Annotated in this window: 48 protein-coding genes (2 of these 48 only partly in view); 19 read left to right on the top strand and 29 right to left on the bottom strand. The window is 42.3% G+C overall.

Annotated features, from left to right (window positions below):
• From ID165_RS00935 to ID165_RS00890, 11 genes are all read right to left on the bottom strand, one after another.
• Nucleotides 1-1,548 carry the 5' end (the start) of a hybrid sensor histidine kinase/response regulator transcription factor gene (locus tag ID165_RS00935; RefSeq protein WP_192348540.1) on the bottom strand. It extends 2,457 nt beyond the left edge of the window, so the window shows 1,548 of its 4,005 coding nt (coding positions 1-1,548); it begins with the start codon at nucleotides 1,546-1,548; the stop codon falls past the left edge of the window.
• 583 nt (nucleotides 1,549-2,131) lie between these two features.
• The gene (locus ID165_RS00930) at nucleotides 2,132-3,838 is read right to left on the bottom strand and encodes a glycoside hydrolase family protein (protein WP_225586927.1); all 1,707 of its coding nucleotides are present in this window, start codon (nucleotides 3,836-3,838) and stop codon (nucleotides 2,132-2,134) included.
• 75 nt (nucleotides 3,839-3,913) lie between these two features.
• Nucleotides 3,914-4,048, bottom strand: coding sequence for a hypothetical protein (locus tag ID165_RS26840; RefSeq protein ID WP_255505113.1), 135 nt, complete (start codon nucleotides 4,046-4,048; stop codon nucleotides 3,914-3,916).
• Between the two features lie 62 nt (nucleotides 4,049-4,110).
• Nucleotides 4,111-4,542: a pyridoxamine 5'-phosphate oxidase family protein gene (locus ID165_RS00925; protein WP_192348539.1), complete on the bottom strand. Its 432-nt coding sequence runs from the start codon at nucleotides 4,540-4,542 to the stop codon at nucleotides 4,111-4,113.
• Nucleotides 4,543-4,648: 106 nt separating this feature from the next.
• Nucleotides 4,649-5,668 (bottom strand): zinc-binding alcohol dehydrogenase family protein, encoded by a 1,020-nt coding sequence (locus ID165_RS00920; RefSeq protein WP_192348538.1) that lies wholly within the window; start codon nucleotides 5,666-5,668, stop codon nucleotides 4,649-4,651.
• A 106-nt stretch (nucleotides 5,669-5,774) separates the two neighbouring features.
• Nucleotides 5,775-6,599 carry an SDR family oxidoreductase gene (locus tag ID165_RS00915; protein ID WP_192348537.1) on the bottom strand — a complete coding sequence of 275 codons (825 nt, stop codon included), beginning with the start codon at nucleotides 6,597-6,599 and terminating at the stop codon, nucleotides 5,775-5,777.
• Nucleotides 6,600-6,695: 96 nt separating this feature from the next.
• Nucleotides 6,696-8,612 carry an esterase family protein gene (locus ID165_RS00910; RefSeq protein WP_192348536.1) on the bottom strand — a complete coding sequence of 639 codons (1,917 nt, stop codon included), beginning with the start codon at nucleotides 8,610-8,612 and terminating at the stop codon, nucleotides 6,696-6,698.
• Between the two features lie 205 nt (nucleotides 8,613-8,817).
• Complete coding sequence (locus ID165_RS00905) at nucleotides 8,818-9,777, bottom strand: ThuA domain-containing protein (protein ID WP_192348535.1); 960 nt, start codon at nucleotides 9,775-9,777, stop codon at nucleotides 8,818-8,820.
• 29 nt (nucleotides 9,778-9,806) lie between these two features.
• Entirely contained in the window at nucleotides 9,807-12,260 is a 2,454-nt protein-coding gene (locus tag ID165_RS00900) for a glycoside hydrolase N-terminal domain-containing protein (RefSeq protein ID WP_192348534.1), read from the bottom strand.
• Between the two features lie 139 nt (nucleotides 12,261-12,399).
• On the bottom strand, nucleotides 12,400-14,091 hold the full coding sequence (locus tag ID165_RS00895) for a RagB/SusD family nutrient uptake outer membrane protein (RefSeq protein ID WP_192348533.1): 1,692 nt from the start codon (nucleotides 14,089-14,091) through the stop codon (nucleotides 12,400-12,402).
• 11 nt (nucleotides 14,092-14,102) lie between these two features.
• The gene (locus tag ID165_RS00890) at nucleotides 14,103-17,192 is read right to left on the bottom strand and encodes a TonB-dependent receptor (protein WP_225586926.1); all 3,090 of its coding nucleotides are present in this window, start codon (nucleotides 17,190-17,192) and stop codon (nucleotides 14,103-14,105) included.
• A gap of 621 nt (nucleotides 17,193-17,813) precedes the next feature.
• Between ID165_RS00890 and ID165_RS00885 the strand changes: the two genes are divergently transcribed.
• Nucleotides 17,814-18,833: a LacI family DNA-binding transcriptional regulator gene (locus tag ID165_RS00885; RefSeq protein WP_192348532.1), complete on the top strand. Its 1,020-nt coding sequence runs from the start codon at nucleotides 17,814-17,816 to the stop codon at nucleotides 18,831-18,833.
• 355 nt (nucleotides 18,834-19,188) lie between these two features.
• Here the strand turns inward: ID165_RS00885 and ID165_RS00880 are convergent, their stop codons facing one another.
• From ID165_RS00880 to ID165_RS26980, 7 genes are all read right to left on the bottom strand, one after another.
• Nucleotides 19,189-20,280 carry a glycosyltransferase gene (locus ID165_RS00880; RefSeq protein WP_192348531.1) on the bottom strand — a complete coding sequence of 364 codons (1,092 nt, stop codon included), beginning with the start codon at nucleotides 20,278-20,280 and terminating at the stop codon, nucleotides 19,189-19,191.
• Nucleotides 20,281-21,038: 758 nt separating this feature from the next.
• Nucleotides 21,039-21,425 (bottom strand): acyl-CoA thioesterase, encoded by a 387-nt coding sequence (locus ID165_RS00875; RefSeq protein WP_192348530.1) that lies wholly within the window; start codon nucleotides 21,423-21,425, stop codon nucleotides 21,039-21,041.
• 209 nt (nucleotides 21,426-21,634) lie between these two features.
• Nucleotides 21,635-22,603 carry a transporter gene (locus ID165_RS00870; protein WP_192351802.1) on the bottom strand — a complete coding sequence of 323 codons (969 nt, stop codon included), beginning with the start codon at nucleotides 22,601-22,603 and terminating at the stop codon, nucleotides 21,635-21,637.
• On the bottom strand, nucleotides 22,600-23,688 hold the full coding sequence (locus ID165_RS00865; protein ID WP_192348529.1) for a cytochrome-c peroxidase: 1,089 nt from the start codon (nucleotides 23,686-23,688) through the stop codon (nucleotides 22,600-22,602). Before ID165_RS00865 ends, ID165_RS00870 begins: the two co-directional genes overlap by 4 nt.
• 6 nt (nucleotides 23,689-23,694) lie before the next feature.
• Entirely contained in the window at nucleotides 23,695-24,567 is an 873-nt protein-coding gene (locus tag ID165_RS00860) for an MbnP family protein (RefSeq protein WP_225586925.1), read from the bottom strand.
• A 250-nt stretch (nucleotides 24,568-24,817) separates the two neighbouring features.
• Nucleotides 24,818-25,150 (bottom strand): hypothetical protein, encoded by a 333-nt coding sequence (locus ID165_RS00855; protein ID WP_192348528.1) that lies wholly within the window; start codon nucleotides 25,148-25,150, stop codon nucleotides 24,818-24,820.
• A gap of 289 nt (nucleotides 25,151-25,439) precedes the next feature.
• Nucleotides 25,440-25,790: a transcriptional repressor gene (locus tag ID165_RS26980; protein ID WP_370539771.1), complete on the bottom strand. Its 351-nt coding sequence runs from the start codon at nucleotides 25,788-25,790 to the stop codon at nucleotides 25,440-25,442.
• A gap of 252 nt (nucleotides 25,791-26,042) precedes the next feature.
• On the opposite strand from ID165_RS26980, the gene ID165_RS00845 reads away from it, so the two are divergent.
• The 4 genes from ID165_RS00845 to ID165_RS00830 all read left to right on the top strand — a co-directional run bounded on the left by ID165_RS00845 (nucleotide 26,043) and on the right by ID165_RS00830 (nucleotide 32,308).
• A complete protein-coding gene (locus ID165_RS00845; protein ID WP_192348526.1) occupies nucleotides 26,043-28,796 on the top strand; it encodes a TonB-dependent receptor plug domain-containing protein in 2,754 nt (917 codons plus the stop codon).
• Between the two features lie 4 nt (nucleotides 28,797-28,800).
• Nucleotides 28,801-30,015, top strand: a complete 1,215-nt coding sequence (locus ID165_RS00840) for a DUF4876 domain-containing protein (protein ID WP_192348525.1) — start codon at nucleotides 28,801-28,803, stop codon at nucleotides 30,013-30,015.
• Between the two features lie 80 nt (nucleotides 30,016-30,095).
• On the top strand, nucleotides 30,096-31,478 hold the full coding sequence (locus ID165_RS00835; protein ID WP_192348524.1) for a DUF6850 family outer membrane beta-barrel protein: 1,383 nt from the start codon (nucleotides 30,096-30,098) through the stop codon (nucleotides 31,476-31,478).
• A gap of 5 nt (nucleotides 31,479-31,483) precedes the next feature.
• Nucleotides 31,484-32,308, top strand: a complete 825-nt coding sequence (locus ID165_RS00830) for a hypothetical protein (RefSeq protein WP_192348523.1) — start codon at nucleotides 31,484-31,486, stop codon at nucleotides 32,306-32,308.
• Nucleotides 32,309-32,596: 288 nt separating this feature from the next.
• Here ID165_RS00830 and ID165_RS00825 read toward each other — a convergent pair whose 3' ends face one another.
• Both ID165_RS00825 and ID165_RS00820 read right to left on the bottom strand, forming a co-directional pair.
• Nucleotides 32,597-33,529, bottom strand: a complete 933-nt coding sequence (locus ID165_RS00825) for a DUF4625 domain-containing protein (RefSeq protein WP_192348522.1) — start codon at nucleotides 33,527-33,529, stop codon at nucleotides 32,597-32,599.
• A gap of 7 nt (nucleotides 33,530-33,536) precedes the next feature.
• Nucleotides 33,537-33,890 carry a hypothetical protein gene (locus ID165_RS00820; RefSeq protein ID WP_192348521.1) on the bottom strand — a complete coding sequence of 118 codons (354 nt, stop codon included), beginning with the start codon at nucleotides 33,888-33,890 and terminating at the stop codon, nucleotides 33,537-33,539.
• Nucleotides 33,891-34,486: 596 nt separating this feature from the next.
• Here ID165_RS00820 and ID165_RS00815 point away from each other — a divergent pair.
• The 8 genes from ID165_RS00815 to ID165_RS00785 all read left to right on the top strand — a co-directional run bounded on the left by ID165_RS00815 (nucleotide 34,487) and on the right by ID165_RS00785 (nucleotide 41,522).
• Nucleotides 34,487-35,359, top strand: a complete 873-nt coding sequence (locus ID165_RS00815) for a geranylgeranylglycerol-phosphate geranylgeranyltransferase (RefSeq protein ID WP_192348520.1) — start codon at nucleotides 34,487-34,489, stop codon at nucleotides 35,357-35,359.
• 134 nt (nucleotides 35,360-35,493) lie between these two features.
• Complete coding sequence (locus ID165_RS26490; RefSeq protein WP_225587182.1) at nucleotides 35,494-35,751, top strand: hypothetical protein; 258 nt, start codon at nucleotides 35,494-35,496, stop codon at nucleotides 35,749-35,751.
• Entirely contained in the window at nucleotides 35,634-35,903 is a 270-nt protein-coding gene (locus ID165_RS26975) for a GNAT family N-acetyltransferase (RefSeq protein ID WP_225586924.1), read from the top strand. The genes ID165_RS26490 and ID165_RS26975 overlap by 118 nt, the downstream gene beginning before the upstream one ends.
• A gap of 315 nt (nucleotides 35,904-36,218) precedes the next feature.
• The gene (gene proB, locus ID165_RS00805) at nucleotides 36,219-37,301 is read left to right on the top strand and encodes a glutamate 5-kinase (protein ID WP_192348519.1); all 1,083 of its coding nucleotides are present in this window, start codon (nucleotides 36,219-36,221) and stop codon (nucleotides 37,299-37,301) included.
• Entirely contained in the window at nucleotides 37,294-38,535 is a 1,242-nt protein-coding gene (locus tag ID165_RS00800) for a glutamate-5-semialdehyde dehydrogenase (RefSeq protein ID WP_192348518.1), read from the top strand. The genes proB and ID165_RS00800 overlap by 8 nt, the downstream gene beginning before the upstream one ends.
• A gap of 149 nt (nucleotides 38,536-38,684) precedes the next feature.
• Nucleotides 38,685-39,881, top strand: a complete 1,197-nt coding sequence (locus ID165_RS00795; RefSeq protein WP_192348517.1) for an ATP-binding protein — start codon at nucleotides 38,685-38,687, stop codon at nucleotides 39,879-39,881.
• Between the two features lie 84 nt (nucleotides 39,882-39,965).
• Nucleotides 39,966-40,523: a phosphoribosylglycinamide formyltransferase gene (gene purN, locus ID165_RS00790; protein WP_192348516.1), complete on the top strand. Its 558-nt coding sequence runs from the start codon at nucleotides 39,966-39,968 to the stop codon at nucleotides 40,521-40,523.
• Nucleotides 40,524-40,799: 276 nt separating this feature from the next.
• On the top strand, nucleotides 40,800-41,522 hold the full coding sequence (locus ID165_RS00785) for a DUF4197 domain-containing protein (protein ID WP_192348515.1): 723 nt from the start codon (nucleotides 40,800-40,802) through the stop codon (nucleotides 41,520-41,522).
• Nucleotides 41,523-42,031: 509 nt separating this feature from the next.
• Here ID165_RS00785 and ID165_RS00780 read toward each other — a convergent pair.
• Nucleotides 42,032-44,449 (bottom strand): ABC transporter permease, encoded by a 2,418-nt coding sequence (locus tag ID165_RS00780; RefSeq protein WP_192348514.1) that lies wholly within the window; start codon nucleotides 44,447-44,449, stop codon nucleotides 42,032-42,034.
• Between the two features lie 266 nt (nucleotides 44,450-44,715).
• Complete coding sequence (locus ID165_RS00775) at nucleotides 44,716-44,997, bottom strand: hypothetical protein (protein WP_192348513.1); 282 nt, start codon at nucleotides 44,995-44,997, stop codon at nucleotides 44,716-44,718.
• Nucleotides 44,998-45,553: 556 nt separating this feature from the next.
• Here ID165_RS00775 and ID165_RS00770 point away from each other — a divergent pair.
• The 4 genes from ID165_RS00770 (at nucleotide 45,554) to ID165_RS00755 (ending at nucleotide 47,948) form a co-directional block, all read left to right on the top strand.
• Nucleotides 45,554-46,051, top strand: coding sequence for a hypothetical protein (locus ID165_RS00770; RefSeq protein ID WP_225586923.1), 498 nt, complete (start codon nucleotides 45,554-45,556; stop codon nucleotides 46,049-46,051).
• Between the two features lie 268 nt (nucleotides 46,052-46,319).
• On the top strand, nucleotides 46,320-46,916 hold the full coding sequence (locus tag ID165_RS00765) for an RNA polymerase sigma factor (protein WP_192348511.1): 597 nt from the start codon (nucleotides 46,320-46,322) through the stop codon (nucleotides 46,914-46,916).
• Nucleotides 46,913-47,131 carry a hypothetical protein gene (locus ID165_RS00760; RefSeq protein WP_192348510.1) on the top strand — a complete coding sequence of 73 codons (219 nt, stop codon included), beginning with the start codon at nucleotides 46,913-46,915 and terminating at the stop codon, nucleotides 47,129-47,131. The genes ID165_RS00765 and ID165_RS00760 overlap by 4 nt, the downstream gene beginning before the upstream one ends.
• Complete coding sequence (locus ID165_RS00755; RefSeq protein ID WP_192348509.1) at nucleotides 47,124-47,948, top strand: mechanosensitive ion channel domain-containing protein; 825 nt, start codon at nucleotides 47,124-47,126, stop codon at nucleotides 47,946-47,948. The genes ID165_RS00760 and ID165_RS00755 overlap by 8 nt, the downstream gene beginning before the upstream one ends.
• A 1-nt stretch (nucleotide 47,949) precedes the next feature.
• On the opposite strand, the gene ID165_RS00750 is transcribed toward ID165_RS00755, so the two are convergent.
• Nucleotides 47,950-49,059, bottom strand: coding sequence for a response regulator (locus ID165_RS00750; protein ID WP_192348508.1), 1,110 nt, complete (start codon nucleotides 49,057-49,059; stop codon nucleotides 47,950-47,952).
• Nucleotides 49,060-49,985: 926 nt separating this feature from the next.
• Here ID165_RS00750 and ID165_RS00745 point away from each other — a divergent pair.
• Entirely contained in the window at nucleotides 49,986-50,624 is a 639-nt protein-coding gene (locus ID165_RS00745; protein WP_192348507.1) for a CPBP family intramembrane glutamic endopeptidase, read from the top strand.
• A gap of 173 nt (nucleotides 50,625-50,797) precedes the next feature.
• Here the strand turns inward: ID165_RS00745 and folE are convergent, their stop codons facing one another.
• Entirely contained in the window at nucleotides 50,798-51,502 is a 705-nt protein-coding gene (gene folE, locus ID165_RS00740; protein ID WP_192348506.1) for a GTP cyclohydrolase I FolE, read from the bottom strand.
• Nucleotides 51,462-51,872, bottom strand: a complete 411-nt coding sequence (locus ID165_RS00735) for a 6-carboxytetrahydropterin synthase (protein ID WP_192348505.1) — start codon at nucleotides 51,870-51,872, stop codon at nucleotides 51,462-51,464. Before ID165_RS00735 ends, folE begins: the two co-directional genes overlap by 41 nt.
• 297 nt (nucleotides 51,873-52,169) lie before the next feature.
• Between ID165_RS00735 and ID165_RS00730 the strand changes: the two genes are divergently transcribed.
• Nucleotides 52,170-52,859, top strand: coding sequence for a murein L,D-transpeptidase catalytic domain family protein (locus tag ID165_RS00730; protein ID WP_192348504.1), 690 nt, complete (start codon nucleotides 52,170-52,172; stop codon nucleotides 52,857-52,859).
• Here the strand turns inward: ID165_RS00730 and ID165_RS00725 are convergent.
• The 4 genes from ID165_RS00725 to ID165_RS00710 all read right to left on the bottom strand — a co-directional run.
• On the bottom strand, nucleotides 52,839-54,503 hold the full coding sequence (locus tag ID165_RS00725; protein WP_192348503.1) for a murein L,D-transpeptidase: 1,665 nt from the start codon (nucleotides 54,501-54,503) through the stop codon (nucleotides 52,839-52,841). The genes ID165_RS00730 and ID165_RS00725 overlap by 21 nt on opposite strands.
• A 197-nt stretch (nucleotides 54,504-54,700) precedes the next feature.
• A complete protein-coding gene (locus ID165_RS00720; RefSeq protein ID WP_225586922.1) occupies nucleotides 54,701-56,317 on the bottom strand; it encodes a murein L,D-transpeptidase in 1,617 nt (538 codons plus the stop codon).
• Nucleotides 56,318-56,352: 35 nt separating this feature from the next.
• Nucleotides 56,353-57,201 carry a 3-deoxy-8-phosphooctulonate synthase gene (gene kdsA, locus ID165_RS00715; RefSeq protein WP_192348501.1) on the bottom strand — a complete coding sequence of 283 codons (849 nt, stop codon included), beginning with the start codon at nucleotides 57,199-57,201 and terminating at the stop codon, nucleotides 56,353-56,355.
• On the bottom strand, nucleotides 57,188-57,671 hold the 3' portion of the coding sequence (locus tag ID165_RS00710; protein WP_192348500.1) for an HAD family hydrolase. It continues 101 nt past the right edge of the window; 484 of the gene's 585 nt are visible here — the last part of the coding sequence; the start codon falls outside the window, past its right edge; its stop codon occupies nucleotides 57,188-57,190. The genes kdsA and ID165_RS00710 overlap by 14 nt, the downstream gene beginning before the upstream one ends.

Genomic DNA, 57,671 nt, shown 5'->3' with positions numbered 1-57,671 from the left:
ACAGCTGCCGGTGGCGATGTCCACCACATTGAGTCCAAAGACAGTTCCGACGTATAGCTTATCCCCACCGTCATAATACATATCAAGCGGATGCTTCACCCACTCACAGACGGTTTCAAGAGAATCCAATCCCACTTTATCATTACCATTGCGGAGATATTGAATCCCTCCCTCCAAAGTTCCGACCCACAGATTTCCGTACCTGTCTTCCTTCAAGTTCCAAATGTTATTTGAAGCCAGTCCACTGTTCCCGGTGGTGTAACGCCTAAACTCCCCATTTTCATAACAGATAAGCCCTTCCAGATATGTTCCGATCCAGATCCGTCCTTTACGGTCTTCCAATAAAGAAACAATAGCTGTGCTGTTGCCTATAGGGAGCTTCTTGATTTTCCCATCATCGATATTTTCTTTTAAGAATAATCCATCGCCATCTGTACCCAACCAAATATTACCATTCCTATCCTCCAGAATCGCACTGACATCCCTGCATTCGGGATAGTCAGCACTTACGATGTTATTAAAACTGTTGTGATAATATGACATGCCTTTTTTATTATGCCCTATCCATATTATTCCCCTATCATCCCGGTAAAGGCACACCACATTATTGGATGAAATCGATGTTTTATTTCCTTGATCCTCCAGTAGATTGGTAAGGCTTCCGCTGGCTCTATCATATATAAACAATCCGTTATGATCAGTTCCTATCCATATATGACCGCTTTCATCATCCAGAATATTCAAAACCCTGTTGCTAACCCCCTTGCCATTTGAACTCATCAATAATTTCATCCAACCGGCATTTGGGTTATCCCGATAATATACCAGACCGGATTTACCGGAAAAGAGCCATAAGCCACCGCGACTATCTGCATACACTTTATTGTATAGTTCGGGGTGCTCTATATCTTCTAGCCTATGCAGTTTCTGAGTCCCCGTCTGCTTATGCATTTGCCATAGCATTCCCGGTTTTAAAACACCATACAAATATTCTCCATCGTCACTCAAGCGGACGGAAGCCACGTCATCTAGCTGCACGTTCAAATTGAAGACATTCACCATTCTTGTATCTGTATTGTAATGGTGCATCCTCAGCCCATCCATCACCCACACATGCTTTTTTTTGTCTACATACACTTGGTAATTTTGGTCTACAAGTATGCCCATCTCCCTCAAAAACCCGGGGACATCTGTAATGAAATTATCCTTGCTACGGTTGTACACCATGAAAGAAAAGCTACTGATCCAGATATACCCCAGTCCGTCTTCCTGCAATCCCCAAATATTATTGAATGAGCTTGTATTGGGCGCACCGGGTTCAGCAGTATAGTTTTTAAACCCATAACCATCATAGCGGCTTAGCCCGGATTCCATGCCGATCCACAAAAAACCATAGCTATCCTTCAAAACAGCGCTGACATTGCTATTGGAAAGCCCTTCATCGGTCGTGAGATGTTGAAATTGATAATGCGGCTGCCCTATTGCCCAACCGGAAAAAAAATGAACCAGTAATATAATACCTAAAACATGGACTAACCACTTATTCATACTTAGCTGACTAGAGGACAATGATAAATATAAAATGAAAAGTCATAGGTTATTATTAAGCACCAAGAGATTTAGCAGATATTCCAAGCATCTCAGTCAACCCTTTACACACTGTTTCCTGTCAAATTCTCAGTTTGGGAATCCGACAAATTGATTATTAACAGGTTAGCTATGTACTAATCCGTCTGAGCATTGGGCTGAAAAGGCATTGGCTTCATAATAGCCGATAGACTTTTGCATAAAGATCCCAATAACACGCTTTGGGGGAGGTACGTTATGTGTTCAATAAGGTATAGGTATGTATTTATACCATAGAATTAAGTATTGTTTAGGTTCAGATAGAATCAAAAAAGTCTCTGGGTAGTTTTAACCAAAAAATGTCATTTCGCTTCCTTTCAGATTGACACAAGATTGTCAAGGCACGTATCTATAGCATCCTGAACGTGACGCTATAGATGAGGGCGTTGGCCAAGAAAACCAAAATAATGCATAACTACTGAAAACAAACTCAAAAGTCAGTAACTCCAATCCATACGGTCATATAAGAAGCCGGGATTCCCCATCCAATGACTTTAGAATCCACTTACTGCCTAATCTCATCTATTTCAGCATATCCGACCGAATTGTTGTCATTGGTATTTTTCAATGCTTCCAATACCCCACTGAAAACCTCCTCTCCGTCAGTTGAGAAAACAGTTAGCACAAAGCTCAATTCTTCACCGGGAACAATTTCAGCAGAGTTGGCCGGAATCTTAAACTTACTTTCGGCAGATTGAAAAGGCTGCAAGTCCGGAAGTTTAACGGTCTGGCTAAGCAGAGTTTCTCCGTTTTTGATCAGCTGCAAGGCCAACTTGGCATTTTTGGATTTAACCTGTCCGAAATTCTCCACGCGGGTGATGATATCGCCCGAAGATAAAAATAATTCCGGCTTTCCGGCGGATAGAATGGCAGTAGTATACTCTACCCCCGGCAGTCTGGAAAAGCCAAAAACCGGTTTACCGCTCAGATCCTTTCCTAAAAGTTTTCCGGCGAAGTTATCTTTGGTAAAACCGTTTCCTACCCCGCTGAAAACCACCTCTACATCCGAACCCTTAGCTCGGAAGTCAGTAACTACAGCTCCCCTGCCGAAATTCACTTCCTCCGATGCTCCAAACCTCAGACTAGTAAAGTCCAACTCAGTAATGGGATCAAATCCCTTTTCTGCTTTTATTAAAACTTTTATCTGCTTGGTGCTGAAGGTGATGGCTTTTTTATTCAGCACCTCTAGCTGCATCCCTACTTTCAATGGTATCCCGATGTTTTTGGAACTGTGCCTGTCATTTGACTTATCCTCAGCCTTCAGCGTATCGATCACGGCAAAATTGGCCTGAGTTGCCCTGCCCAGGTCATCCTGAAAAATCTTGATCCGCTCATACTTAAACCAGTCTTCCACGGTTCCGTCTTCGTATTTTGCAATCCCGGGCATATAAGCCTCACCGGGATCAGTTTTCCAATGGACACCGTCCTTTGATCTCAGGTAAAATGCTATTCTGCCTAGCCAATCATTGACGATTAAGTGGTATTGGACATTGTCTTTCCATACTACAGGATCTTCAAACCGCCCATCTACCGGAGGATAAATCCTACTATTCGACACCTGATTATAGGTGTCCAAGCCATCCTTGCTGAACCAAACCCCACCTCCACGGCAGACCATCAAATAAGAACCATCTTCCCTTTTGGCAAAGGTCAGGTTGGACAATCCTTCAATAATGGGCCTATCTCTTGGGTCAAAATCAAATTGTCCGTATTCCCATGGCCCGTTTAAGGATGCGGAACGGTAATACCCATCAATGACATAAATAACATATTCTCCCGATTCAGTTTTAAAGATTTCCGGATTATGGCCTTTTCCGATTTCACCCACAACTCTGAACGGCCCCATCTGTGAGTCCGAAACCGCATGTACCACAATGGAATTGGGCCATTCCCAATGCCCTTTTGGAGTATCCTCTCTCCATCGGCATACATACATATGATATTTTCCATCCTCTCCCGGTATGATTTTACCTCCCCAATAAGACCACTCACCATCCTCTATACCGTTGTCAGTATACCTTGGCAGTACGCCTTCCGTGCCCCATGTGTCGGAAGTCAAATTTCCTATCGGGGGAATCGGCAGAAACAGATCCATAAACTTTCCGCCTTTCACCAACCCCTTCCATTCTTCAGGCCTTTGTCTTTCTTCGGTTTGACCAAAGGTGAATCCCGCTATACACAGGAAAATCATACATGATAAAAGGCCCTTCATTAATTCTAGTTTAGTTGACAGGATATTACAAGTTAATAGGTTAAAAAAAAGCAACTACCGTCACTGTATTCAATATCAATACAGATTGGTTTTTTCATCATCTCTAATCATATCATCCAATTCTTGGTAGGTGATATCAAGTTTTCCATGATCCACCAAGGCAGTGGCCAAGGATGGAACAGCACGTTCTTGAGTGTCATCAATGTTCATCCAGAGGTTGGATCTGATAATGCATTTAGCACAATGCATAAATACCTCTTTTACCTCCACAATTATTGCAAATGAAGGTTTTTCCCCTGACAAGACAATAGGTCCAAAACCCTTTCATCAGTTACTATTTTGGCTTCCCCGTTCACTCTCAGGGTTTCTTTAATTCCCGGAATCAAGAAAATCAACCCTAAATTTGGGTTTTGAATGATGTTGGTTAATGTATCTGCTTTACGGTTTCCGGGCCTATCCGGGATCGCAAGGACTTTATCACTTAGTATTTTCACGAATCCTGCCGGATCACCTTTTGGAGAAACATCAAAATTACCATTCAAGTCAGCTGTTGCGATGGTAATGAAGGGTGATTTTTCAATAAAACTCTTGCAGTGACCAACGATATAATCTATCGTTTTCCGGGTCACTATCTCGCTGGGATGTCCCATTATTTCGCGGAGTTCTTCCTCAGTTGTAATACTATTTTCGAATGTCCATTCCATAGGTTTATAGGTTATTAACAGTTACTTTATTTTCTAGAAGTAAACGCTTAAAGACGTTTCTATTTGACAATATCAACTTAACAGTCCTACAATTAATACAAAATGGTTACAACTCCACTATAGCTTTGATCACCTTTGATTCAGGCTGGAGCAGTGATTCAAAACGCATTGGCAACTCCCCAAAAGGCACACGATGTGAAATCCAGTGGTCGGTAGCAACCTTGCCTGCTTCCATCAAGGAAATAATCTCTTCGAAGTCTGCTCCCAATGCGTTTCTGCTGGCAAGAAGCGTGATTTCCTTTCTGTGAAACAGGGGATCAAAAAATGTAAAATCGCCTTGGTAAAGTCCGATAAAAACAATTCTTCCACCGAAAGCCACATAGTCCAACGTGTTTTTCATAGAGTACTCATTTCCGGTAGCATCCATTACCACTGTAGGCAAATCCCCATCAAAAAGCTCCCTAAGTTGTTCCTTCACAGTATCGGAGGTGGCATTTACAGTGCCTACAAGATCCAAATTCTGCAAACAGAACTGAAGTCTATCTTCATTGATATCCAAAGCTACTACTTTAGCATTCCTGATCGTGGCGAATTGCATGGTAGCCAAACCTATGGGACCGGCTCCTATCACCAAGACCTTGTCTTCAGGCTGGATAGACGCCCTGCTCACCGCATGAAACCCTATTCCCAACGGTTCAATCAGAGCCAATTGATCGTAGGTAAGTTTTGTTGAGGTATGGAGATACCGGGCAGGCACTTTGATAAACTCGCGCATACCTCCATCCTGATGCACTCCGAACACAGAAATAAATTCTCCGCAGTTTGTTTTACCCAGTTTCACGGCCTGATCTTCTTTGAAATTAAAATAGGGCTCAAGGGCACATTTATCCCCTACTTTCACCTGGGATACCTTGCTGCCAATTTCAATAACTTCCAGTCCAAGCTCATGTCCCAATATTCTTGGATAGGAGAAAAATGGTTGTTTGCCCCGAAATGCATGCATGTCCGTTCCGCAAATGCCAATCCTATGGACTTTAAGAAGTACCTCATCCTCCTGTAAATCCCCCTCTACCGTTGTTTCCTTTATCTCCCACTTACCGGGCTCTTTTAATATCAGTGATTTCATCAGATTATACTTATTATTTTAGTTGTGTTTTTAATGATTCTCGAAGGGCAAAGTGATTTGTAGGCAATCAGTTTGCTTTTCTTCAAAAAAGCAATGCTGAGATCAGTTACTTTTCGGCTACTCCATTGATGACTCTAACCTCATCGTGGACAAGCTTTCTGTCCAAATGGACATAGCCACCGTCTATAAAAACAAACTGACCTGTGGTATGGGATGAGCAGTCCGAGGCAAGGAATAACACGGAGTTGGCTATTTCTTCCGGGCTCGTCATTCTTTTGCCTAAAGGAATTTTCGAGACGATCTGCTCCTTTACTCCCTGCGGATCGGGAAAAGTATCCAGCCAGTCTTGGTAAGCAGGTGTTTCGCTTTCTGCAATGACAACAGCATTTACCCGAATCCCAAACCCAATCAAATCCACCGCCCACTCTCTGGTAAGTGCCAGAACTCCTCCCTTGGCGGCAGCATAGCCTGATGTGCCCCCCTGCCCTGTAAGAGCCACCTTGGATCCGATATTGATAATATTCCCTTTAGACTCTTTCAATTTCGGGAGTGCTAATTTTGTCATCAAGAAGTAACTCGCAAGATTAAGCCGTATGGAATCCATAAACTCTTGATAAGAACTTTCCAGACTTGTCCCGTCATTAATACCTACATTGTTGATGAGAATATCAATTCGGTTATATTTCGAAATAACGGCTTCCACAGCAGTTTTGCAGGTATCCGGATCGGTGACATCCGCCTCAATAAAAAGTGCATCAACTCCGCTATTTTGAAGTTCTTTCTGAACCGCATATCCCCGGCTATTCCTATCGATGATTACAGGTATCGCTCCTTCCGATACAATATGCCGTACGATAATTTCGCCAATGCTGCCCTTTTTACCGGCTCCGCCTACTACTAACACGATCTTATTAGATAAGTGTAAATCCATACTATTATTTTGTTCTTATTTTAACATGTTTCAACTTTGGGAGGGTTTATCGTAACCGAACATGTTGATTCTAAAATATTTAGACTTACAGAAAGTCTAAAACAATTTTTGGGAAAAGTTATATAAATTATTTCTCCATACGGGCCAGGTATGCCCTCCGGGATATTCTGAGTAGGTGTAGTCAATATTCATCTCATCGAATTTTCGCATCATGATTTGACAATTTTCGTAAGCAATATCTTCTTTGCCTCCCATAGCAATCCAGAACATGGTAAGGTCTGAATTGATTTTGTCCGCATTGTCTTTCATAAAAGCATATTGTGTATCTGCAATTTCAGGTAGTCTTGAGGCTATCCATCCGGAACTGAATACTCCAAGATAGGAGAATAGATCAGTGTTGTACACCCCTGCATATAAAGTCTGAATCCCGCCCATGGAAAGACCTGCCAAAGCGCGGTTTTCCGTTCCGGATTTTACTCTATAGTTTTCTTCGATGTACGGAATCAGGCTTGATTTTAATTCAGCCTCAAATTGTTTCAGGCCATTTTCAGTAAAAGCACTTGCGGACATATTCCCATCAGGCATCACCACAAGCATAGGTTTGGCTTTACCTTCCGCAATCAGATTATCCAAAATCAAATCAGTTTTGCCTTGGTTTGCCCAGCCGGTCTCATCCTCTCCCCCGCCATGATAAATATACAGGGCCGGATATTCCTCCATGGTATTGGAATCGTACCCCGGAGGTGTGTAGATAAAGAACTGTCTCCAGGTTCTTAGTACTTTGGAGAAGTAGCGTACTCTCCTCACCTCACCATGCGGGACATCTTTGAGCTCATAGTAACCATCCCCTTTGGATGGCACTTCAATCCCACTGGCCATCCGTCCCATGCCATAAAAAGTATCACTTGACGGATCCGCTACCGCCACTCCATCAATTATGAAAGAGTAATAATGAAAGCCCTCGCTTAGAGGATCTGTGGTAACCTCCCAAACTCCCTCTTCATTTTTCACCATATCGTATTTCTTGCCCAGATCCAATTGCAACTTTTCTGCCTCCGGAGCTTTTAATCTAAATTCAGCCCGGTGATCAGGGAAGATTTGGGGATACTTTGCTGATCGTATGTTGGTAGCAGCAGGTGTTCCCAGAGGACTGTATTGGTTGAATTTGGATTGGTCTACGGGTTTAAACAGGAGTTGGGAATACATGTACAAGCCGTTTTTCCAAACCTTGAAATCATGTCCCCCGGTTTCCAGATAATAAATATGCGGAACATCATTTTCTACCAGATATTTATGTGTCCGGGAGCTAAACCCCAGCAATCCATCCGCATCTCCACAAGAGATCCAAAGCAGGTTCAGCAGTTCTTTCGCCTTTTCCGGATCAGGAATCAACTCCTGTGGCACTCTGGTATTCGGCGCAGAAGAAAATCCGCCTACCCAAGCAAATTTATCAAGGTTGCCCAAACCAAAATTCAGCGATTGTCCACCGCCCATTGACAATCCTGCGATCGCCCGATATTCCCGATCGGTAAGCACTGGATACTCTTTCTCTATAAAAGGAATCAAATCATTCAGCAAATCCTGCTCGAAGGTCGAAAAGGCTTGTACCTTCTCCGGTTCCATGATATTTCCCCCGGCACGGTCATCTTTCATAGCCCGCCCATTTGGCATCACCACAATCATGGGCTCCAGCTTCCCATCCGCATACAAATTGTCTAATATCACATACGGATGACCGCCGTTCAGCCATTCTCTCTCATCTCCACCGATACCATGGAGCAGGTAAAGTACCGGGTACTTTTGTTTCTTGGAATACCCCGGAGGAGTATAGATCAGGGCTTTACGCTCATTCCCCACAGTCTCTGAGGCATAAGTGATGGTATCGATTTTCCCATGGGAAATCCCCTCTCTGGGTTGATCAAAGCCCGCCGGAGCTTCTTTTTCCAGTTGCTGGGCATGGAGATGCCCCCAAAAAAGAAATAATAGGAATAATAGGTTTTTTGAGCGGTTCATATAGGTTTATAGGTTATTGTTCTGATAAAGTTTTGGATAGCCAATCAATTAACGGGCAAAAACCCATTAAGCATGTACAGTCTGTCCATCAAAAAAAACCGGAAAAAGAAAGCTACCTGCGTAAATAGCTATCCTTAGAGAAAAGATAGGCAATTCAAGCCATATTAGATGAGCTGGGGCCAGTTCATCATACGTTCTTCGATAGTTAGTCATAATCAATTGTGGTAAAATCTTCGATTGGTCTTAAACTGGTATTTTCCCCATTGGGAAAATCAGCAGGTATGGAATAGGTTACTTGACCGGTAGCCAACCATTCCGCTGCTCTGATCACGGTGGTTTGGAAACCGGCACACCGATACGCCTCAGGATAGGTTTCCCCATGCCAAAGGTGTCCCATACTTGAATTGTATACTTTTCCTTTGCCGTAGGCTACCACCCATTCTACCGGCCAAATTCTTTTGGTATCCGTGCTGTCATAGGCACAGGACAGCACCGTAATATTTTCTGCATTCCCTCTTGGAAAGCTATACACTTCTGTATTTGCCGTTTTCCATGAGCTCGGGTATCCCTGATTAATCGGATGGGTATTCATTACCTGAATGAGCGCATCAAAACGATCACCATGACTTGTTCCTTTTCCTTCACCGCGTTCATACCTCACCAAATTCATCAGAGAATCCACTTCCAGAGCTACACCCATTTCGGCTGCTCTCCATCCAAGGCCAATCATTTTGTCATACTCACTCCATTGTGGAAATGCATTGTTTGCAGAATGAAGGATGTACAGCCCCCCACCGTTTTTCACATATTCCTCCAGTTTTTCTTGTGCAGGGGTCGGCCAATTCAATCCCAGGTCATGAATATTGTTGGTATTCTGGATCACCACATCATACCCTCCGAAATCAGGGTCCCATAATTTTCGCTCTGTGCTGTCTAAAGGAACGGTGGATACTTCTACGTCAAATCTTCCACTCCCTTCCAATAGCCATTTTATGACCGCAGAAGTTTGCTTCCAATCGTGATTGCTAAAGCCATCAACTATCAATGCCTTGGAAACTCTTTTTTCCTGAGCCAATAACTTCGGGTTGAAAGGTGGAAAAGACGCAATGCTCCATACCAGCAACCCCATGATTAATCTAAAACCTAATGAACTGAAGTTATTCATGTGTTAATAAAATCTGCAATTCCCCCATCCTAGTTTCCCTGTAACGTGATAAGTTCTCCTGCTGAGGTAGAAAGATCATACAAAACCGTTTCTCTGAGCTCTGGAAGTTGTATTGCCGCCTCATCGGATACGATAGGTTCGGAAGTCTCGGGAATAAAGTAGAACTGGTTTGGATTTTCACCTTTTGCGACTTGAGGTGTCTCACCGTCGGCAGCTCTCAGTCCATTCGGTGCACGCAGTCTAAGATTTCCACCAATAGTTGATTTAATCACTACTTTCTCAATTTCCCCATCTTTCCATTTGAGCTCTACTATCTCAAAACCACCTCTGGCACGGATTCCTGTAATACTTCCCCCTGCCCAAACATCCGGTAAAGCCGGAAGCAGATGGATTTCTCCATTGGCACTCTGTACCAGCATTTCGGTGATTCCGGAAGTACAGCCGAAATTTCCATCAATCTGGAACGGTGGATGCGCATCAAAGAGGTTATTGTAAGATCCCCCTCCGCCCTGATTTGTTCCCACCGGAGACAGTTGGTTCTGAATCAATTTGTAGGCATGGTTTCCGTCCAGCATCCTTGCCCACCAATTGACCTTCCAGCCCATGCTCCATCCCGTGGACACATCACCGCGCTGGATTAATGTGTTTTCTGACGCAAATGCCAATTCAGGAGTTCTGTACGGAGAAATCTGATTGGAAGGAAACAAACCATACAAGTGTGAAATGTGGCGATGGTGATCATTCGGATCATCAATATCTTCCAACCACTCCTGAAGCTGTCCGTGTTTTCCGATATGCATCGGAGGTAAGCGATCACGCATCATTCGCAGTGTATCCGTAAATGCGTCTTTTATATCCAGTAATTTTGCCGCATGGATCACCGTGCTGAACGCATCGAATACCAATTGATTGTCCATGGTAGTCCCTGCGTCCAAAGAAGATCCGCCATGGGCTTGGGGTGCATTTTCAGGTGATGTTCCGGGGTTCACCACCAACCACTTATTGTTCGGATGCTCTACAAGGAAATCCACATAGAAGGTCGCCGCTCCCTTTAATACCGGGTAGATTGACTCTAGGTAATCCATGTCTCCGGAATAGAGAAAATGTTCCCAGAGATGCTGGCTGGTCCAGGCTCCTCCTCCACTCCAAATTCCCCAGAATATCGCATCCACAGGTCCGGTGATTCTCCATATATCCGTATTGTGGTGAGCCATCCAGCCGCGGGCACCATACATGACTTTGGCAGTTTCTTCTCCCGCCTCCGCCATTTCGCCAACCATCTTCAAAAATGGCTCATGGAGTTCTGCCAGATTCGCTTTTTCCGCAGGCCAATAATTCATCTGCGCATTGATGTTGATGGTATACTTGCTGTCCCATGGAGGAGACATTTCATGATTCCAGATTCCCTGTAGATTGGCAGGCTGTCCTCCAGGCTGAGATGAAGATATCAATAAGTATCGTCCATACTGGTAGTAAAGGGTAACCAGCTGAGGATCATTGCCGGTTCTGAAATTCTTTAACCGGACATCCGTAGGAAGTTGGTCAGCTTCCGAGTTTCCCAAATCTAAACTTACCCTATTGAAATAGTTTTGGTATTCTGTCAAATGGGTCTTCAACAGCTCAGGAAATGAATGGGCAGATCCTTGTTCCAAAAAGGCTTCTGCACGGGCAGCATCGTCTCCACTCAGGTCCTTGTAATTGTTGAAATTGGTGGCAATAGAAATATAAATAGTTGCTTCATCGGCACCGCTTACCACCAGTGCATTGCCTTCAGCAGCTATTGCTCCTCCTTTGGTCTTGATCTGGGCCAATGCTGTGAATTTGACCTGTCCGGTCACTCCTTCATGGTCTGTAGTGGTTCCGGTCAGTATCAGATTCTTGTCTCCGTTATTGCTGATTGTGGCATTGGGCTGTGGAGTGGTCAGGGAGGAACTGAACGAAATTTTTCCCGGCTCACTTGCTGTCAGTCGAACAGCAATGACCTGATCAGCAAGAGAAGCAATCGCCTCTCTGGTGTAGGTGACCCCATCTACTACATAGCTCACTTTGGAAATAGCCTGCTCTATATCAAGTTCCCTTCGATAATCCGTGAAGTCAGTATGACCTGAAAAGTCAATGAGCAGATTTCCTACAGGCTGAAACTTTTGCCCGTGGGATTTCTTGCTTTGTATGGTTTTGGCAGCGAGTAACTCAGCTTCTTTTTGCTTGCCTTCAAAAATGAGTTTTCGGATTTCCGGCAAAGCATCCAATGCATCAGGATTGTCATTTCTGTTTGGCCCCCCTGACCACACGGTATGCTCATTTAGCCGGATGATCTCCTGATCCACGTTTCCATAGACCATCGCACCAAGTCTTCCATTTCCTATGGGCAACGCATCTGTCCAGACTTCCCCGGCAGGTTGCTTATACCACAGCTTCAGATCATTTTGTGCATATCCTATACTAGTCAGGGATATAAATAGAATTGTAAAAAACTTGTTCATTAATTGTCGTTTTGATCAAAATAAATCAGCCACAGACTTAGTATGCTTTCAAAGTCATGCAACTGATAGGTAAGATAGTCAAATTTATAGAGTAGCACCGGTGACCGAATCTGTCTGGCCACCGGTGAAATTGGGTTACTTAATACCCAGGGTTTTGTTCTATTCCCTCATTTCTCAAAACTTCATTTTGGTCGATGGGCAATAAATACATCTTCTCTTCAAATTGTCGTGCAAGAAGCTGAATGCGAGAATAGGTTTTATCCCCTGTTGTCGGATTTCTGATAATATCCATACCATATATTGGTTCATTCTCAACCGATTCAGCTATTCTCCATCGCCTTACATCCCAATAGCGATGCTCCTCAAACGCCAGCTCAATTCTGCGTTCATTATATAATCTTCTTCTTAACTCCTCGCCGGTGACCGAATCAGGAATCGGAGGCATATTTACCCTTGCTCTTACTTTAGAAAGATATTCCCTACAGGTAGCTTCATCTCCCAATTCAAATTTTGCTTCAGCGTAGTTCAGGTAAATTTCACCCAAACGGAATATAATCCATGGATTGGTGTATGGCTGTTGCCAGCTTAAAGGAACACTTTCATCCGGCATAAACTTTTTAAGAACATAATTTGATCTTGGATTATCACCACTTTGTCTATAGGAGTCAAAGCCCCATGACTCTCCATCCGGAGCTACCCACATTTCAAAAGTATCTCCATGATAAGTAGAACCGTCATGGATAACAGTCGCATCAAAACGAGGATCTCTATTTGCATAAGGATCTTGAGGATTGTATCCAGAGGCAGGATTAATCGTCTTCTCGCCGTTAGGATAGATAAAAGCCGGCTCACCGTTGATCATATCATAATCGTCGACCAGATTTTGGGATGGTCCATTGCTCGCCCACCAACCGCCATAGGCGCCGTAACGTCTGTTAAGATTATCCATGGGCGCAGAATGAAAACTGCCCGGGCTAGAAGAAAATGGCCTTACAAATATCAACTCATTGTTTGCTGTTCCTGTAGGTTGATTGAAAAGACTGGTATAATCAGGGTGCAGCTCATAGCCGGCGTCGAGCAATGCCTCTGCTGCATCAGCCGCCTTTTGCCATTTACCCTGATCACCCGACTCATTGAAAAGTGGGGAAGCAGCATACAACAGCACACGGGAAAGCAAAGCTTGCGCAGCATGCCGGGTAGCTCTCCCAAAATTGGCATCTGAAGCAGCATAACGTGTCTCTAAGTCAGGAATTGCGCTAGTGAGTTCACTTTCAATAAAGGCTACACACTCTTCTAGTGTGCTTCTGACGAAGGTATGATCAGCACCAAGCTCATAACTTTGGGTCACGATGGGTACATCCCCGAATCTTTCCATAAGTAAAAAGTGGATGTATGCACGTAAGAAGTGTGCTTCTGCCACCAGTTTTTCCTTCTCTGCCACCTGAATTTCCGGATCGGCCATTTTATCCAGAAATATATTGATCCTCCTGATGTATTGATATCCGGTATTCCAATAATACAATCCTCCTCCACCGGTCCAATGGGTATCTGCCACGCCACCCACATTATCAGCTCTTAGAGTGCCGGTAGGGATAATTCCAATGTCCCAGTTGATCGCACAATAGGCTTCATCTGTAGCCTTGGAAAGCATATGAATCTTAAATCCATGAAGAATTCCATTATAAAGGGACGTGTGATATGCTCTTATTAGATTTTCATCCCCCCAGACAGCATCTTCAGACACTCTATCCTGCGGTTGCACATCCAGAATATCATCAGAACATCCAACAAGCGCATTCAGCATGAGTAAGTAAATTAATATCTTTTTCATTTTAGCTTAGCTTAAAATTTAACATTCAGACCAATATTCATCGTTCGTAGCTGTGGGTAGTACAGGAACCCTCCACTGGCTTCAGGATCTGCCCATTTGATCTCTTTGGACCAGGTAAGCACATTGAATCCACTTACATAAAATCGGGCATCAGTTAAGCCGATTCTAGAGATGAAGTTATTAGGAAGGGAATAGCCCAATTCCACATTTTTCAATCGGACGAAAGTAGCATCAAACAACCACATGGTGTTTGCCCCCGGTTGGATTGCATCGGCTCTTGGCTTGGTACCGTCAGGATTGTCTACAGTCCATCGGTCAGTGGCGCGTTCTACTGTGGCATTATCAAATGCGGAATTGCCCAAGTCAGGATAACTGTCATCATAATTGTACACATTGGTCTGCCCTTGGAAGAACACGTTCAGGTCAAAATTCCTATAAGTAAAATCGAAGTTTAAGCCAAATACATACTCAGGAGTAGCGGTGTAATCGAACCTGAACTGATCATCGCCATTGATTTCGCCATCATTATTCCTGTCTATTATTTTCACGTCACCCACCTGAGCATTGGAAATATGGGGGTAGCTATCCAATTCTTCCTGGGTATTGAATATCCCATCAGCTTGGTAATATAAGGCGGCTCCAACGGGATGACCTGTTAGGTTCCTATCAGCTACAGCATTGGGCACCTCGTCCATAAACTGGATTTCACTTCTGGCAAAAGCTACATTTCCAGCAATTCTGTAATCAAGTTCACCCAGCGATCTTTTATGATTGAGTAACAGCTCAAATCCTTTGTTCCTTACCCTTCCAATATTTTCATCAGGTAATCCGGGGTAGCCATATACATTGCTTACCGACACGTTTCTTGTGGCGAGTATATCGGATCGCTGTTCGTTGAAAACAATAAATTCAAAGCCCAAACCACCCTGCCAGAATACACCCTCCAGACCTAAGTCAATTTTTTCGCTAGTTTCCCAGGTAATGTTTGGATTAGGCAATACGCCAGGAGTCACACCCGGAGACACATTCCCTCCAAAGTAATAGTTGTTGCCAAAAGTGAAGGCCTGAAGATGCTGATAGGCATCGACAAAATCATTCCCTATTTTACCGTAAGACCCTCTAATTTTCAACTGGTTGACAAAATCCAAATTAGCCATAAATGGCTCCTCTGATAACCTCCAGCCTGCAGAAACGCCCGGGAAAAAGCCATACCGGCTTTCTTTCGGAAACTTCTGGGATCCATCGTAGCGAAACAAAAATTCCAACAAATACTTTCCGTCAAAATCGTAATTAAGACGTCCAAAATAGTTGTTATATCCACCGATTCGCGTGGACCCTCCGGTGTTCATGTCATTGGTATCACTACTGCCGGCATCTATTTGGTCGATTGCCGAGCTGACAAAATTTCTTCGGAAGGCGTACACCCAATTCTCATTGTTCTCCTGTTGTTCAGTGCCCAGCAAACCTGCCAGGTAATGTTTCCCGATGGTTTTTGAATAATTCAACCGGATATTATACAGCTTGGTTGTCCACTTGGTATTGGTTTGGGACAATTCGGGAGCTGTCACCCCCGTACCCTGACGCAGGTCGTACTCTTCCGTCACAGTATTGAATTCATGGAATGTATAAGGTGTTCTCCACCTTCTTTGCACCTGATTGTTTATATCATAATTAAAACTGGCATCTACCTTTAGCCCTTCCACAAACGGGATTTTGTATGAAGCTGTAAAGGATGTGAAAATAGGTGAGCTCTCTCTGGTAAAATAACCTCTCTGATCCATCAGAAGAGGATTCTCACCCAATCTACCCGGACCGTATAAGCCGTTTGGATACTGAGCTACCAAAGTTGGGTTTGCTTGGTAAATATTTTTGAAGTTCACCCAACTTTCTTCATCGGTAGCGACAGAACCAAAGTTCTGGTCATTCAGCATCGCAGAGAGATTTGCTCCTATTGTAAGATTGTCGGTCAGGTTTACATTTACATTGACCCTCATATTATACTGCCTATACTCAGTTGGATCATTTACCAGATTTCCATTTTGGCTCATTGTCCCAAAAGAGAGGAAATAATTGACATCATCCGAGCCTCCCCTTGCGGACAAATTAATCCTTTGTTGGGTTGAAAAGGGTTTTACAGCTTCATCCACCCAATTGGTATTCGGATACCTTACAGGATCTGATCCATCTGCATATTTTTGGATGGCATCTTGACTGAAAGGTGCTGTCCAGTCTGTTTCGGGTCTTCCTGCCCTATACCATGCCCCCTCATTATACACCTGCGCAAATTCTGCTGCATCAAGCATATCCAGGATTTTCGTTGGCTGCAGAAATGATTGATTCATCGTGAAGTTAAAGACAGGCTTTCCTTTTTTACCGGCTTTGGTAGTCACCAAAATCACACCGTTGGCAGCGCGTGCTCCGTAAATGGCTGCCGAGGCGTCCTTCAAAACAGATATACTTTCAATATCTTCCGGGTTTAGGCGTCCCAATTGACTCCTTGGCACTCCGTCAATAATAATCAGTGGGCTATTATCACCAAAAGTCCCGTTGCCCCGTATCAATATGTTGGGATCGTCTCTTCCAGGTTCTCCTGATCTCTGGCTGATTGTAAGTCCAGGCAACCTGCCCGCCAGTGAATTTGATACATTGGCATTGGGACTTCTTGCCAGTTCCTCACCTTGTATATTGGCAACAGAGCCGGTCAATGTCTCCTTTCTTTGCTCCCCATAGCCTACCACTATCACTTCTCCCAATTGAGTCATATCAGGAGCCAATTCAATGTTGAGAACAGATTGATTTCCTACTTCTACCTCGTGGGGAGTATAGCCAATAAAACTAAATATTAAAACGGCGGACTCGCCTACAGTAATGGAATAACTTCCATCAATATCCGAGACCACACCATTGGAAGTGCCCTTTTCAACGATATTTACTCCCGGTAATATATCACCGCCTTCTTCCTTGACAACGCCGGTAATCTGGGTCTGTGCAAAACTTTGTGTTCCTCCCAATAAAATCAGGAATAACACTAAACAATTTCTGACATGGTATAGATGCATCAAAATGCATCTATACCATGTAATGGTAAGATTTTCTTTCATAGGTTTGGGGTTATTGTTATAATTCTAATTACTTAAGAATTCAATGGCTCTTTAAATAAAGAGCGCACTAAATCCTAGTCCATCAGTCAATAAAAACTAATGGTGTTAACTATAGGTATACCGGTAAATGATATGCTCACATCCTAGCTTATATACAGGATATAATCCATGGCAGTAAATAAAAATCCAGATCTTTATTTATATAATTTTAGATATATATTGATACCAGCACAAGCAAATTCAGATAATTAATTACACAAGCCTTTGCGCAAACCTTTGCGGAACAAGAGGAACTTAACCTACTATAAACTATTCATAAATAAAGCGTTCTGATCCCAAACGGATCAGTATTTGGTCATCCAAGCAGGAAAGACCAAGCTATTCGCCTCTGCTGTATAGAGTAAAATCGGCAACACTCATTGTAAACCATAGTCTATTAAAGCTTTTCACTCAATTCTTGAGCGGGCAAAACAGATCCTATCGACACTTGTTCTATACAACACGTTATAATGCTACGAAATAAGGGAATTGGATTTATCCATGTTAAAAACCTATATTCAGGGACTTATAAAGTTGAAAGAGCATAATACAGACTTAAAGTAACCAGTTAATCAATTCATAATGAGTAGGAAAAGAGTTTCTTTGAAGGACATGGCTAACGAACTGGGAGTTTCAATCTCCACAGTTTCAAGAGCATTGAAAGATCATTATGATATTAGCCCGGAGCTTACAGAAAAAGTAAAAAACTTGGCTAAAGCCTGGAATTACAGACCAAACCCATTCGCTGTTGGATTGCTCAAGCACCGAACAAAAACCATTGGGGTAATAGTCCCTGATATAGTCACCCATTTTTTTTCTTCTATAATCAGTGGCATAGAAAGCGGAGCAAAAGAACAAGGATATCATATAATTATATCTTCTTCTCAGGAGTCCCACATTAAATCCAGAGAAAGTCTACAAAATTTACTGGATTTAAGAGTGGACGGGTTGATCGTTTGCCTTGCTCAGGACACCCATGATTATTCTGATTTTGACCTGATCCAAAGCTCGGAAGTTCCACTGGTGTTCTTTGACAGAGTATGTAGGACAACTGAGTTTTCCTCGGTTGTCATCAACAACATTGAAGCAGCCCGAGACCTCACAGTTCATTTATTTGAAAATGGCTATCGTGCAATTGCCCATATTGCAGGACCCGAAAACATCAATATAAGCAGGGAACGAATAATGGGGTATAAAAAAGGATTGAAGGAATGTGGCTTAACTTTTAAACCTGAGTTTCTAGTACACTGTGATTTGAGTATAGCCCAATCAGCACTCGTAGCAGAGCAATTAATGTCCCAGCCCGAAATCCCCGATGCAATTTTTGGAGTAAACGATACAGTGATATTTTCTGCTATGAAAGTATTAAAAAGCAAGGGATTGAAGGTGCCTCAGGATGTAGGACTGGTTGGTTTTACGGATGAATTTCACGCAACTGTGGTGGAGCCCACCCTTACTGCCATTGCTCATCCGACTTTTGAAATAGGAAGAGAGGCTGTTGGATTACTTTTGGATGAAATCACTTCAACTATACCTAAGCCCGCAAAACAAGTGGTCATGAAAGCAAGGCTGATGGTGAGAGAATCCTCCAATAGAAAATGAATCAGTGCTAACTAACAGCCCTTCTGAAACCAAGTAAAAAAATGGAACAAAACCGCAGAGCTTCATTCCATTTTTCACTTAAATTGAAGTCAACCGGCTTATCACTTGGCAAATAGTAATTTCAATTTCCTTGATTCCATTTTTCGAAAGGAATATTTTATAAATGAAACTCATGAGAACGGACAATTCAAAGCCCAATAAGACTTTTGACAAGCTTACTAGGTTTTAACTGTGAGAACTCACCATGGTGAAACAACAGCATCGGATCCCGCTAAAATTCCTAAAAAGATCATCTTTATCATTTCTGCCAAGGTCTCCATGAATTTTTTAAACAGCAGATGCAATAGTGTTTTGATCAGTACGCCCGAGCTGTAGAGGTTGTACTTTGCACCCCAAAAAGCCCCGCAATGTATCCTTCACATAGTTCATAAGCATTATACTCTGCCATCTCTGCATTAAGTCTAGCTATATTTTTTTTGTATAAACCGTTATTCAATACTTCTTTCACGGCATTACGTATAGCCTCGATATCCGGAGTTTCTGTACCAAGATTTACGCCGTAGTTGAAATAACCTATGCGGCTGCAGATTTCAATTTTACCCTCATGTACGCCTGCAGCTACCATCGGCACCTGGTTATGGATACTTAACAAAGTCCCACCGTAGCCGCCGTTGGTAACGAATACGTGCACAAAGGGCATCACATCATTAAAAGGAATGAAATTTTCAATAATAATATTTTCCGACGCATATTTTTCCCTGAGTTCTTTTGTCCCGTTGCCTGCGGTTGCAACGATGACCAATACGTCGGTATCCTTAAATGCCTGAAGGGTGGGTTCTGTCAGTTTCGTAAAATCCTTTTCAAAAGTACCCTGCGTTACGAGGATAATTTTCTTATATCGTTTAATTCGTTCATCAAACCATGGTTTACGATCTTCATTTTCTGATAAATAAGGAAGCAGCGCACCGATAAATCGTATATTATCACTTAGATCAATACGATTAAATTCAAAGCCTGGTGTACCAATCTGTAGACATAAGGTAGCTTCCCTACACAACAAGTTTGGTAACATCGATCTTTCGATATGAATGTCATAGGACTTAAGAATTTCGTCAAATGTGTCTACTGCCTGTTTGAACATTACATTTACAGCCTGGTCGCGAATTGTGGCATATTCTGCACGTTCCATCTCATTTTTTGCAGGTAATAACCCCAGTTCAGCGCTGTAGCTTTTAAACCCATAACCATCGTAACGGTTTAGTCCAGACTCCATTCCAATCCATAAAAATCCATAACTATCTTTTAAAACAGCGCTGACATTGCTGTTGGAAAGTCCGTCTTTAGTTGTAAGGTGCCGAAATTGATAGGACTGCTGTCCGATCACCCAAATGGAAAGGCTATTAACCACTAATAAAGTACAGAAAACACGGCCTAACAACTTCTTCATAATTAACTAGAACAATTATAGCATGAGGAAATAATATGCCAGCACTGAACGCCGAGGAATTTAGTAAATATCACATCTAGCTCAATCTACCCTGACATACATGCTCATGCACAATTCTCAATACAGACAGTGTGAGGTATAACCAATCCACAGTTTTAACCCAAAATATGCATTAACAATTCTACGCCACGGCGCACAAGTTACTGCAGCCATTAATTGCTTCAAAATCAGCCATTACATTGCTGTTTTCGAGTTCACCATATCCGCCGCGGCGGACTCACTCTCCAAACTGGCTGATTTTCTTGCAATTAATGCCCTTCCCGATTACATCGGGACAGGCTATGACGAAACCTAATGCACAATCCGGGTTTAACATCAGCAAATTCGTCGTGAACGCTGAATCGAAAAGGTACCCAATCTTAGACTTCTAATACTCCTTCACTTTTTGTACAAAGATCCCCACAAAATGCTTTTGCGGAGGTACTTTATGTATTCAATAGGGTACAAGTTTGTCTCCATATAGACAAAATAGTTACTTTTCACTCTGAGTCATCAAAAGAGCGGCACGTTAAAACAGGGCTTTACCTGTTCCGGCTTAGACAGGGAATCTACGTAAAACCGGGATTCAGAGCTTCGTAATTCATAACGGCTCTCGTGTTTGTGGAAGCTCAGAAGTATGGCAGTAGCGGCAGGAAAAGTCTCACGGAAACCGGAAGGTGGCATAGGTACGAAACACCCCATTTCTACCTAACGATCTGTCAAATGTTGATTTTCACGGGCTTCTTCCCGGTATCAATTGCCACAAAGGTAAAGGTACCCGCAACCGCCTTTTCCCTGCCGCTCTCGTACATCTGTTCGATATAAATCTCTACATGAACTTTCAAACTAGTGTTGCCCACATGGATTACCCGCCCACAAAGCTCTATGATTGTACCGGCAGGTATTGGCTTGGTAAAGTCTATTTTGTCACTGCTGATCGTAACCATACGCTGTCTGCTAAAGCGTGTAGCAGTGATAAACGCCACCTCATCCATCAAATGCATCGCAGTCCCGCCAAACAACGTATCGTAATGATTTGTGGTATTGGGAAAAACAGCTTTGAATAGCTGCGTCTGGGACTGGTTGATTCTTTCTTCGATCGTCATTGGTGGGAAGTATTTGTATTCTAATCAGTAAAAACACGGTGTTTAACTTTGATCAAAGTTAGACGGGAAATTTAATACGCTGTAGAAAAATGACCGAAAAGAACCATAGCTGCTGAAAAAACGAAGGAGTATACCAGAGTTTTCATGAAATCCCTATCTCGCATAAATTGGTCTAGAATTGGTTAGCCGCACTCGATTCTGAAACCAGCTTATAACTCGAAAATGCGCTCTTCCATTTTCTCTTTTTTCTTCAGGTTAAAAGAAATATGCGTCATTAACCGGTTCCCCGTAACAGCCCGATTATTGGCAAGATTTTGAGAAATGGGAATTTGGTAATTTGCGCCAATAGAGACGGAACCAATGTTCATCTCCACCCCCATTACATTACTTAGCAAATCTCCTCCTGACTGATAAACCTTATATTTATTGTATAGCATATCCTGTGGCTGTGTTTCGTAAAGCAATCCTACATTAGGTGAAATCCTGATCTTATCCTGAATGTTAAATTTGTAGTAGACCAGAAAATTCCCCGTAAATTTGTTACCATACCGATAATCAAAATTATTTTCCGTGTTTACCTTGTAACTGGCATTTACATTTACCCCTAGGTCCATCAGTCTTACATCGTAAGCCGAATTGAATAAAAAATCAGTACTTCCTGATCCTAGCTGAAAATTATTGGGGGAATCAGACATCACCTGCTCGCCGGCTTCGTATCTGCCCGTAGGCGCTTTTACTCCTGCCCCTAACCATAGCGAATGCGCCAGAAACTTCGAACTCTCAGTGGTCACCCGTGACTCAAACAACTTATAGTTAAGTATCCCAACCACATCACCCAATCCTTCTTTATAGCCTTTGGTGCTTCCCTGCTCGATCATGCGGGTATTGAAATTATAAGGTAGAATCGCCATAATTCTCCACCTGCTGCCAAAGTTCCACGCTCCCCATACTTCGATGCTCCTGTATGTCTCATCCGAAGTGAGCAGCGTCCGATTTCCGCTTGGACCAAGATGGGTTGTGAGTAATTTGGATTGATAGCGAACGCCAACGAACTTATCGCTGAAATCCGGCAGAATTCCAAGGTAATAACTTCCTACTCCACATCCGCAGATGTCACAGGCTAGCGCACTCAGGGGTATGGTGATCACCAGCAATAGGATAAATATTTTAATTTTCATTTTATTATAGTGCTGTTAAGAACAGGTTCTGCAAGCAGTGGATCGGTCACAAAATCCCGGTCATTTAATGTGTTAAGAAATTCTATCAGGTTATTTTTTTCTTCATCGGTCATATTGACACCAATAGATCCGTCGTCATTTCGGAATACCGGATCCAGAAATTCCGAATCTACCATGCCTGTTCGGTAGTGCTCAATCACCCGATTAAGCGTCAGAAATCTACCGTCGTGCATATATGGGCCGGTGTATTGCCAGTTTCTCAGGCTAGGCACCTTGAACTTATAGCTGTCAGCTTCATTCAGCGTAACCCCATACCTCCCTTTATCATCTACCCGGTTAGGTGCGAGTCCATTGTTTCGGTAGCTTCTATCGGTAAGTAAGGGCTCGCTGTGGCAGGTTGCACAGTTTTTCTGAAAAACCTGATAACCTGCCAGCTGTCCATCGGAAAACACAGCCCCCGAATCATTTCTTTTCACTTTATCGTAATTCGAATTCGCACTCACCGCCATCAGCATGTATTGGGACAATGCTTTCAAGAACCTTGCATCTGTAATTTCTGCCGTCCCAAAGGCCTTTTTAAAAAGCTCTGGATATTCGGGGTGTTCACGAAGCTTTTTAAGGACATTGGGCAAATTTTCATCCATTTCCACAGGGTTGGTGATGGCATTGATCGCTGCAAGATCCAGGTCAAAGACACCTCCGTCCCAGAAAAATTCGTCTCCCCATGCGAGGTTCATTATCGGCATGGGATTTCGGATGCCTAACTGATCATCAATACCGTGGCTTACGTCATGCCCGTGATGGGTAAAAGCCGCAGTCTGAATGTGGCAACTCCCACATGCAATGGTATTGTTACGTGAGAGCCTTGGCTCAAAAAAGAGCTTTTTCCCCAATTCAAACCCTTCCTTGGTCACTTCGTTTCCGGAGAAATCATACGACGCTTCCGGAAAGTGATTTGGCTGCACAAACCCTTGAAATATCTCTGGCTCCCCCTCCCCTGAGTGACAGGAGGAAACTGAAATGAACAACAATACACCCAGGGACAAAGGATGGAGAATCCGATTAAACGTCGATTTACTTCTCATCTGCACTTAAAGTCCCTCCTCCCCTTTGCTGAAATTTTCTGTATGGTCATGGGAAAACATTCCGGGGAAATTATTTGCAATGTTGACACTGTAGTCACTGAACATCACATTGGGATGCTCCTGAATACTGAATGTATGCTGCCCATTGAACACGTTCATCACATCCACAAAGAGATGCACATTACTTCTCAATCCTTCCCGCACTTGAGCGATGCCTCCCTGGTTCAGATCCAGCGTGATTTCTTTGATGTTGTTCAATGTAGGGGCACTGTATCCGCCGAATCCGCCGATGTGGTATTTGAACTGCCTGTTTCCTGTTGGATCCCCCTGCTGATCATCAGAGATCAAATCACAGTTCCCTTCAAATTTAAAAAAGATATAGCCGCTGTTCCATCCCCAGTACATCCCTCCACCCCCATGACCTTGATCAGGATCAAAGGACAATACACCCGGACGCTGATCCACGGACATGGTATTTCTCAAACTATCCACGCCCAGCACAAATGATATTTTGGTATAGTCTCCTTCCGGAGCGGTGACTTTGGTAAAACGGGTATCCCGATCCTCAGCCTGGATCAAAAAATAACTTTCTTCCTGAGGAACCATGTATTCTTCCCCGGACGCTGTGTAAAGCTTGATATTACTGATAAAATACCGGAGGGTTCTGATGGAAAACGCTTCTCCCCTTGCATTGGTGTATTGGCGCGGCTCCATACCAAATGTCTCCTCTCCGACTATAGTATCAAATTCAATGGAGAAATCACCGGTCTTTGTTAAATCCGGCGCAGGATCATCATCACTACAAGAAGTCAAGATAACCAGCGTTAGCCCCAATACCATTGGAGCCAGCACACCAAAAATATTATTATATAATTTCATTTTTATTTATATTATTTTTTTTTTATTCACAACAAGACACACCTATCCATCTACATATAAAATATGAAGATAGATTTTAAACCAAAGAGAAACACATACTCTTTAGTATATTATAATCTCAAGAAATCCCGGGATATATCCTCTCCCCAGGCATGCAGCCAACTAGACTAAGCAAACCCGAAACCATAGCCAATGCTTGGCAGCTACCTATAGCCGAATTAAAGGAAAAGATTAGGAAATATATAAAAAATCAGAGCCGGGGAGGCTTGACCACTTCACGAACCAGTAAGGAAGTGAAAGGCTCCAAATACGCCACTACCAACATACTGGCTGAAACAAAAGACTTAGAATAAATTGATTCTAACTTAGGAATCGGGATATAAATACCGAAATCCGAGCTGAATTTATGCACAGAATTAGTATCCTGCTTTTCTTTTTGAGCCCTCATCTTATCTGCCAGATAGCACTTGCCGTCGCAGTTCATCATAGGCTTGTCTTTATTGACACAAAAATTCTCGATGATAAAGGCCTTGTTTAATTCATAACTTCCCTGAATCACAGAATAGACCATGCTATTGAGCATAAGTATTGAGCAAAGAGAGATATGTATGAGTGATTTTAACACAATGCAAAAGTAACAGTTGAAAAATCAACGGCAAAGGATTTTTTTATAATTATATAAATAGCATGCACTATTTATCCACTACTAGAAAACAGCAATTACTATTCTCGCTATCGTTAGGCAAACACATGATTTTTTTCGGATATTTCTTCAACCAGACATCCCCGTAAGCTAAAATCGCATAGTAACCAAAGTCTGTATTAAACACTGCATGTAGCAAACATGAAGAGGCAAATCCCAAGCTCCTCCTTCATGTTTGGGTAGATTTCTTGAATTGCGGGCAAATTCCTGCCATAGTAATCTGAGAAAAATGAACTTGATGCTTTGAAAGACTGGAGAAAGTGACGTGATCCTCCTTCAGTTTAGTCACGTTCCTGCATGCAACACATGAAAAATGGACATAGCTAGTGTTATTATCTTTTGGAGACTGAGAACCAAAGCGAAATGTACCATCAACATCGGCTATCTTATACATTACCCCTTCTTGTTCCAACCGCTCAAGAACCCGATAAAGTGTAACCCTGCTGCATACCTTCCCTATTTCGCCTTTAATCTCGGAATAGGATAGGACATGCTCAGAATCATTAATCACAGCTAAAATTTTTCTTTGGCAAGCGTGTTTCTCATGATCCTAGTTTGGGCTGGTTGTGCAACATGATTCAAAAAAAATCAATACCCTTATTAATTGCAACAATATTGCATAAATAAAGTCGCATCAAAATCACCATCATAAGCCTAAAAAGCTAAAGTAAAATCCTTCTCTACCAAACTTTCATTCGAAAAAACTGAAGAAAAATTATCTCTAAAGAAATTAAACGCAACAATATTGCATTAAAGAAAGATAAGCCTACTTTTGCGCAACAATATTGCATTAAATACTGTGTTACGAAGAGGCCTACTCCTACTTTATCTCCTAGTCTTTTATCAACTCACTGTAGCCCAAACACTACATGGAACAGTGAAAGATGAAAATCAACTTCCTCTGCCGGGTGCCTTGCTTCAGTTTGAGCCATTGGGCAGAACCTTGATCAGTGGAGATAAAGGAGAATTCGGTCCCTTGGAAGTACCAAAAGGGATTTCACTTCATGTGAAAGTCACTTTCCTGGGGTACGCCCCCATAGAAACTACCATCACCGCAGGGAAAGCGCAGCATATCTTACAATTTTCCCTTCAGCGTAGCAGCTTGGATCTCGACGAAGTCACCGTCACAGGAAAGGAAAATCAATCCGGATTAGGAAGCAGCACAGAAATAAACCGCCAAGCCATAGCGCATGTACAGCCAAACAGTCTCCGGGACGTTCTTCAACTCCTGCCCGGTCAGCTGGCCATCAATCCCAGCGTAAATTCTCCCCAACAGGTATTGATCCGCCATGTTCCTGTCAGTTCCGCAGGCAACACACTTGCACAATTGGGAACTTCCCTTGTAATGGATGGTAGCCCAGTGTCCAATGACGCCAACCTTCAATATAATGTCAATATCCTTAACTCTTCTCCGGGTTCTAGTCCCCCATTCCAATCTGTATCGGGGCAAGGAACCGACCTTAGACAGATTCCTGCAGATCAGATTGAACGCGTAGAGGTAATACGTGGAGTGGCTTCTGCCAAATACGGCAATGCCACTTCAGGAACAATCTTGGTTGAAACCAGGATCGGAGCTTTTGAACCGCAGGTACGCATCCGGGCCAACCCTCAGGCATTTCAAACAGGCGCAGGAATGGGCATTTCCATCAAGCCGGACCGACAAGCCATCAGTCTGGATCTGGACTTCATAGACTCCAAACCCGACCCGAGGGATGTTTTAAACAGTTTTTCAAGGATAACAGCAACACTGGGACATGAATTGTCCGGATTACTCGGCGGGAAATTGACTTGGAGAAGCCGACTGGGGCTTAGCAGCAATGTGGCTGCACAAAGACAGGATGAAGGAATTGATCCTGCAGCCAGATCGTGGAAAGCACAGGATCAGGCAATCAGGCTTAATAACCGACTCAGCTATTATCCTACTTCAGCATGGCTGGAAAGAGTTGAGGGAACATTTTCGCTGGATCTGAATCGTCAGGATGCCTTCTATCAGGAATTTATCACAACCAATGTCGGTCCAAGGCCTGTTTTTCTGAATGATACTACCGGTGCTGTTCCTTATGGGACAGCACGATATCTAAATGAAACTAACGTAAAAGGCAGGGCAACAAGCTACTATCACAGAATAGAATCAACAGGCCATTGGAAACTGTCCGGAGAATCCCATCGGGTACTGGTAGGTACAGAATGGCGGTATGATGCCAACCGTGGGCCCGGAAGAACATTTGATCTGAGCCGCCCACCACGCCAAAACTACAGTGCCGGCGACCGACCGAGAAGTTTTAGCGACACCCCCGGATTGAATCAAGTCTCCTGGTATGCGGAAGACAGATTCTCTTTCAGGTTTTTAGGCGGTTCCATATTTTGGCAGGCAGGACTGCGTCTGGATCACTACTTTCTTTCAGGTACTTCTCCCCAATCTCTGGGTTCGCATTTACAGCCTAGAATAAATACCAACTGGTCTATTATCAAGGAAAAACTTTCTCTCAAAGCCGGCTATGGAATTCTTTCCAAAATCCCGCCCTTGATTTACCTCAGTCCGGGACCCCGGTTTATTGACTTGATCAATTTCAATTATTATGCTCCGGAGGCGGAAGAGCGGCTGCTGATAGTCACCACCAACAGAATAGATCTCCCCAATGGAGAAGTCAAAGCATTTAAAAGCCGAAAAGCTGAGCTCGGTTTAGACGGGAAATTAGCGGGAACCGCCTTTAGTCTGACTGCATTTCATGAGACTACTGCTGATGGACCGGGATATATCAGGGAACCTTATCTGGCTCACCGGGCCAAATTTGAGGTACTGGATTACCCACTGGGTTCGCCTCCCATATTAAGTGCCTTGCCCATTTCCTACGACACGCTCTTTCTTGGCTATGACAGGCCTGTCAATAATCAGCATTTGAAGAATACGGGAATTGAATACACAGTGGATTTTCCCGAAATCACCCTCTTGAAAACGCAGATAAATCTCACAGGAGCTTTTGTCCGGACGGTTTCTACCTCCACAGGCGATCAAGTGGATTCGGATTTTATATTCCGCTATACGGATACCCCGCATGTGCCCGTATATGCAGGCGGCACAGGTACTAACGCCACACAGTGGAATACCTCTATCCGGTTGATCCATCGCATTCCTTCTGCGGGATTGGTGATCTCCTCTCTGATACAGGCATTGTGGATACAGGCTGATCAGCCGATAGGCTATAGCAATCTACCCATTGCACTACTGGGTAGAAATGGAATCCAAACTCCCCTGTCTCCAACCGAGGCAATCCTTCCGGAATACAAAAACTATGAACGTGGAATAGCAGAAAGCCGGCTACTCAAAGAACAGAGGCCTCCTTTATTCCTGATCAATTTGCGTCTAAACAAGGAATTTTCGCCCGGCAGAGGATTCGCTTTCTATGTCAACAATCTACCGAATCACCGTCCTCTCTATCAAAGTGTCCGATCAGAAACCTATTCTCAGAGAAATATCACCCTGTTTTTCGGTGCTGAACTATTCTTCCAACTAAAATCCATATAAAACTATGAACAAATTTACATCAAAACTAACCGGCCTGATAGGAGTATTCTTCTTTCTGCTGCTTATAGCTTGCAACACAGACGATGAACCGCGGTTAAAAACATTCTCCGTCGGGATATCTGCAATTTTTCCCGAAGATTTTGAAGATTCACAAGCGGCCGGGGTTACCGTACGGCTTAAAAACCTGGCTTCCGGAAATCAGCAGGAAAAAGTAACCGATGCTTCCGGAAATGTGGTTTTTGAAGAGTTGGTACCGGGCGGCTATGAGCTCAATGCCAACCTGAGTCTGACAGCTGAACAGGCTATGGAACTTGCAGGAATTGCTACCGAGATCAACCTCAATTACCTGAACAACAATTTAATGCTGTCTGAAGAAACAGCGTCCAAAGGTCCGATTTCAGTTCGTTTGGCAGGCTCTGTATCCGGCGATTTGGTTATTAAGCAGGTTTATTATTCAGGCTCAAAAACTCCGGAGGGAGGAAATTACTTCTTTGATCAGTTTTTCGAGATTTACAACAACTCCAGTGAGCCCATTGCATTGGATGGACTCTACATTTCTAACGTCTATGGACCATCCGGACTGATCAATCCAAATACGCCACCTACTCCTTTTCAGGATGACAGTGACCACGTATATATTTCTACTGCATGGAAAATAAAGGGATCAGGAGAGGAGAATATACTACAGCCATTCAGTAGCGTGGTCATTGCCCAGCAAGGAATCAATCACCAAGCTGAGGAAGCCAATCCGGGAAGCCCTGTAGATTTGAGCTCGGCGGATTTTGAGTTTTTTGTAGCAGGGTCTACACGCGATGTGGACGCTCCCAATGTACCCAACCTAGAAATGATCTATCACCCATTCAACCCAACATTTGCATTGGTTCCTGTATTTGGTCCGGGTACAATTATTTGGAGAACAGATGATTTTGCAGCATTGGATCAGGTATCCATACCGGATACAAGCCCTACCTACCCGCAGGTGGTAAAAGTGCCAAATGCTTTGGTAATCGATGCAGTAGAGGCACTCAGAAGCGAAAATGACGGAAGCTTTAAGCGCATCTCAGCGAGTTTGGACGCCGGATTTATACATGTATCCGACACCTACACCGGAGAATCCATTATAAGAAAGGCATTCTCGATAGATGGCAACACAGTATATCAGGATACGAATAACAGCCAAGCGGATTTCGAAGTGTTAGCTATTCCTGTCCTGCCATAATCGTAGTTATGACTTTCAGATTGATTTGGTTAATTGGTTTCTTTTTTTGCCCGCTGGTTTCCGGCGGGCAAAATTTCCCCATGGACAGAATACGCTATCAAAACCAGCTCTTTACTCACCACTTGCATCATCATCCATTTTTGCTTCAAAAAGACCAACCCACTTTTTATGAAGCAAAACTTGGCTTCCGCACGCGCTCAGGTATCCGGGAGCAGCCCTTTGACACACAGCAAATCAATCAGGGATATTTTCGATCGGCTTCGGTGATGAAGATAGGTTCTTGGATGACAGCAGGAACATTCAACTATCATAAGACACTGAAATCGGTGCGTCCCTACTTACTGCAGACTTCAGCCTGGGATAACATTCCCTACCGGCTGATGGACAAGGATACGCAGGCTTGGTCAGGTGACGAAGTTGATTTCAGATTAACTTTCACTAGCCCTGAATATGGTCGAACTAAAACACTGCAGACCATAGGAGCTCTTTCCTATAAAGTCGGCACCCATTCACGCAATGCCGAACCCCGGCCTTTGGCCAGAATAAGTCAGTATACTATCCGGGCAGGGCAAAGTATCAAAGTTCTTCCCCAAACTAGTCTGGGAGCAGGAATACAAATTGTCTCCGGTCAGGAGGAAAACCATATCGGTGCCTTTGCAGTGCAGGATGTGCAAATCTACCAGGGAAGAGGATGGGGAACTTACACGTTGAATACGTATCAATCCTTCCAAAGAACCCAGAAGCTTCAGGGTATAGACGGCTTTCTTTATTTGCACTATCAAAAAGAGAATGTAAAGGCATTTACTGAAGTTACCTTTAAAAATAGATCCTATGAAGCCAGAGATGGGGTGGCCTTTCCTGTCAATGGAGGGACCTCCAAAATGACCGGTTTATCATGGATCGCCGGAATAGGCATGAAGCTGCAAGGTTCTAAAAAACTGGAATCCATCGTCACCTTCGATTCGGATAAACTGCTGGGAACAGACCCCATCTTCTCCGCCATCAATGTGGAGAATAAATCCTACAAGATAAGCTGGGAAAATCTGGGAAGTCTGGGTCCAAAAGGAGCCTGGCAGCTTCGACTGCAACTTCAGACCCAGCTGAATAAATCAGAAGATTTTGCGGCAGGGGAAGTAGTAGATGTGAGGATTAACACGGTGGAAGCTGCGGTTCTTAAATCACTGACACTCGGGTCTACGCAACTCTATATCAACCCGCTACTAAAAGTTTGGAATGCCTACTCGGATATGGATTTTGACGAATCAAATGAACTGTCCCGATTGCTGCTGGGCTCCCAACAGGCTTTCTATTCCCGTTCGTTTCTGGAACCAGCACTAAACCTAAAATGTAAGCTGCCAATTATGAAAGAAAACCAGATCTTTTTTGAATCTACCTATTCTCACCGTTTGTCAAGCTCTTACCCTTTGCGGGAACTATCACTTTCCATCCAATTGCTCTTTTAATCACTATGAAAATCTTAATCCAAGCTCTTTTATTTATTCTCTGGACTGCTGCCACATCCTATGGACAGTCCTCTAAAATCCTACAGCTGGCAGATTCCCTGGCTAAAGAAATTCTGGAAAATGAAGGGCTTTATACTGTTATGGGCGGACTTAAACCGATAAGTACCGTTATACAATTTCAATTCAAAATAGATTCGGTCTCCCAAGCATACCTTTCTGAAGATGTTCCAAGGAAACAGCTGGACGAACTTATTTCTGCATTGGGTTTACTTGAGGATAGTCCGATAGGTTTTGTCACACTACCTTTTCGACAGGTCTATGGAGAACAACGGGTATTTGAAGTACTGGTGTACCACAGGGAATCAGTCCGCGAGAAGATCAGGGAAAACTTCTCCTTTTTTTTAGAACGCGGCATCCACCCGCACACCCCGATCCATCAGGTACTCTCCATGACAGAGTTTGATCATTCAGTGCCACGGTTTAGAGCTTATGGTTATTTTTTCGGATACCCAAGCCATGCAGTGGATTTCTTTGTGGAAGCTGCAGCACACGAAAAAGCCACCAAAGAATTTGTCAAAAGAGATTTTTTACAGATTCCCGTCAGCAGTAAAGATGAAGGCGCATTTGTCTATGCCGTTCCTAAAGGATACCAGGCCGGAAAAGAAGACGTTCATCTGAAAGAGCAGGCCATGGAACTGCTTTCTATCTATAAATTGAGAAAATCCAGCTTTATGTCTTCAGACCGGGAGTATCCGTTTCTGGAGCTTTATTGGGATATGGTTAAACCCGAATTATGCATTAGGTTTCGTAATAGCCTGTCCCGATTTTAATCGGTAAGGGCATTAATTGCAAGAAAATCAGTCTGCTTGGAGAGTGAGTCCGCCGCGGCGGATATGGTGAACTCGAAAACAGCAATGTAATGACTGGTTTTGAAGCAATTAATGGATGCAGTAACTTGTACGCCGTGACGTAGAATTGCTAGTGCATATTTCGGGTTAAATTTGCCCCATTCTTTGAATTGGCTTTATAAGATCCGATCACCCCATTGTTAGCATAAACTTTCAAATACAACGGCACTGACATCCTAATGTCAGTGCCGTTGCCAAATTACCCACCTATTAAAACCCTGTCACGTTAAGCTCAAAGTAATGGTGAAGACTGATGTTATGCGAGGAATTGGTATAGACTACACCAAAATAATATTCCCCTGATTCCCAAGCTTTGTCCCCGCTTATGGCATTAGGCTCGGGGGAATTATTGTCTGCCGATGCTCCTATGGTAAGTTTAGGGCTTGGTCTCAAAAAACCTCCATTTCCATCGTATATCACACTGCTGAAGGTATATACCTCGGTCTCATTTTCGTGCTCAAATACGTCATGTACGATCACCTTCGAGAAGTCTATCGCATCAACTGACTCCGGGAGATGGTTTGCGTCCTTTTTGATAAGCAGAAGGTACATTTTTCCATCCCCCTTTACATTTTTTATGGCTGCATCAGAGGAAAGAATTTCACTTTTCGAAAATTCCACATTTTCCGGATTTTCAAGTGTCTCGTTTACATAATGAAAATCACCTTGATCGGTGGTTATATGCCAAATGTATAATATGGGATCTACCGCAAGATTTGAAGGATCAACGATCTCAACCTCATAGGTTTCTTGAAGCGTAGTACCATTCTCGTCCGTAACGATAATAAAGAAGTCATACTTCCCTTCAACTGCATCTTCCGGTATATCGAAGTGCTTGTGGACGTTGGTGTTTTTAACTCCCTTGTATTCTTCCCAAGTCAGCTCAAAATTCCATTCGTCGGCATAGGACTCACCTTCGATGGGCTCAATTTTCACTTGAACCAGATCAATCTTATCCCCTGCCACAATATCAAGGTCGAGATGAAAGTCCCTTCCTACTACCCCTATTCCATTGTTGCCTAATCCGATCTCGACATTTTCAATAATGGGCATAGGTAAAACCGGTTCTGGATCATCTTCACAAGAGCTGAAGAGCACTGCTATGATCAGTGTAAAAAGAAGATAGTTGATTGTGTTTTTCATCGTTTTATTAATTATTAGTTAAAATTGGTAGTTCAGGGAAAGGGTAATATTTGTAAAGTTTGGACCTGCATATGTCCAGAGCACTTATACTTTCCCAAAAAAGTGCTAATTGATTTCCCGATAAGTAGCTTCTCTTTCCATCTATCATTACATCTATTCCTGTACTTCCCCGCCAAAGGATTTCATTATTCGGATCCACGCCGACGCCAGGGATTTTTTTGAGAATTTCCAAAGCAGTTATCCCACTGCTTGTCGCTATCTGATCCACATTAAAGGTTTCCTTCCCTCTTTCTACTTCAACTACAGGTTTTTTAAATATCACTACCACTTCATCCGGTGCCGTCGCTTCTTCCTGTAACATACCTCCAGAAAAGATGCATCCTTGATGAGCACTTCTTTGGACTCCATTCCAATAAATGAAAATATGAGTATGTCGTCCTTTTCCGCTGCAATATGAAACCTCCCTTCATGAAAATCATCTGTCTTATCCAGAAAATACAGCTGTCCTGACGAACAAAACACTTCCCTTTTTCTGTTGTAAGGCTTAGAGCCTTTAGCGTCTGAAATGTGCCTTAACTCTTTGTCAAATTGATAGCTCCCCATACAATAGTGTCAGTACAAATAATGCAACAACATTGCAAATGTAAATCAAGCCATGTTTAATTGCAATAATGTGGCAATTAAAAACAGGGGAATATTCCCTTGAGGGAATGGACTCAGGGAATCTTCATCGGGGAGGGACAAAAACTTATTACTTTACCGTCCCCATAGAAACTCCAAGCAGAGCTAATATTGAACTTAACTAAATGAAAATAAGTAATTTATATAAGTGTAGAAACCACGACATTTGACCGTGGTTTGCATTTCTACTACAGACCTTATGGAATAATTAGGGTTTAATTTCAGATACCTAGCCTTTTCCCTAGATGTGACAGGAATTGAATCTATTTTTGGTGTATGAATACCATGACTGTGGACAGAATGATTTCCATCCGGGGACTTTTTCGGATCAGCAGGCCTATCAATCTGCTGATGGTTGGATTTGCACAGCTAATGACCGCCTACTTTTTAGTTGAAACCAATAATTTCGGTATGCCTGCACTGCAGGACTATAAACTTTATCTATTAGTCATTTCCACCCTATTGATCACTGCGGCAGGCTATATGATCAATGATTATTATGATGTCAAAATCGACTATGTGAATCGCCCGGGAAATGTAGTGGTAGGCAAAGGCATAAAGCGACGCGTAGTTATCCTCCTACATACTGTTTTGAATTTCACTGCCGTAGGACTGGGGTTTATGGTTAGCCCAAGCATAGGCTTAATTAACTTTGTCGCAGCATTTTTGCTTTGGTTCTACAGCAACCAGCTGAAAAGGGAACCCTTTATCGGGAATTTCACGGTGGCCTTGCTCACAGGCGTATCCATCTATGTGATTGCATTCTATTTCCAAAAATCAGAACTATTGGTTTTGACCTACGCCATATTTGCTTTCTTTCTCAATCTTATCCGGGAAATCCTAAAAGACATAGAAGACCGGCAGGGAGATAGAAAACACGGATGCCGCACCTTGCCCATCGTGATTGGATTTCGGAAAACAAAAGCTGTGATTTTCCTGATTGCAGCCGTATTTGTCTGCGCTATATTGGTGGTGACTTTTGAATTAAACCGTCCTGTAATTTTCATGTATTTTGGAGGACTTGGGATCTTTTTCAGCTACTTTATGTATAGAATATATCATGCAGACCGCAAGGACCATTTCACGCAACTGAGCACAATTGCCAAGGTCTTAATGCTAGTGGGAACCTTAAGCATGGGGTTATTGTAAAGTATGTTTAAAAATCCCGTGATTCACCGGTGTTTATTTTGACCCAAAAATTGCCCTTGGACTCCGTGAAAGGCAACACAATATTGCCTGGCTGAGCGTAGTAGAACCCCACTTTCAATAACAAGTCATACTATATGGAAATCACGTTATCAGATAGAAGAACTATAAAGATTGAAGCCATTTTGGAATTATATCGTGCCAATGAATGGAGTTCTGCCGACAAGCCAAGTGAGCTTTATAACGGACTTATGAATTCCCATTCCCTATTTTCCGCATGGGACAAGGATCGACTTGTTGGAATTGCAATGCTATTTCTGACGGTTTTTTGGTCGTTTACTATCCTCATTTACTTGTTCACCCGGATTTTCAGGGAAAAGGAATTGGAAAGATGATTATGGATAAAATGCTGGAAAAGTATGGACATTTCCATATGCAAATATTAGCAGCAGACGGAAAAGCAAGCGGTTTCTATCAAAAGGCAGGTTTCACAAAAGCAGGAGGCACGGAACCCATGTGGATTTACAAGGGGAATGAGCATGGTTAAACATTAAACAATAAATATGATTATCCGCAATGATGCCAGTAACCATATTCGCCTTGTTTTACTGGCTAGAAGACCGATGCCGGGTTACCGAAGTGACCTCAATGCTAGTGTTGACCAAATCCTATAATGCTTTAGTCTCATTACTGGTAGAAAAATGGATATACATTAAGTAATAAAACAAGAGAGCTTATGAACCAAATTCATAAAAGATAAAAGCACTCATGTTCCTGATAAATCCGCCGAACAGGCCCGTAAATCTTAAATTCAAGGTCATAAGTCCCAAATCTTCCCTATTTTCAAGCAAATTTTTCAAAAATGCTAGACAGCAAACTACTTGTAATCAAAATTGGGTCGAATGTATTGACTCAGGAAAATGGACTTCCTGATCTGAATCGGATGGAAAAACTTGTGGCTCAAATTCAGGAGTTGACTTGCCGGGGAAAGAAAATAGTGTTGGTAAGTTCCGGAGCAGTGGCTTTTGGTAGACAGGCCATTCCCCTTCCCGAGAAACTCAATCCTGTATTCAAAAAACAAATATGGGCTTCCACGGGACAAATCCGCCTGATCAATCAGTACCAAAACTTTTTTGAAAATCACAATCAACCGGTTGCCCAGATCCTGGTGACAAAAGAGGATTTCCGTGACAGAAAGCATTTTCTGAACATGAAAAACTGCGTACAGGCATTGCTTTCACAGGGTATTTTGCCCATTATCAATGAAAATGACACCGTAACGATCACCGAGCTGATGTTCACAGACAACGATGAACTGGCAAGTCTCACAGCTGCTATGATCAATGCGGATACGATGGTATTGCTGACAAATGTAGACGGGATTTTCACCGGAAATCCTTCTGAGCCCACTTCCGAACTTATAGAAAAAGTAGCTTCCAGCATGCCTGAAGTGTCCGGCTACATTTCAGCATCCAAATCATCTTTCGGTCGCGGAGGCATGCTGACCAAATACGCCATGGCCAAGAAATCGGCCGATCTTGGTATTCAGGTGATTATTGCCAACGGCAAGCGGGACAATGTTCTGGGTGAATTTGCAGACAAAACCTTGCGCTGCACCTGGTTTGAGCCACAGAAAGCCAAGCATGGTGCAAAGAAATGGCTGGCTCATGGCGAACATTATTACGTAGGAGAAGTTACAATCAACGAGGGGGCAAAAGCTTCCCTCACCTCCGAAGTAATAAGAAGCCTATTGCCTATAGGAATCAGTAAACTGGAAGGTGAGTTTTCCAAAGGAGACATCTTGCTTATCCGCGATGAGTCCGGACATAAAATCGGACTTGGCCGTGCAGAGTATTCCTCCAAAATAGCCGGCGAAAGAATTGGCCAAAAGAACCAAAAAGCATTAATCCATTACGATTACCTCTATATTTTCGATCATGACTGAGTACCAACATATATTTGATGGAGTAAAAAAAGGAGCAAGAAAATTGACCGGTCTCAGCAATGAGAAAGTCAACCAGGTGTTGCATAATCTGGCAATTTCGGCGGTGGAAAACAAGTACTTTCTACTGGAAGAAAACCAAAAGGATCTGGATCGAATGGAGCCAGACAACCCTATGTATGACAGATTACTTCTCACCGAAGAGCGGATCCACAGTATCGCCGGGGAAATAATCCAGGTAAGCGCATTACCAAGTCCATTGCATCATGCCTTGGAGAGCAAAACGTTAGAAAATGGACTTTCTCTGGAGAAAACAACCGTTCCTCTCGGAGTAATAGGAATTATTTACGAAGCTAGGCCAAATGTCACATTTGATGTGTTCGCCTTGGCTCTCAAATCAGGAAATGGTTTAGTGTTGAAGGGTGGATCAGATGCAGATCATTCCAATCGAGCCATCATGAGTTTGATTCATCAGGTATTGGCTGTTAATGAGCTGCCGACTGACGCATTCCAGCTTTTACCCGCAGACCGGGCTGCTACCAAAGCACTTCTGGAAGCGGTGGGTTTTGTGGATGTAATTATACCGCGGGGTTCACAGGGACTGATCAATTTCGTAAGGGAAAATGCAAAAGTACCGGTCATCGAAACCGGAGCCGGAATAGTCCATACCTATGTGGATGAATCGGCTGATCTCGATAAAGCAACAGAGATTGCCTTCAATTCCAAAACCCGCAGGCCAAGCGTTTGTAACTCTTTGGATTGCTTAGTCATTCACGAAGTTCACCTGCCGGACTTGAATGATATCATCCAACCTATGCTGGAAAGCAAGGTTCAGATTTTTGCTGACGAAAAGGCCTTTGCGGCTTTGGACAGCAATGAACTGATTTCACTAGCTGACGAATCACATTTTGGGACTGAGTTTCTGGGACTGAAATTAGCCATCAAAACCGTAGCAAATCTCGATGAAGCGCTGGATCATATCGCAGCATATTCTTCCAAGCATTCTGAGGCTATTGTGGCCGAAAATCAGGAAGTCATCGACAGGTTTCTTCTTGAAGTGGATGCGGCAGCTGTTTACGCCAATGCCTCTACGGCTTTCACCGACGGAGCCCAGTTTGGACTGGGAGCCGAAATCGGTATCAGCACCCAAAAACTACACGCACGCGGCCCAATGGCTCTGAAAGAACTTTGCAGCTACAAGTGGATTGTGAGGGGAAATGGGCAAGTGAGGGGCTAGTCATTAGTGGCCAGTTTACAGTGGTCTGTGATCAGTATTCCCTATGTCCCCTGAGCTGAGGTCAAAGGGTTAGCTATTGTTATTGAAAAATTGGAAATACTTATCCACTGAGGCAAATAGCAAAATTGTCTTGAGTTCAAGACAATGCAATGGAAGAGCTTTATCTATTCCAACAAAATCTCATTACTCAAATCTCCTTAGATTGGAAGAGGTATCTATTTTCTGAAATAAAAGGCGATGAAAAATTACTTGGAATCAAGGGAATTCGAGGTGTTGGAAAAACGACATTACTGCTTCAATACTTAATTTCTTCCCCGCTCAATCCTAACCAAAAACTGTATGTAACGGCAGATCATCCCTATTTTTATCAAAACTCTCTCTTTGAGTTAGCTTCACAGTTTTATTCAGCTTCAGGCCAACTTCTATTAATTGACGAAGTACATAAGTATAAAAACTGGTCCAGAGAACTTAAGCTTATCTACGATGGGTTTCCAAATCTAAAAGTAATTTTTACCAGTTCTTCAGCTTTGGATTTGTATAGAGGGGAATCAGATTTGAGTAGAAGATTAATCACCCAAAACCTAGAGGGACTTTCTTTTAGAGAGTATTTGAGATTAACCCAAGCGTTAGAATTACCGAGTTTTTCACTAGAGGAATTGATCACAAACCATCTGGAAATAACGTCCACTTTACTTCCTAAATTGCATGCGATTCCAAATTTCAAGAACTATCTCAACGATGGATATTTCCCAATAGTGAATCAAGTTACACCTGAAAGTGTCAGCAGCAGGCTTTTCCAAATCATCAATACCGTACTTGAAAGCGATCTAGCTTTCGCTAAAGAATATTCCCCATCCAATATTGCCAAAATCAAAAAGCTACTCGGTGTAATCTCGGTTTCAGTGCCTTTCGAACCAAATATTTCAAAAATTGCAGAAAAGTTAGGGTTAGGCAGAACAACCGTCTATTCATTTCTAGCTCATTTGCAAGACGCTAAGCTCATTCGGATGGTTAACAAACAAAATCGGGGAATCAACTATCTGCAAAAGCCTGATAAAATTTATTTCGAAAACACAAATTTTGCTTTTGCTCTGCAATCGCAACCTAATTCCGGAACAATTAGAGAAACGTTTTTTGCCAATCAACTATCAAATACCGGTCATAAGCTTGAACTAAGCACAAAAGGAGACTTTCTAATTGATCAGACTTGGACAGTAGAAATTGGCGGAAAATCAAAAGATGGGGAACAAATCAAAGGAGTTGAGAATAGTTTTTTGGCACTGGATGAACTGGAGATAGGTTTTGGTAAAAAAATCCCATTATGGCTATTCGGTTTTCTGTATTGAAATTTGATTGTAAAAACCCTCAAAAATTCTCCGTCTAAGGGAGAATTGCCTTAATTTCGTGTTCCATCAAAATCCCATAACCCGTTGAAACGCCTCGCAATCCTAGCCTCCGGAAGCGGTAGCAATGCCGAAAAAATCATGGCTCATTTCCAGCATTCTGAAAAAGCAGAAATTGCGCTGGTTGCCTCCAACAAGGCGGAAGCTTTTGTACTGGAGCGGGCAAAGAAGTTCGGCGTTCCCACGTTTACTTTCACCCGTAAGGAGATGGATGCCGGTACTTTACTCGAGAAACTCCAATCTGAAAATATAGATTGGGTGATTCTGGCAGGTTTTTTATTAAAAATCCCAGTTGATTTGATCAGAGCTTTTCCCGATAAAATGGTGAATATACACCCGGCTCTACTGCCAAAATATGGAGGAAAAGGCATGTATGGAAATTTTGTGCATGAAGCGGTAAAAGCTGCAGGTGATACCGAAACAGGGATTACTATCCACTTGGTCAATGAAAATTACGATGAAGGAAGAATAGTTTTCCAGGCTTCCACCCCGCTTACCTCAGCTGATACTCCAGAATCCATCGCCGATAAAGTCCATGCCTTAGAGCACAAGCATTTCCCTGAAATAATTGATGGGTTATTGTAAGACTTAGTACAGTGCTCTTTAAAAAAATCTATAATCTTGCAGAACTATTTTGAACTAGACCTTTTAAAGGGAGACCACATGAGAGATGTAATCCAATTAGATCTGAGGAAATCAGCGGACTTCTCTGCGTCTATCTACGGAATTTCTTATTATACACTTTCAAGCAAAGGAAGGTCTACGGAAGCTCTCAATATTCTAAATCCGCGAACATCTGCGAGCTTTTCTCCGTCTATCTGCGGGAACCCCACCATACTATTCACTTAAAAACACTATCCCATGATTTATAAATCCCCCATTGCCTCCTATTTTATCTTCTTCTTAGTCTCTCTGGCTACCTTCACCATCGCTACCGCTTCCTTAGGCCAGACAATCAAACTTCCCAGCAACGCTGAGATCAACTCCGGTCTGAAAGAAGCATTGGAAAAAGCAACAGGTATCAGCGCAGATCGTCTGGGCGCAAAAGACGGATACTTGGGAAACCTCGATGTCAAAATCCTTTTTCCCGAGGAAGCCAGAAATGTGGAAAAAACACTGCGCTCGATGGGCTTGGGTGACATGGTAGATCAGGCGATCACCGGTCTCAACCGTGCAGCCGAAGATGCAGCACTGGAAGCAAAGCCCATCTTTACGAACGCAATTAAGCAAATGAGTATAGCCGATGTGAAAGACGTTCTATTGGGTGAAGAGAATGCCGCCACTACTTATTTCAACAAAACAACCTCTCCAGCCCTTACGGAGAAGTTTTCTCCTATAATCGATAGCAGCTTGAAGAAAACCGATGCTACCAAATATTGGGAGGATGTAATGACCCAATACAACAAAGTTCCTTTTGTGAAAAAAGTAAACACCGATCTTACAGCCTATGTGACAGGAAAAGCCATTGACGGCCTGTTTGTAGAAATAGCCAAAGAAGAATTGAAAATCCGTGAAGACATCTCTTCCCGATCTTCCCCTTTGCTCCAAAAGGTATTTGGCTATGCCAAGCAGGCTGATAAATAAGGTATCGTACTTTAATCCTAGTGCTATATTTATGTGTAAAAAGCCGGATAAACCTGTCAGGTTTTGCTATTAGCAACCTTAAAAACTTACTTATTCATCAAAAACCGATGGTGTAAACAGGACAGGTTTTAGTCAGTCCTATAAATCCCCCTTGCACCCTTTATCTGGTTTCCCGTTTCCAAAACAAGAAGAGTAGTCCAAGGGGGAGTTGTCTAAGTTCTTGGCTCTAAGATCTTGATACTTGGCACCAGCTACTTATTCACAAACAAAATCATCAATCCAAGGAGGAGTTTCACAGGTCTAGTCACTAGACTCTTGGTTCTAGACTTCAGCCTTAGCTATTCGATATTCAGCATTCGAAATTCGACATTCATTATTGGAACTACTATCTCACTTACAGCACACAGTTTTGTTGTCAGCTTCTCTACTTCCAAGTTGTCTTGAAAATCTAGCATCTTGATTCTTGGCTCTTGATACTTGCTACCTGATACTTGCTACTTTACTATCCCTCATTCACTTTTCAGACTTTCCACCGGATTCATCAGTGCCGTCCGGACCGACTGGAAGCTCACAGTGATCATCGCTATCATCAGCGCTACTAAGCCGGTGACTGCAAAATACCACCATTGCAGTTCGATCTTAAAGGCAAAATTTTCCAGCCAAGCATTTGACAGGTATAAACTTATTGGCACAGAGATCAGAATTGCCAATAAAACGGTCTTGCCGAAATCCTTCGAAAGCAAAGCGACAATACTCCAATCGGTCGCACCCATCGTCTTGCGAATGCCAATTTCCTTAGTTCGTTGCTCGGTCATAAAGGCCGTCAGCCCATACAGACCTAGGCATGCAATAAAGATCGCCAGTAAGGCAGATCCTATAATAATGTTCGCCACACGCTCTTCCTTCTCATAATTACGCTGAAAGTCCTGATCCAAAAACGAATAGACAAAAGGATCTGAAATATTGAGTTTATTCCAACTGGTTTCTGCACTTGCCATAACTTCGTTTGTGCCACTTCCTTCGAAATTAGCGATCAAATATCCTCCCCGATTTTCCTTAATAAAAGCGTACGGATTAATCTTCGTATGAAGACTTTGGTAATTAAAATCCTTCACCACTCCTACAATCTCCAGCGTATTCAACTTCCCGCTCCATTCAAAGTGAACCTTCTTTCCTACAGCATCAGCTACTTCATAGCCTAGAGATTTAATGGCTGATTCATTCAAAATCATCATGGGATATTCTGAGGTGTATTCCTTAGTAAATGTCCTTCCTTCCAGCATCTGAAACCCAAGTGTCTCTACGAAATCATCACCGACATAGGCATTGGTTATGTTCACTACATCCTCCACAGTTTTGCCATCTGCATAGTACATCATATCCTCTATGCTTTCTATTCCCGGATAAGTTGAGGTTAGCGTCACTGATTTTACATTTGGATTCTGCATCAGATTGGTTTTCAGCACATCATATTTGGATACAGCATTTTCACTTTTGAGCGGGAGAATCAATTGTTGGTCTTTTCTGAATCCCAAATCCTGATTTTGGACAAAGTCCAGTTGGTTCTTGATCACAAAAACCATCAAGATCAGACATGCCGAAATAGCAAACTGAAAAATCACCAAGACTTGCCGGAGTGAAAAACCCGACAATCTACCTTTAAATTTCCCTTTCAGTACAGTGCTTGGTGCAAAAGCTGACAGAAAAAATGCCGGGTAGATTCCTGCTACCAAACCAGCCGCAATGGCTAGGATGAAAATCGCCAGTAGAGGAAAAGTCCGTTGGTACAACTCCAAATCTTTACCGGTCAATTGATTGAAATACGGCATTAAAAGCGAAGCAAGTAGAAAAGCCATTATCAGTCCAAGCATGGAAACTATCAAGGATTCACCCAAAAACTGTCTTACCAACCCACTTTTATTTGCTCCCAATAGTTTCCTGATCCCAACTTCCTTCGACCGCTTTTCAGATCTCGCAGTCGCCAAATTCATAAAATTGATGCAGGCAATCAACAGAATAAATATGGCCACAGAGCCAAAAACATACAGTGTCATCTTGCTTCCAGTGGCCCCCAACTCATATTCCATACCGGATTTCAGGTAAATTTCTGCCAAGGGCTGAAGGAAAAGACTTTTGCTAAAGCTTCCCATAGCTATCAAATCCTCTGCGCCATGACGGTCAAAAAACGGAATCAGTCTCTTCTCAAACGCCTCGACATCAGTCTCGGGAAGAAGCTTCACATAGGTATAGAAAATGTTATTAGTCGCCCAATTGGTCATTCCTTTCACTGCATTTCCAATGTCATTGTTTTCCATGGACAGGAAAAAATTGGCATCTATATGGGATTTTAGCCCTGCATCTTCAAATACGCCCGTGATAGTATAATCAAAGTCACCGAAAGGCAAGCCAATGGTAAGGGGCCGGTTCATGGGATCAGCTTTACCGAAGAACTTTTTGGCAAGCGAAGCGGAGAGAATCACAGAATTGGGAGCTTTCAGGGCATTGGAAGGCAGCCCCGTTAGAAATTCGTAGTCGAACACCTGAAAGAAGGTAGAATCTACATAATAACCTTTTGATTCATAAAACTGCATCACCTCACCATTGCTTTCGCTTTTCAAGAGCATTTGGTCAAGTTCGGGAAACTTCATGATCCGGGTAGCATTTTCCACTTCAGAAAAGTCGTTTTTCAATCCTTCCGCCAGCGGACCCGGACTCCCCGCCCATCTGGATTCTTTCGTTTCCAGAGCCACACGGTAGATCCGTTCCCCATCTTTGACATGCTGATCGTACGACAGCTCGTCAAAAACAAACAGACCAATCAGCAAGCATGCCGCTAGACCAACCGCCATTCCAAGCACGTTAATGGCAGTAAGTGTTTTATGCTTTTTGAGGTTTCTAAAGGATATTTTGAAATTGTTTTGCCACATGGTTAGTTGGGATTGAAAGATTTTAATTAGGTATCCGCCGGGGATTGGAAGATGCGAAGTGAGAAAGCAGGAAAGTTGAAAGGTTATAGTCGCTATTGCCAATGCTTAGGAGGCAGGCTTCATTTCATGTTTTATCCTCCGAAGACGGTTTTGCTGTCCGTTTCAGTGAGCTCAACTTATCCAAATTTCAAACTTGAAAACCATCCATCTTGACTCTAAGATCTTGATACCTGATACTTTATTTTGACTCCTGTCTACGCTATTTATCACCTGACCTGCATCCATTTCTTACTCTCCACACTGACAAACGTGATGGGCACGAATTTATCTGTAGGGGCTCCGATGTAATATACGGTCCATGCAGGGTCGAGCTTCGCCAGCATTTCAGAGATGCAATCAGCCCTGTGGGCCATAGGGTTTTGACAATCATCCCAATAAAACAGTTCTACTTTATAATGTAGTGACTTTACCTCATTGTTGATGATGACTTGGATATCAATATTTTGTTTTCCAGGCAAGCTCGGAATAGGAATGGCGATGTGACTCATGGGTTTAGATGTTTGTGTCCGTACTTATTGATTCATGTATTTTGGTTCTAAGGTGTTACCCTACCTGCCTGATAATGAGCAAGCGAAGGGTTGTACTATTATATCTTTGTCTATTGATTCTTAATTCTTTGCTATTGATTATTTCTTCTACTTCCATGCCATTCAAAACCCCTCAGATTGGGCTATTTTGCCATAAAACCAATACATTGAAGCAAATTCACCGAACAATTTTGTCCGCCGGTGGTCAAAGTCAATAATGTGCCAAATATTTAGGCATTGTAAAAAGCTGGGTAGAATATCATCTTTGCATAAAAATCATATTTTCAATTAACCTTCCAAACAAATTCCTGCCATTTCCTTAAAAACAAATCCATATTTGCAGCAGTATTTGCACTAGAGCTAGATTTTGGGCAATTTTTCAAATAATTAAGGCAACCAACAAAGATTCTTTTTAGGAAATTGAAGTACTGATTATTAAAAACCTATAATTCTTCACAAGATGCACCCAATAAAAATCACCATTCTCTGTTTTTTACTACTTATCAGCCCGTTCCTATTGGCACAAGAAAAAATAGATGATGTAAAAAGTATCAATGGACTTGAACTTGCATCTACGCTTGAAAGCTTGGAAAGTGAACTTCAGTTAATCACAGGTACAGAATCAATCTATCAAAACAATCCATGGCTAGCGGCAAGTGTAAAAAGAAATTTTGACGTAGGAATTCAGGAGGGGATTTATCAAGGCTTTCCTTTGAGGATTGTCAATGGGAAAGAAGCACATGATTTAAGATTAACCTATTTGTCCGGCAGCTTATACAAATGCAGATGGACTTATAATAAGCGCGATATCCCCAATATGGAAAGTGGGGTCAAAGACTTCATTACATATTTCATTAAAAAATTTGGCCCTCCGGCAGAGACCTTTTCCAACGAAACCTTTATTTGGAAAGGGGATGTGAATAGACTCACTATAAACTATTACAACGGAACTGTACAAATTGAATGGCGGGACAATATTTCTGACAATAGAGCCAAACAACTCACCGAGGGTTGAATTACAGAGTTTATTTCCAAAAAAAGTGAGCACTTGAGTTACATCATCGACTTCCTTCCTTGGGAAGGGAGAACCATCTTTCGGGAGACAAACCTATCAGACATGTAATCCAAGCTGTTGGCTCTGCAGAATTCTCTTTGCCGGTCCTTACAAAGACAGACTTTCATCCAAGAATGTAATCTCAATGTGACTTTTACTTTAAATCTGTGTCAAACACACATAGTAAACCTGAAATCGTCTTAAAATCAATCAAGGATTATAGTATCGAATGAAAGCCTCACCAGAACATGATAAACAAGAGCTACAGCGGGTCTCTTCTTTATCTGACGAAGCGCTTGTGAGGCTGATTGTAGAGACGAGAGAGTCTTCATATTATGGAATTTTATATGACAGATATGCTGACAAAATCTATAACAGATGCCTAAGGTTCATACCGATGAAAGCCGAAGCCCAGGATTTGACCCATGACCTGTTTATTAAGCTTTATTACAAATTGAAATCCTATGAGGGAAGATCTTCATTTTCCACCTGGCTGTATAGTTTCACCTACAACTTCTGTCTGAACCATATCAACAGAAAGCATAAAGTAAAGCAAGAGAAAGAACAGGCGCTCCATGAACAGATGGAGATAGAAGAGCAGGAAATTGATGATAGTGAGATTTTCGCTTTGAAAGCTGAAAAGTTAAAAGTTGCGCTTGATCTGATTGATCCCAATGAAAAGCTGATACTGCTTATGAAGTATCAGGATGAATTCTCAGTCAAAGAAATAGCCGAATCCCTCCAACTTGGAGAGTCGGCTGTCAAGATGAGGATTAATCGGGCTAAAAAGAAAGTATTGGAAAAATACAATAATTTGGGCGAGTGAAAAATCCATTTAAAGAAATACTGGAACACGACCAGTTGCCCGAAATTATCAAAAACAGGGTAATGAAGGACGTTAACCTGATCAATCTCACGATCGATCTGGCAGATCTGTTCTTGGTCAAAAATCCCGGATTATTCAAAACTGTATTTAGTAATGAGGAGGAGTCCAAAAACCCTGACAATACAAAAGATTTAAACAACAAAGAAGATGAATGATCTAGTAGAGAATATGCAAGCTAGCTATGGAGTGTTTGAGAATTTATTCCATCAAATGTTGGTCTTTTTACCTAGCCTGGTGGGCTTTATGCTATTTCTTCTTTTTGCCTGGCTATTTTACAAATTCAGCATATGGCTGGTAACCAGAATTTTGAAATCCGTTAAACTGGATCAGTTTTTTCAAAAGAACTTTCCGGGAATTGAATCATGGAAATTCAAGATCAATCCCTCCTTCATTATTCTAGCCTTTATCAAAATAGCCTTATTGCTGATTTTTGTAGTATTGGGCTCTGAGATATTGGGCTTACCTGTGCTCTCACAAGAACTTGGGAAGCTTCTTAATTTCCTCCCAAGGCTAGTGATAGCCATCTCGCTGATTTTCATAGGGTTTACTATTTCAGGAGCAGCAAAGAACCTGATTTTCAATGTATTCAATTCTTTTGGGTTAACAGGAGCCAAATTGATATCGACGATTGTCGGCTACTTGATCCTCTTTGTTATCGTACTAATCGCCATTGAGTTGGTCGGTATAGATACGAGCGTTATCACCAACAACCTGTCTATCCTTCTGGGAGCCCTTCTTCTCTGTATCACGCTGGCGGTAGGATTGGGTTCTGTCGAGCTCGTCAAGAGAATACTTTTTGGATTTTACTTCAAGAAAAATTTCCAAATAGGGCAACTCATTGAGTTCGACAATATCCGTGGAAAAATCATAAAAATGGACAATATCAATATTGTCCTGCAGCGTAACGAAGGTAAGCTTGTAGTCCCCATCAAAGATCTGATCGATGCCCGGGTGAGCATTTTGGAAAACTAGCTTAGCTATATTCCCGACACAGTTCAAAATTCAAAGCCTCTCGTAGTTCATGAAGGGTAAATGGCTTTGGTAATACTGTAAAGATCCCCAGTTGTATTAACTCCCTGTCTGAATCTCCCAGTTCCTCTCCTGTTACCAATATTATTTTCATGGCGGGATAGTCCCTCTTAAGATTTTTACTTAGGGAAATACCATCCATATCAGGCAGGTTCACGTCCAGCAGAATAATTGGATATCTGTTGGTATTCAGCAAGGCAATTGCACGCTTAGAGTTCTCAGCGGTGTCACAGAATATACCTAATTTACCCAATTGCTTACGGACGACTATTCTATTGACTATGTAGTCATCGACCACAAGAACTTTCCTTCCGGGAACGTTGACCTGGCTGATTTCAGGTTTTGGCAAGCCACTGGATACCAATTCAAACTCAAGACTAAAAGAAAAGGCGGATCCCAGTCCATTTTTACTTTTTAAATAGATTTCGCTATCCATACTATGGAGAAGCTTTCTGGTAATCGCAAGACCAAGCCCAGAGCCGACCTGCTTCTCGCTTACCCGGTTGGGAATTTGAACAAAATCCTTAAACAGTTTATTCTGATCGTTGCTACTTATTCCACAGCCGGAATCTTTGACTACAAAGTGAACCTTAGCTTTCCCCTCAACAGACTTTTGCAAGTAGACAGAAAGCTTCACAAACCCAAACTCAGTGAATTTCACCGCATTGGAAATCAGGTTATTTAGAATTTGGGTTAATTTAGTCGCCAGCCCAACTACCTTGGTAGGAACAAGAGAATCGATTTCCAGAATAAAAGAAAGTCCATTCCTCTTACAGATAAGAGCATATTGGGCAGTGAGGTCCCTGAGAAGATCATGAAGATCAAATAACGCTTCCTTTTCCAAAGACCCATATTCCCCTTTCCGTTCGAGCAAATAATTATTCAGAAGGTTTTTTAGATGTGTGGCAGAATTATGAATGATATTGACCAAATCTTGCTGTTCGTCAGACTCACTGTCTTTAAGCAATTCAGAACTACCTATGACAATATTCAGAGAATTTCTGATCTCGTGAGACAACTCATCATAGAGCTTATAGCTTCCTGTTTTTATCATAATGGATTAAATTAGTTGGTCAATATGGCAGAGCAAAAACTCCTAAAAGAGCCGGATTATTTTTACAAACAACTTGAAATACATGTGTTTTTGACCTTTATCAGTAATTCACACTTTCAGTCTTAGTTTTTTGAGAAAGGATATAGCTAAAATCCCTGCCAAAAAAAATGGAATAACCTGTTCCAATCGTTTACTCGGCATTTTCTGCTTTGATTAAAAACTATCTGACTTCGGTTAATTAGAAACCGGATTTTAAAAAAAGTCACACCCCTAATCATTTTTTTACTTGACGGATAAGCTGATTAAGGGGTATGTGGAACGGGTTACCTGCCGTCAACTCCTTTTGTGGGTATTTTTAACCGTATTTTAAATAGACATCTGCCCGTATCAAGGGTAATCACCCCGTGCTGAATTTACCCAAAAAGATTCTTGGGATAAATCATCTTGTTATTTATAAACATTTTCATTCCGCCCGGTATGGCCTTTTAAGTCAATCAGTCCAAAAAAATACTTTATATACAATTATAGCATGAATTTCCCCATTGTGTAGGTAAAGAAAGGAGAGTAAACAGGAAGGTGATTTTTTATCTTCCAGCTGCTTCCGGAGAAGCAGAACAGCGGAACTCTTCCGCTCTTTAAGCTTTGTTTGTGCGCTTTGCAGTTTAAAAAATCTTCATTCTTCCACAGGTTTCACACGAGGCTATTGATGATTTGACCGCCTTGTGGTCTTTTGGCATAAAAACCAAAAATATTTTCCTCATTCCAAATCCTCTTGAAGGAAATATTAATTTGGCACCGGCAGAATTCCTTAAGCTTGAACGTATGGCGAAAGTATTACATGAGCGATGATAAGAGTTATAACAGAAAACTTACTCCACTTGGCAGTTGTGTTTCCAATTATTCTACTCACACTGAGAAATAGAAATATGGAAACACTGAAAATTTTAGCAGCATTTGTCATCTTCTGTCTGTTGAATGCAGTCTTGTTAAATCTGCCATTTGTATACTCTGAAATAAGAATCATCAATGGAGATTGGAATTGGTCTGGTAAACTATATGCCATACTAGGTTCTTTAGTTTTCTTGTCGCTATACAGAAAATTCCCCTTGTCAGATTACTTTTTAACGCTGCGCCAGAATAAGAAATTCTTTACTAAAGGAATTTACATCCTATGCTCAATTTTGTTAATCAATAGCATAGTGGCTTTCTTCTCTCCTGTACAAACGTTAAGCATAGAAACACTCCTGTTTCAATTTTCAATGCCTGGAATCAACGAGGAAGTCGCATACCGTGGTATAATGCTGGGGCTATTACTCAAAGTTTTAAAAAGTAATTCCTTGATTTTAAATCCATCTGTTTGGATCACAGCACTATTATTCGGAATGGCACATGGATTTTTCCTTTCAAAGGAATTTGATGTGATATTTAAATTTCAACCATTTTTTTGGTCATTTATTTATGGCTTGATTTGGGGATGGCTCACTGTAAAAAGCGGCAGTATTCTAGTAGCTTTAATCTCCCATAATTTGGGAAATGGGCTAGGAAATCTAATTAGAATGAGATGAAAGATCGCATAAAATGTATAGGGGACCGTCCAGCTTCCGGAGAAGCAGGACAACGAAGCATAAGTCGTGCGTGACACTCACTACGGCAAAGAACTAGGTTTTTCCGTGCTCTTTGCGGTTAAAAAAAACCGGGCTTTTCAGACCGGTTTTAGAATTGGTTTTAGTTTTCGGGGTTACTTGTCCATGCTGATATACTGCATGAATTCATTTCGTGATTGCTCTTCTTTCTCAAATTTTCCCGAGTAAAAAGAGGTAACCGTAGAACTCTGGGTATCCTTCACTCCTCTAGAGCTTACACACATATGATAAGCATCAATAATTACAGCCACATCATCTGTCCCCAGAGCCTCTTTAAGCTCATTTCCGATCTGCATCGTAAGTCTTTCCTGCACTTGTGGGCGTTGAGAGAAGTATTGGACGATTCTGTTGATTTTGGAAAGGCCTATTACGTTTCCATTGGAAATATAAGCTACGTGAGCCTTACCGTAGATAGGCACAAAGTGGTGCTCGCAGTGAGAATGCACGGTGATGTCTTTCTCCACCAGCATCTCATTGTATTTGTACTTATTTTCAAAGAGCTTTGCTATCGGTTTATTCTTAGGATTCAATCCGCTGAATACCTCCTTCACATACATCTTTGCCACACGATGCGGTGTACCTTTGAGACTATCATCAGTGAGATCCAAGCCCATGATGTGCATAATTTCACGGAAGTGCTTCTCTATCAATTCGACCTTGAGATCATCGTCCATCTCAAAAGCATCTTCTCTAAGCGGTGTCTCCAAGGAAGTCCCCACATGCTCCTCTCCGATTTCCTCGAATGAAGCGCGGGTAATTTTAATCCCCATCGTATTCAACAAAGTTTCTTTCTGTTTCATAAAGTCGAATTGTTAACTCGAATTTTCGATCAATTTTTTCCCTTAAAATATTCCAAATAACCACTGCAATGTTCTCAGCGGTTGGGTTAAGTTCTTTGAATTCATCGGTATCCAGGTTTAAATTTTTGTGATCTAATTTTCTTAATACATGCTCCTTGATCAACTCACTGAGCACTTTCATGTCATAGACATAACCGGTTTTCGGATCCATATCCCCTCTCAGTTTCACTACCAATTCATAGTTGTGACCATGAAAATGCGGGTTGTTGCACTTTCCAAAAACGGCTTGGTTTTCTTCATCTGACCATTCAGAATTATGAAGGCGATGTGCCGCGTTGAAATGTTCTTTTCTATAAACTGATACTTTCATGGAATGCTGAAACAGCGGGTTTTCTGTTTTTGTTTGAATTATTTTCCAATTTGTCTGTTAACCTACTTGGAAGTATTCTGACAGACAGCAGAATAAATTTGGGAACGCAAAATTACAGAATAATAATTGGTTCCAAAATCAACGTCCAATCTCATCATGCCAAGAACGGAGAAAGCCGGTGAGAAGGTTCCCTGAGTAATTTCACTACTTTTATGACCAAAATCATAAGAGACTGACTTCAAGTTCGTTTGAACTCACAGAACATCTTCCTAAATTTGCAAAATCACCCAAATGCTTATGCTTACACAAACTCTTGCGATTACTTTCCTATTATTTATAGGAATTTTCCCAAATCCGGATTTTATAGAAACCACTCCAAACACAGTCACAACCATCGATCCCACCTCAGCCATTTATGAAGGGCTACATAACACAAACGGAGTCCTTCCTTCCAAGGAAGTTTTCACTTTAGCCATCCAAGGATGGAATAAGATGAAAGGCAATCTCAAATCAAAAGTGCTCACAGTAATTGATTTCAGTCTTCCCTCCACGGCAAAGCGAATGTGGGTTATAGACCCTGTGAAGGGAGAAATCCTATTAAATTCAGTAGTATCTCATGGCAGGAATTCCGGCGACTTGATGGCCAATGCTTTTTCCAATCAGCCTGAATCCTTCAAGAGTAGCTTGGGTTTTTATAAAACTGCGGAAACGTACTCCGGAAAACATGGATACTCCCTTAGGTTAGACGGTTTGGAGAAGGGATTCAATGATCAAGCCCGAAACCGGGCCATTGTAATTCATGGAGCCGATTATGCCCGGGAGGAATTCGCCAAATCAGTAGGAAGGTTGGGAAGAAGCCTAGGCTGTCCCGCTCTCCCAAGTGAGCTTTCCGCCAAAGCAATTGACCTGATCAAAGAAGGATCTTTGCTTTTTATTTTCGGAAATGACGACACCTACTTATCTAAATCAAGCCTGATCAAGGCTTGATTTAGTCGCTCTAAGTGCTTTTAGAAGAGCCTTGTCCCTTTCGTACACATCATATCTAAAATTGGCTTTCCCGCCTTTATCGGCCCAGAAGGTCATATAAACCAACACCACGGGAATTTCCCTGTCCAACTCTACCACTTCTTCCTTGTCCTGATGCATGGCTTCTTGGATCTTTTCCTCATCCCAAGATTTATTGTTTAGCAAGATTTTAGCGAATTGATCGGGATTTTGAATTCTAATACACCCATGGCTGAGTGCTCTGGACTCCCGCTCAAAAAGGCTTCTTGCAGGTGTATCGTGAATGTAAATATTGTATTCGTTTGGAAACATAAATTTCACCAAACCCAAGGAATTGTCCCCACCGGGCTTCTGCCTCACTCTGTACGGAAAATCATCACCGCTTTTACTCCAATCAACATTTTTTGCATTGACAGGCTCCCCGGAACCGGAAACCACCTCCATGTTTTTCTCAGCAAGATAGCCTTTATTTTTCCTTACAGATGGAATAATTTCATCGTTTGTAATAGACTCAGGTATGTTCCAATATGGACTGAAAACGATATAACTCATCGGTGCTGTGAATGTCGGTGATTCATTGTATTCCTTTCCCACGATCACCTTGGCCGTGAAGACTGTATCAGACTTATTCATATAATCCAACTGGTAGTTGGCTATGTTGACAAGTACCATTTCCTGATCCCAATCAATTTTCGGCATCCAGCGGAGTCGCTCCATGTTAATGGAAGCAATATCTATAAGATTTTGTGGGGATTTATTAAGTGACTCAGCGACCAGCGAACCGATTACTCCGTCAGGATTCATCCCATTTGCTTCTTGGTATTTCCGAAGTCCCTCAAACATAGTGGAATCAAAAAGATTGGGAGCTTCCATGTCATAGGATTTCAAAAAACCCCAAAAGATCAGACGCTTTCTCAGGACAGGAATAGCTGCGTGCTCCTCCCCAACTTTAATGGCTCCTTCTACAGGCTCAAACTCCCAGGTGAGCGTGTCATTCTTTTGAATTTCATACAGCTCTTTGATCGCATCCCTTCCCTGTGCATACAACGCTGAACTTGGATACAATCTTGCGAATAGCTTATCAACAGCCTTACCACTTGCCACTTCCTCCAGCAGTGAAGTATAATTCACATCGGTATCTTTCTCTTCAAACTTCCAATTGGAATCCAATGTTGAGGGATCAACTTTACCTCTCTCCAAGTCATGAGAAAGACGGAGAAAACCATCAGTAAGCAGAAGCTCCAAATCAACTTTTTGAGCCGAGGAGAGGTTTCTAAACTTCTTGTTTTTTTTATCAGGATTAGAAGAGAGTTGATAAATCTGAGAGAGATTGTAATCTTCCGGCTGCAATCCATCGTATCGGGAATCCTCTATCTGAGCTAGTAATTCCTTTCCTGAATTGGAAAGTGTGCCATTGAAGAGCCAGATTTCCAAGTAGTCTCTTTTAATATAAAAATCTCTGATTTCTCCTGCAAAATCCGATTGGGCTAAAACATCACTGGACTCTCCTTCTAAATTTTGCCGAAGTTCATCTGTCAAATCAGATCTTCTCTGATTGAAAAACCAGATCAATCCCAATGCTATCACTATAACTGAAGCAATGGGGATAATTATTTTCTTGTTCATAAAAGGCGCTTTGTATCACCTCTTACCTTTCAAACTTCGTACGCTAGAATCCAACAAAAATAAAACCCCGAAAACTATCCACATAATATTCACTATCAACATCTTAAGACATATTTAAATCAAGGGGAAAATAAAACTGTTTTTTTTCAACGGGCATACAATTACCCAACTTGGGTAAAAACACTTTGCAAACCCATCTATTTTCGAAGTGCTTCCAGTACCTCCTTATCTCTATCATAGATATCCTGTCTGAAATGGCCTTGTCCCTTTGTGTCTGCCCAGAAAGTTAAGTAAAGCAACACCACAGGAATCTTGCGGTCAAGATTCACGATTTGCTCTTTACTCTGATGCATAGCCTGATCGATTTTCTCTGGAGTCCACTTTGCGTCATCCTTCAGAAGTAATGCAGCAAAATCCGCAGGATTCTGAATACGTATACAACCATGACTCAGTGCCCGGTCTTCTCTGGTAAACAAGCTTCTGCTTGGCGTATCGTGAATGTAGACACTATATTCATTAGGAAACATAAATTTCACCAACCCCAAAGAATTATGTCCTCCGGGTTTTTGGCGAATCATATACGGTATGGATTTCCCACTCCAATTTATAGACGTGGGATCCACAGGTTTGCCGGAAAAAGTCACCACCTCCATATTTTTTTGAGCAAGGTAATTTGGGTTTTTGCGAACTGCCGGCATCACTTCGTTCCGTACGATGGAAGCGGGCAAATTCCAGTAGGGGCTAAACACAATGTAACTCATCGCAGAAGAAAAAATCGGAGAAGCATGATATTTCGTTCCTACGATCACCCGCGCCGAAAATAGCGTGTCGCGATTACTAAGGTAATCCAATTGGTAGTTTGCGATGTTGACCACAATCATCTCTGCCCCCCTTAAGGTATCAGGCAGCCAGCGAAGGCGCTCCATATTCACCGCCGCTCTATCTATGAGATCAGCGGGAGATTGATTCAGTGCATTGATGGTGTTTTTGCCTAAAGCTCCATCAGGTTCCATCCCGTTTCTTTGCTGAAAATTCTGAACCGCCACAAACATGGTCGAATCATATTCCTTCTCGTCCGTATAGACATAAGGCTGAAGGTATTTCCAAAATAGCAGACGCTCACGTAAGCTTGGTATTCCGCCATTTGTCTCTCCTACTTTGATGGTTTTAGTGATTTTGACCGCCTTCCAGTTGAGTGAATCCTGCTTACGGATTTCGTCCATTGCCCGTATCACCTCACGCCCTTTTTTGTATATCGATATCGTCGGATATAACGTCTCCAGAGATTGTCTGATCTGCTGCCTGTCAAGAGCTACTTCGAGCAAATCATTGTAAGAAACCTTGGACGTTTTAGTAATGATATGCCAATTCCCGGTGAGATTATCAGGATTCACTTTGCCTATTTCCAAGTGTGCGGCCAAATGGAAAAATGCGTCAGATAACAATAAGTCCAGGTCCGCCAGATCATCCAATGCATTGGGAATGGACTGCTTCTTATTGGACTCAAATTGATTAAAAAACTCATTGATCAGCCCCAAGTGATAATCATAGGGATTGAGCCCATCAAACTTGCTCTGGTTTATTTCAAATCGAAGCTCGTAAGCCAACTCAGTAAGTACTCCCTGCCGGATCCAAGCAGGCTCAAATATACGGTTGGTATAAAACTGATGAATTTCACCCTTCGCAAAAAGTTCTTTGCTGCGGACATTTAAGGGAACATCAGGCTGATCCAGCTCCAGTCTTATTCTAATATTATCCGAAAGACCGGTGCTTTGCCCAAAACAAAAAAGCCCCGGAGCTAAACTCAGGAGCATTAATAGTAACAATTGTTTACACATGTATAAAATAGTTATTCAACTTCAAAATCCTGATATTTTCTACCCAGCACCCAAGCTTCTTTAAGCATCTCTAAGAACTGTCCCATCTTATGAAGGGGAATCAAGTTAGGCCCATCGCTGAGTGCCTTGGAAGGGTCAGGGTGTGTTTCTATAAAGAATCCGTCAATACCGGTGGCTGCCGCCGCCCTTGCCAAAACCGGGGCAAATTCCCGCTGTCCTCCACTGCTTCCTCCCTGCCCTCCCGGCTGCTGGACGGAATGCGTAATATCAAAGACCACAGGCGCAAACTGACGCATAATCGGCAGGCCTCTCATATCCACTACCAAATTATGGTAGCCCAGAGAAAAACCTCTTTCCGTAAGGCAGACGTTCTCGTTTCCCGTCGATCTAACTTTGGTCACTGCATATTGCATGTCTTCGGGCGCCATAAACTGACCCCGCTTGATTTTGACAGCTTTTCCACTTTCGCCTGCAGCTAAAAGCAAATCCGTCTGCCGACTAAGAAACGCCGGAATCTGTAAAACATCCACTACTTCCGCCACATCCTTTACCTGATAGCTTTCATGAATATCAGTCACCAACGGCACATTCAGTGCATTGCCCACACGTTGTAAGACTTCCAGTGATTTGTCCATTCCTATGCTTCGAAATGAATCTGAGGAGGTACGGTTGGCTTTGTCAAAAGAGGCTTTGAATACATAGGAAAAACCATGCTGCTCCGCCCATTCTTTGACTTTGGTGCCTATCTCCAAACAAATATCATAGCTCTCTACGGCACAGGGTCCTGCAAATAAAACAGGCTTTTCTTCACCCAAAATCACCGAGTCGGTAATACGCATGGGCTTTTTATTTTTTATCATCTTCTTTTAGGGATAATGTGTTAATCAATGGAATAAGCTGACCCTGAGCATGTAGTAGCAGGTCTCCTACTTCTCGAAAAACCCCTTTTCCGCCATCAAAACCTGAGACATAATGAGCAAAGGGCTTCACATATTCCAGCGCATCTTTAGGAACTACAGCTAGTCCTACACGGACTAAAATAGGAAGATCTATCAGGTCATCACCGATATAGGCAACTTCTTCTGCCTGCAGTTCCAGCGTTTCCAATATTTCATTAAATTTTTTGCCCTTGTTCTTTACACCATGGTAATGAAAATCAAACTTGAGTTCCTCACAGCGGTTTTGCACCACATAAGATTCTCTTCCTGTAATAGCTCCGACCATCAGTCCATTCTTCCGTAAGTGGTAGACAATTAGACCATCTTTGACATTGAACTTCTTAAATTCCAACTTATTATCATCGTAGATGATGCCGCCATCAGTCATCACT

It is taken from the genome of Algoriphagus sp. Y33 (assembly GCF_014838715.1).
Taxonomy (GTDB): Bacteria; Bacteroidota; Bacteroidia; order Cytophagales; family Cyclobacteriaceae; genus Algoriphagus.
Note: the sequence above shows the minus strand (reverse complement) of the source record. Positions and strands in the feature narration are given on the sequence as shown.

What these genes read in the sequence shown, in the direction of transcription:
- ID165_RS00930 (WP_225586927.1), bottom strand. Translation starts at nt 3,838, where the DNA reads ATGAAGGGCCTTTTATCATGTATGATTTTCCTGTGTATAGCGGGATTC.
- ID165_RS26840 (WP_255505113.1), bottom strand. Translation starts at nt 4,048, where the DNA reads ATGAACATTGATGACACTCAAGAACGTGCTGTTCCATCCTTGGCCACT.
- ID165_RS00925 (WP_192348539.1), bottom strand. Translation starts at nt 4,542, where the DNA reads ATGGAATGGACATTCGAAAATAGTATTACAACTGAGGAAGAACTCCGC.
- ID165_RS00920 (WP_192348538.1), bottom strand. Translation starts at nt 5,668, where the DNA reads ATGAAATCACTGATATTAAAAGAGCCCGGTAAGTGGGAGATAAAGGAA.
- ID165_RS00915 (WP_192348537.1), bottom strand. Translation starts at nt 6,599, where the DNA reads ATGGATTTACACTTATCTAATAAGATCGTGTTAGTAGTAGGCGGAGCC.
- ID165_RS00910 (WP_192348536.1), bottom strand. Translation starts at nt 8,612, where the DNA reads ATGAACCGCTCAAAAAACCTATTATTCCTATTATTTCTTTTTTGGGGG.
- ID165_RS00905 (WP_192348535.1), bottom strand. Translation starts at nt 9,777, where the DNA reads ATGAATAACTTCAGTTCATTAGGTTTTAGATTAATCATGGGGTTGCTG.
- ID165_RS00900 (WP_192348534.1), bottom strand. Translation starts at nt 12,260, where the DNA reads ATGAACAAGTTTTTTACAATTCTATTTATATCCCTGACTAGTATAGGA.
- ID165_RS00895 (WP_192348533.1), bottom strand. Translation starts at nt 14,091, where the DNA reads ATGAAAAAGATATTAATTTACTTACTCATGCTGAATGCGCTTGTTGGA.
- ID165_RS00890 (WP_225586926.1), bottom strand. Translation starts at nt 17,192, where the DNA reads ATGAAAGAAAATCTTACCATTACATGGTATAGATGCATTTTGATGCAT.
- ID165_RS00885 (WP_192348532.1), top strand. Translation starts at nt 17,814, where the DNA reads ATGAGTAGGAAAAGAGTTTCTTTGAAGGACATGGCTAACGAACTGGGA.
- ID165_RS00880 (WP_192348531.1), bottom strand. Translation starts at nt 20,280, where the DNA reads ATGAAGAAGTTGTTAGGCCGTGTTTTCTGTACTTTATTAGTGGTTAAT.
- ID165_RS00875 (WP_192348530.1), bottom strand. Translation starts at nt 21,425, where the DNA reads ATGACGATCGAAGAAAGAATCAACCAGTCCCAGACGCAGCTATTCAAA.
- ID165_RS00870 (WP_192351802.1), bottom strand. Translation starts at nt 22,603, where the DNA reads ATGAAAATTAAAATATTTATCCTATTGCTGGTGATCACCATACCCCTG.
- ID165_RS00865 (WP_192348529.1), bottom strand. Translation starts at nt 23,688, where the DNA reads ATGAGAAGTAAATCGACGTTTAATCGGATTCTCCATCCTTTGTCCCTG.
- ID165_RS00860 (WP_225586925.1), bottom strand. Translation starts at nt 24,567, where the DNA reads ATGAAATTATATAATAATATTTTTGGTGTGCTGGCTCCAATGGTATTG.
- ID165_RS00855 (WP_192348528.1), bottom strand. Translation starts at nt 25,150, where the DNA reads ATGCTCAATAGCATGGTCTATTCTGTGATTCAGGGAAGTTATGAATTA.
- ID165_RS00840 (WP_192348525.1), top strand. Translation starts at nt 28,801, where the DNA reads ATGAACAAATTTACATCAAAACTAACCGGCCTGATAGGAGTATTCTTC.
- ID165_RS00835 (WP_192348524.1), top strand. Translation starts at nt 30,096, where the DNA reads ATGGACAGAATACGCTATCAAAACCAGCTCTTTACTCACCACTTGCAT.
- ID165_RS00830 (WP_192348523.1), top strand. Translation starts at nt 31,484, where the DNA reads ATGAAAATCTTAATCCAAGCTCTTTTATTTATTCTCTGGACTGCTGCC.
- ID165_RS00825 (WP_192348522.1), bottom strand. Translation starts at nt 33,529, where the DNA reads ATGAAAAACACAATCAACTATCTTCTTTTTACACTGATCATAGCAGTG.
- ID165_RS00820 (WP_192348521.1), bottom strand. Translation starts at nt 33,890, where the DNA reads ATGTTACAGGAAGAAGCGACGGCACCGGATGAAGTGGTAGTGATATTT.
- ID165_RS00815 (WP_192348520.1), top strand. Translation starts at nt 34,487, where the DNA reads ATGAATACCATGACTGTGGACAGAATGATTTCCATCCGGGGACTTTTT.
- ID165_RS26490 (WP_225587182.1), top strand. Translation starts at nt 35,494, where the DNA reads ATGGAAATCACGTTATCAGATAGAAGAACTATAAAGATTGAAGCCATT.
- ID165_RS26975 (WP_225586924.1), top strand. Translation starts at nt 35,634, where the DNA reads ATGGGACAAGGATCGACTTGTTGGAATTGCAATGCTATTTCTGACGGT.
- proB (WP_192348519.1), top strand. Translation starts at nt 36,219, where the DNA reads ATGCTAGACAGCAAACTACTTGTAATCAAAATTGGGTCGAATGTATTG.
- ID165_RS00800 (WP_192348518.1), top strand. Translation starts at nt 37,294, where the DNA reads ATGACTGAGTACCAACATATATTTGATGGAGTAAAAAAAGGAGCAAGA.
- ID165_RS00795 (WP_192348517.1), top strand. Translation starts at nt 38,685, where the DNA reads ATGGAAGAGCTTTATCTATTCCAACAAAATCTCATTACTCAAATCTCC.
- ID165_RS00785 (WP_192348515.1), top strand. Translation starts at nt 40,800, where the DNA reads ATGATTTATAAATCCCCCATTGCCTCCTATTTTATCTTCTTCTTAGTC.
- ID165_RS00780 (WP_192348514.1), bottom strand. Translation starts at nt 44,449, where the DNA reads ATGTGGCAAAACAATTTCAAAATATCCTTTAGAAACCTCAAAAAGCAT.
- ID165_RS00775 (WP_192348513.1), bottom strand. Translation starts at nt 44,997, where the DNA reads ATGAGTCACATCGCCATTCCTATTCCGAGCTTGCCTGGAAAACAAAAT.
- ID165_RS00765 (WP_192348511.1), top strand. Translation starts at nt 46,320, where the DNA reads ATGAAAGCCTCACCAGAACATGATAAACAAGAGCTACAGCGGGTCTCT.
- ID165_RS00755 (WP_192348509.1), top strand. Translation starts at nt 47,124, where the DNA reads ATGAATGATCTAGTAGAGAATATGCAAGCTAGCTATGGAGTGTTTGAG.
- ID165_RS00750 (WP_192348508.1), bottom strand. Translation starts at nt 49,059, where the DNA reads ATGATAAAAACAGGAAGCTATAAGCTCTATGATGAGTTGTCTCACGAG.
- ID165_RS00745 (WP_192348507.1), top strand. Translation starts at nt 49,986, where the DNA reads ATGGAAACACTGAAAATTTTAGCAGCATTTGTCATCTTCTGTCTGTTG.
- folE (WP_192348506.1), bottom strand. Translation starts at nt 51,502, where the DNA reads ATGAAACAGAAAGAAACTTTGTTGAATACGATGGGGATTAAAATTACC.
- ID165_RS00735 (WP_192348505.1), bottom strand. Translation starts at nt 51,872, where the DNA reads ATGAAAGTATCAGTTTATAGAAAAGAACATTTCAACGCGGCACATCGC.
- ID165_RS00730 (WP_192348504.1), top strand. Translation starts at nt 52,170, where the DNA reads ATGCTTACACAAACTCTTGCGATTACTTTCCTATTATTTATAGGAATT.
- ID165_RS00725 (WP_192348503.1), bottom strand. Translation starts at nt 54,503, where the DNA reads ATGAACAAGAAAATAATTATCCCCATTGCTTCAGTTATAGTGATAGCA.
- ID165_RS00720 (WP_225586922.1), bottom strand. Translation starts at nt 56,317, where the DNA reads ATGCTCCTGAGTTTAGCTCCGGGGCTTTTTTGTTTTGGGCAAAGCACC.
- kdsA (WP_192348501.1), bottom strand. Translation starts at nt 57,201, where the DNA reads ATGATAAAAAATAAAAAGCCCATGCGTATTACCGACTCGGTGATTTTG.